This is a genomic window from Spirillospora sp. NPDC127506 (assembly GCF_040302145.1).
In the GTDB taxonomy this organism is placed as follows: domain Bacteria; phylum Actinomycetota; class Actinomycetes; order Streptosporangiales; family Streptosporangiaceae; genus Spirillospora.
The window spans coordinates 57672-113483 of sequence record NZ_JBEORG010000013.1 but is presented as its reverse complement, the minus strand read 5'-3'; the positions used below and the strand labels follow the sequence as shown (position 1 = coordinate 113483).

Below are 55812 nucleotides of genomic sequence, written 5' to 3'. Positions count from 1 at the left end.
CCACTGGACGGCGAGGCCGAAGCGGTGGCCCTGCAGCTCGACGGCCTCCACCACCTGGTCCTCGGCCCAGGCCACCGCCGACAGGCCCTTGCCGAGCCGCCCGACCGCCTGGTGGTGGTACGCCGGGACGTCGGCCGCCTCGCCGAGGATCTTGCCGACCAGGCTGGTCGCGGCGATCCGCACCGGGTGCGAGCCGACGATGCCGGTCTCCGGCGCGTGCCCCCTGTGGCCCACCGCCTCCGGCAGGTGCTGGACGAGGGCGCCGCCCCGCGCGACGTTCAGCACCTGCATCCCCCGGCAGATCGCCAGGAACGGCACGTCCGCCGCCACGACCGCGCGGGCCAGCGCCAGCTCGAACCGGTCCCGCTGCGGCTGCGGCGGCCCGGTCTCGTGGTGCCGGGCCGCGCCGTACAGGCCCGGGTCGAGGTCGCCGCCGCCGGAGAGGACGATGCCGTCCAGCCGCTCGACCAGCGCGTCCACCCCGCGCAGCGTCGCGGCCGGCGGCAGCAGCACCGGCACGCCGCCGGCCCGCTCGACCGCGCGCGCGTACGGCGCCGGAAGGAGCGCGGCCTCGCGCACCCAGACCCCCCAGCGGGCCGGCTCCAGGTAGGTGGTGATGCCGATGAGCGGCGGCGCGCCGGCACCGGCGGCGGGGCCCGGAGCCCCGCGGACGGCCTCTGACATGTGAGTGTCTCCCCCTCGTGCTGAGCACTGGCCACAGGACGGCTGCCAATAGGGGTGATCTGTCCGTTTCCGCGGCACCTCATGGTGCCTCACCCGCCCCCTCGCGCCGCCCCGCCCCCGGCCTCTCTCCCGGCCAGCTTGCCTCACGGGGCGGGTCTGCGCAGTCCGAAGCGGCGAGATCGCCGCCGCGCCGGCCGGCGCCCGGGGACGGGCACTCGGCCGGGGCGCGGCAAAGAATCATGAAATCTGCCACCTGGGAGTGGTTTCTTCCTCCGCGTCCGGCCCGTTCGGCAACGGCCGGCGCTCGCACCGCACCCGTACCGATCAGTATGCGTGCTCTTTTCGCGCGGCATCCGGTCACGCAGGATCCACGGGCGAGCACACAGCGCATCGATCGCCGGCCGTCCGCACCGGCCCGCTTGAGGACCCGCGGGATCGAAGTAGAGAATCTCACAAAGCCGGGCACCCGACCTGCCGCGACCGCCGGTGCCGGGCCCCCGCGTTGGCCGGGGAACGGGCTGGGAGCGTGCCGAGAGATGTCACCGGAACCCCGCGTCGTCAAGGAGTGCTTCGCCCGGCTGGAAGCCGACCCGGCGGGCGCGATGAGCTACTTCTACGGCCGCCTCTTCGCGGCCGAGCCGCAGCTGCGCGCCCTCTTCCCGCCCGCGATGGGCCACCAGCACGACCGGTTCTTCCAGGCGCTCGTCCGGATCGTGTGGAGCCAGGACGACCCGGGCGACCTCGACGCGCACCTCGGCCGGCTCGGGCGCGGCCACCGCAAGTACGGGGTGCTGCGCGAGCACTACGCCGCCGTCGGCGCCGCGCTGACCGCGACGCTCCGCGTCTACGCCGCCGACGTGTGGACCCCCGGCGCCGAGGACGCCTGGACCGCCGCCTACCGGCACGCCGCCGGCACCATGGCCGGCGCCGCCGAGCTGGACGCCGAGCACGCCCCGCCCTGGTGGGCCGCCGAGGTCACCGCGCACGACCGCCGCGCCCCCGACCTCGCCGTGCTCACGCTGCGCCCCGAGCGGCCGCTCCCGTTCGCCGCCGGGCAGCACGTCGGCGTGCAGACCGCCCGCTGGCCCCGCGTGTGGCGCCCCTACTCGATCGCGAACGCGCCCCGGCCGGACGGGACGCTGCGCCTGCACGTCCGGGCGCGTCCCGGCGGCTGGGTGAGCGGCGCCCTGGTCCGGGGCACCGCTCCCGGCGACACCGTGCTGCTCGGCCCCGCCGAGGGCGCGATGACGCTCGACCCCGACCCGGACCGCGACCTGCTCCTGATCGGCGGCGGCACCGGGCTCTCCCCCATGAAGGCCCTCGCCGAGGAGGCCGCCCCCGCCGGCCGCGCCGTCCGCCTGCTGGTCGCGGCCCGCGCCGCCGACGGCCTCTACGACATGCCCGACCTGCGGCTGCTGGAGTCGGCCTGCCCCGGGCTCACCGTCACCCCGGTGCTGTCGCGGTCACCGCGGAGCGGCGGGCCGGCCGGCCGCGTGCCGGACGTCCTGCCCGCCCTCCTGGACGGCGACGCCGGCGGCCTCGCCGCCTACGTCGCCGGACCCGGCCCGCTCGTCCGCGGGACCGTCGCCGCTCTCCGGCGGCTCGGGGTGCCGGCGCGGCACATCCACCACGACCTGCTCGCGGCCGGCGACCCGGTCACCGGCCCGCGCGCTCCCGCAGGAACTCCTTAGTCGCCTCGTCCGCCGGGTAGAACGACTCGATCGCCAGCTCCGCGACCGTGATGTCGACCGGCGTGCCGAACGTCGCGATCGTGCTGAAGAACGACAGCTCCCGGCCCTCCACCCGCATCCGCAGCGGGACGAACACGTCGTGGCCCGCGGGCGGCGCCATCGCCTCCCCCACGTCCCCGGGGAAGCCGCGCAGCTCCCGGTAGAGCTGCGCGAGCGCGGCGTCCGCGGTCAACGCCACGTGCCGCCGCACCCGGTCGATCATGTGGGCGCGCCACTCGGCCAGGTTCAGGATGTTCCGCGCCATGCCGTCCGGGTGCATGCTCAGCCGGAGCACGTTCAGCGGCGGCTCCAGCAGCTCGGGCGGCGCGCCCTCCATGAAGAACGCGGCGGCCGCGTTGGCGTCGACGAGGTTCCAGAACCGGTCCACGACCACGGCCGGATACGGCTCGTGCCCGGCCAGCACCTGCTTCAGCGCCGCGCGGACCGCGTCCATCTTCGGCTCCTCGATCGGCGTCTCGTCGAACACCGGCGCGTACCCGGCCGCCACCAGCAGCAGGTTGCGGTCGCGCAGCGGCACGTCCAGGTGCTCGGCGAGCCGCAGCACCATCTCGCGGCTCGGCGCGGACCGGCCCGTCTCCACGAAGCTGAGGTGCCGGGTCGACACGCCCGCCTCCGAGGCCAGCTCCAGCTGGCTCAGCCGCCGCCGCTGCCGCCAGGCCCGCAGCTGCTCCCCGATGGGCCGCACATCACTCAACGCCGTCGTCACGCCTCGGACGCTACCGGCCCGCCGGTCACGCGCGCGATTACGTCCGGGGTAATGGACGCCGTGCGGCCCCGCCCGCGAGAGTGGGCCGCACACGACCACCGAGGAGGCTCCATGACCACCGGGATCACCCCCGACCAGCTGACCGACGCGATGCCGTTCGCCCGCGCGCTCGGCGTCCGCATCGACGCCGCCGGTCCCGAGGAGGTCACCGGCCGGCTCGACTGGGCCCCGGAGCGCTGCACCGCCGGCGGCGTGATGCACGGCGGCGCCCTCATGGCCCTCGCCGACACCCTCGGCGCCGCGTGCGCGTTCCTCAACCTCCCGCCGGACACCTCCACCACGACCCTGGAGTCCAAGACGAACTTCTTCCGCGGAGTCAGGGAGGGCTGCGTCCGCGGCGTCGCGCGCCCGCTGCACACCGGCCGCACATCGATCGTCGTCCAGACCGACCTCTACGACGAGTCCGGCCGCCGCGTCGCCCAGGTGACCCAGACCCAGGCCGTGCTCAGGGCCTGACCAGGCGCTTAGGGCCTGAGCACGGCCGGCGCCTTTACGTTGTAGATTTTTTAGCGAGGTGCTCGCCGAAGAAGGCGAAGATCCGCGCCCAGCCGTCGGCCGCGTTCTCCCGCCCCTTGCCCAGCCCGAAGACGATCTTGGCGACCGGGCCGAGCGGAGCCGGCGGGGTGAGCCCGGTCAGGAAGCCGTGCCCGGTCCCCGGGTACTCCTTCACGTCGTGCTCGACGCCGGCCCGCGTGAGGGCGCGCTCCAGCCGGGCCGCGGCCCCGCGCAGCGTGGGGTCGGCGCCGCCGTAGCTGCCGACGATCGGGCACGCGCCCCGCAGCGACTCCTCCGGCCGCCGCGGCAGGATGCCGTAGTTGGCGGCCGCCGCCTTGAAGTCGTACTTCGCCGCCGCGACCAGCGCGAACCCGCCGCCCATGCAGAACCCGCACACGCCCACGTCCCCCGTGCAGTCGGCCCGCCCGGCGAGCCACGCGCGCGTGGCCTCGATGTGGTCGTAGGCGGCGCCGCGCTGGGCCCGCATGTCGCGCATCGCCTTGCCGACGCACCGCACCCACGGCGCTCCGTTGTAGAGGTCCGGCAGGACGGCGAGGTAGCCCTCGGCGGCGAACCGGTCGGCCTGCGCCCGCATGTCGGCGTTCGCGCCCATCGCCTCGAAGACGATGACGACGCCCGGCCACGGCCCTTCGCCCTCGGGGACGGCGAGGTACCCCGGCAGCTCCCGCGCTCCCACGGGGATCGTGATGTCAGACATACCGTCGAATAATTCCCCAGCCGCCCACCGTTGCCCAGCCCCCGGCGCGCACCGGTCTACCGTGGCCTCATGCGCATCGACCGCCTCGACCACCTCGTCCTCACCGTCGCGGACATCGACGCGGCGATCTGGTTCTACACGCGCGTGCTCGGCATGGAGGCGGTGACCTTCGGCGAGGGCCGCCGCGCCCTCGCCTACGGCGCCGGCAAGATCAACCTGCACGAGGCCGGCCGGGAGTTCGAGCCGAAGGCGGCGCACCCGGTCCCCGGCAGCGCCGACCTCTGCCTGATCGTCGCGGGGCCGCTCGACGAGGCCCTCGCCGACCTGGAGCGCCACGGCGTCCCCGTCGAGGAGGGCCCGGTGCGCCGCACCGGCGCCGCCGGCCCCATCACGAGCGTCTACGTCCGCGATCCCGACCGGAACCTCATCGAGCTCAGCGTCTACGAGTGAGGGTCAGACCTTCCGCCACTCGGGGATCCAGGCGCCGTCCTCGACGACGTAGTCCCCGAAGAGGTCGGGGGCCTCCTTTCGCATCACCTCTCCGATCTTGCCGAAGAGCAGGCGGATCTCCTCCTCGGCGCCCGGCGCGGTGCGGTTCTCCAGGGTGTGGCGCAGGGTGCGGACGTTGGCCGTCCAGACCAGCCCGGTGCCGACGCCCTCGGGCGCGAAGCGGCGCATGAACGAGGTCTTGTGCTTCTTCTCCTTGAACGGCACGCCCTCGTCGTCCAGGCCGAAGTGGGCGGCCATCCAGCCCTGGAACTCCTCCATCTGCTCCAGCATCGCGGTGGCGCGCTTCATCAGCTCGGCGTCCTCGCGGGCCCACTCCGGAAACCAGAACGGGATGTCCTGGAGCCGGACGAACCGGAGCGACTCCTGCGAAATGGCCACCCCGGGACGGTGCCGGACGAGTTCGTGCGTCAGCACGCGGCTCACATTGTGCAGGACGAAGCTGAAGCTGACGTGCTCCAGCACCGAGCCGTGCAGGCTGCGCAGGATGTTCCGCAGGTACTGGCCCGAGTCGGTGCGGATCTTGGTCACGTTGGGGTTGAGGCCCGGCTCCCAGGAGCGGTAGCAGAGCCGGCCGGCGAACTCCGCCAGGTTCTGCGGGTCGTTGAGCTCGTCGTCGAGCTCGCCGCGGTCGAGCCGCTCCAGCCAGCTCTCCCCGCCCACGTCCCGCAGGTAGCGGGCGACCTCGTCGTAGTCCAGTTCGGGCCGCGCAACGAGGAACACCTCGGGCTCGACGCTCTTCACTCTCGCATCCCCCTACATCGATTCGTTCGTCCTATAGCAAACCATCCCCGCTCGCTCGCCCCGGCACCGGCGGCGGCGCAGATCTCCGGCCGCCCGTCCTGGCGCGGGCCGTGCCGGAGATCGGCGGGACCGGTACGGTCGTGCCGGAGGGAAGATGGCGGTTCAGGGGGATGTCGGCGCTCTGGTGGAGCGCGCGCGCAAGTACGAGCGGCAGGGGCGGCCCGCGGAGGCGGCGGCCGCGTTCGCGGAGGCCGCCGGGGCCGCGGAGGCCCGCGGCGACCGGCCGGCCGCGGCGGCGCTGCGGGCGAGGTACGCGCGGGCCCTCGCCGCGGCCGGGGACGTCGGGAAGGCGCAGCGGGTCCTCGACACGCTCGACCGGGGCGCCGCGTCCCTGCCGGGCGAGGTGCGGGCCGGGCTGGACGCGCAGGCGGCGCACGTCCTGGCCGCGGCGGGGCGGACCGGGGAGGCGGCGCGGCGCGCCTGGGCCGCGATGTCGGCGTTCGGGGCGCTGCGGGACCCGAAGCGGTCCGGCGCCGCCGGCGTGCACGCGGCCCGGCTCATCCTGAGGGACGCGGGGCCGCGGGAGGCGCTGCGGCCGCTGCGCGAGCTGCTGGCGCAGATGCCGCCCGGCGGCGGGGACCACCGGCAGGTCGCCAAGCTGCTGGCCGACGCGGAGCGGCGTCCCGACCGCGACTACGACGTCCTCGTCACCGACCCGGACGGCGCGTCGTGGGGGCGGCTCGCGGCGGCGCTCGCGGTCGGCGCGCACCTGGCCGTCGGGAACGGGACCGCCTGGAACGCCCTCGCCGGCGGACCCGGCGACGGGGAGCTGCTGGAGCGGGACTGGGGCGTCACCGACGCGGCGGGCTGGCGGGAGCAGATGGACGCGCTGCTCGACGCGCGCAACAGCGACCCGGCGATCCAGATGGTGCTCGACCGGCGCGAGCGGGGCGCGGGCGAGCGGGAGTGGCGCGCCGCGATCGCCGCCTGGTGCCGCGAGCACGACATCGCGGAGGAGACCGTCCGGGAGGTCGTCGAGCTGTCCGGGACGATCCGCCGGTACGAGGCGCGGTTCCGCGCGGACGGCCTGCTCCCGCCGGACGGGCGGGTCGAGAGCGTCTACGGGTACGACTTCGGCCGCGCGGTGAACATGGCCCGCTGGGGACTCGGCGCCGGGTACTGCGACGCGGAGGAGGCCGAGAAGTGCGTCCTCGCGGCCGGGTACCGCGCCAACCAGGTGTACACGTCGTGGGGGGCGTTCTCCGCCGGGTACGTCCTCGGCCGGATGCTGCGGTTCGACGAGGGGGAGTTCGGCGAGTGGTACGAGCGCTCCCTCGCCGGCCACCGCATCCTCGCCGAGGACCCGGACAGCCCGTGGCGCCGGATGGCCTGGGGCTAGAGCAGGGCGTCGATGTCGCCGATGATCGCCTTGCGGTCCCGCTCGTCCAGGGACGAGGCGACCACGGCGTTGCGGGCCAGCGCCGCGAGGTCCTCGCGGCCGAGCCCGAACACCTCGGCGGCGACGCGGTACTCGCCGGTCAGCGTCGTGCTGAACATCGGCGGGTCGTCGCTGTTCAGCGTGACGAACAGCCCCTCCTCCAGCATCCGCGGCATCGGGTGGGCGGACAGGCCGGGGACCTGCCCGGTGCACACGTTGGACGTCGGGCACACCTCCAGGGGCAGCTGCGTCTCGCGCAGGTGCGCGACGAGGCGCGGGTCGTCCAGGCAGCTGATGCCGTGCCCGATCCGCTCCGCGCGGAGGCCCTCGACGGCCTCCCAGATCGTCTCCGGCCCGGTCATCTCGCCGGCGTGCGGGAGGCTGCGCAGCCCGGCGGCGCGGGCGGCGGCGAACGCGTCGCGGAACGCGTCCCGGTGCGGCGGGCGCATCTGCTCGATGCCGCCGATCCCGAACCCGACGAGCGCCTCGGGCGGGTGGGAGAGCGCGTGGTCGATGGTGCCGCGCGCGCCCTCGGCGCCGAACTCGCCGGGGATGTCGAAGATGTAGGCGACGCGGATGCCGAGCCGGTCGCGGGCCTCGCGCACGGCGTGGTCGAGGGCCTCGGTGATCGCCGGCATCGGCATCCCGGCCCGCTGGTGGGTGTACGGGGTGACGGTCAGCTCGACGTACCGGACGTTCTGCGCGGCGAGGTCGCGGGCGACGCCGAACACGAGCGTGCCGACGTCCTCCGGGGTCCGGACGAGGCTGGACACCGCCTCGTACACCTCGGCGAAGTGGGGGAAGTCGCGGAACTCGTAGAAGGCGCGCAGCTCGCGCTCGTCCACGGGGACGGGCCCGTCCGGGTGGCGGCGGGCAAGCTCGAGCACGGTGGGGACGGAAGCGGAGCCGACGAGGTGGACGTGCAGCTCGACCTTCGGGAGGGCGTCGATGAACGCGTGGATGGATGTGGTTTCGGTAGGCACGCCCGCGAAGCTAACAGCCGCCGCGCCCGTCATGACAGGCAAAGACGCCGAATCTAACGTGAAAACGTCAGGAACGGGCGGCAGGATGGGTCCATGCGCGCGGCCCGGCTGATCTCCATGGTGCTCCTCCTGCAGTCGCGGGAGGCGATGACGGCGGGCGAGCTGGCCCGCGAGCTGGAGGTCTCGGAGCGCACCGTGTACCGGGACATGGAGGCGCTGTCGGCGGCCGGCGTCCCGGTCTACGCGGACCAGGGCCGCGGCGGCGGGTACCGCCTGGTCGGCGGCTACCGGACGCGGCTGACCGGCCTCACCCGCGAGGAGGCCGAGGCGCTGTTCCTGTCCGGGCTGCCGGGCCCGGCCGGGGACATGGGGCGCGCCGGGGCGCTGGCGTCCGCGGAGCTGAAGGTCCTCGCCGCGCTGCCCGCCGAGTTGCGGGACGCGCCCGCGCGGGCGAGCCGGCGGTTCCTGCTGGACGCGCCGGGCTGGTTCGGCGAGGCCGGGCCGCCGCCGCTGCTGCGCGAGCTGGCCCGCGCGGTGTGGCAGGACGAGACCGTCGAGCTGCGCTACCGCCGCGGGGACGCCGAGGTCGTGCGCACGGCCGAGCCGTACGCGCTCGTCCTGAAGAACGGCGTCTGGTACCTGGTCGCGCGGGTCTCCGGCAGCTTCCGCACCTACCGCGCGGACCGCGTCGCCGCCGTCCGGCCGGACGGCGGGGTCTTCGACCGGGACGAGGGGTTCGACCTCGCCGCGCACTGGCGCGCGGCGGCGGCGGCGTTCGTCCGCTCGATGCTGCGCGAGGAGGCGACGGTGCGGCTCTCCCCCGCCGGGATGCGGCTGCTGCGGTACGCGGTCGAGCCGCACGCGGCCCGCCGGGCGGCCGCGGACGCCGGGGAGCCCGACGAGCGCGGCTGGGTGGTGACGACGCTGCCGATCGAGTCGGTGCCCGTCGCGGCGTCGGAGCTGCTGCGGCTCGGCGCGGAGGCCGAGGTCCTCGCCCCGCCCGAGCTGCGCGCGCGGATGGCGGACAGCGCCGCCCGCATGGCGGAGCTCTACCGGCGGCCCGGCTGAGCGGCCCCGCCGCCCGCGGGCGGGCCGCTACCGGTACCCGGTGGTGTCGGCCGGGCGGTCCGCGTGCACGACCTCCGCCAGGTAGCGCCACATGTCGGGGCGGCTGCCGTCGGTGTCGGTGAAGCCGTAGACCTGGGCGAGCCCGCCGCTGGACAGGGAGCGCCCGTTCCAGCGGGCCCGGTCCGGGTCGGCGGCGAGCGCCGCGACGGCGCGGCCGACGAAGGCGGGCGACTCGGCCATGGCGAAGTGCGGATCCTTGGCGGCCCCGTCCCGCCAGTCGGCCTCGGTGACGCCGAAGTGCTCCAGCATCGCCTCCGAGCGCAGCCATCCCGGCGTCAGCGCGACGGCGGCCGCCCCGTACGGCGCGATCTCCTCGGCCTGGGCGAGCGCCATCCGGATCACGGCGTTCTTGACGATGTCGAAGAAGTAGCCGCACTCCCGGCGGTACTTCGCGTTGTACTCGGCGGTGCCGTCGGTCATCTCGACGACGAGCCCGCCCGGCTCGCGGATCAGCAGCGGCAGCGCGCAGTGGCTGGTGATCGCGTGGGTGTCGAGGGCCAGCCGGAACATGCGCAGGCCGTCCTCCAGGGACTGCTCCCACAGCCGCTTCCCGAACTGGAAGAGGTGGTCGGAGCCCCAGACGTCGTTGACGAGGACGTCCAGCCGGCCGCGTTCGGCGTCGATGCGGCGCACGAGCGCGGCGACCTGGCCGGGGTCCAGGTGGTCGACCCGGACGGCGATGCCCTCGCCGCCCGCCGCCGTCACCAGTTCGGCGGTCTCCTCGATGGTCTCGGGACGGCCCATCTCCGATCGCTGCGACCGGGTGGACCGTCCCGTCACGTACACGGTCGCGCCCGCGGCGCCGAGCTCGGCGGCGATGCCGCGGCCCGCGCCGCGTGTGCCGCCCGCGACCAGTGCGGTCTTTCCTGTCAGTGCACGGCTCATGGGGACGATGCTGGCACCGAAACCTGACAGTTCACGTCAGGGTTTCCGTCCCCGCCGCGTTCTCGGGGGTTGGTGGGGTCGGGTCAGGTGAAGATGCTCACCCCGCCGGGGCCGACGAGGAGTCCGACGACGATGAGGACGATGCCCCAGAGGAGATCGCGCCGGGCGAGAATGACGTAGATGCCGGCGATCACCAGGATCACCGCGATGAGCCACAGGATTGTCATCATGGCCCCCGGCGTCCCCCCGCAGGATGCCAAGAAACCGGAATGATGTTACGGGTGACCGAAATCTCCGTTATGGGCGGGGAAGGAGACGGTGCTCCTTCCCCGCCTGGGATAACGGCGGTCACCGCGTCGCGATTGCCACGGCGCGGTGTGGCCGGGACCAAGTCTTCCGCCCCGGCCGGGGCCGGGGCATCGGTCTCAGGGCCGGTTCCGCGCACCCGCTCCTCGTGCTTCGGAAGTAGAACCGCTCGGCGTCCGGAATGGCTCAGGCACGCGGACGGCTCAGCCGGAGCACGTTGGCGACGATCCGGCGCCCGGCGCCGCCCGCCGCGGTGAGGATCGACTCCGGGTGGAACTGGACGGCCCAGCGCCGCCGCTCCGGGGCCTCGATGGCCATCACGACGTCGCCGGTCAGCGCGGTCACCTGGAAGCCCTTCACCCGGTCCGGCGTCGCGTGCAGCGAGTGGTAGCGCGCCGCGGTGAACTCGTCCGGGAGCCCCTCGAACAGCCCGCCGCCCGTGACCTTCACCCGGCCCGGCTTGCCGTGCGACGGCTCGGGCAGCAGCGCCAGCTCGCCGCCCGCGTGCTCCACCATCGCCTGCAGGCCGAGGCACACGCCGAACACGGGGAGGTCCCGTTCGGCGAGGGCGTCCAGCAGCGCGCGGGTGCCGAAGTCGTCCGGACGGCCCGGTCCGGGCGACAGCACCACCAGGTCGGGGGCGTGCTCGTCCAGCATCCGCGCCGGGAACCCGTGCCGCAGCGTGACCACGCTCGCGCCGTGCTGCCGGAAGTAGTCGGCGAGCGTGTTGACGAACGAGTCCTCATGGTCGACGAGCAGCACCTTGAGGCCCTCCCCCGGCCGCGGCGCCCGCGGCGCCTGCGCGGGCTCGGTCCCGCCCGCGCCGCGCTGGGACGCGGCGAGCGCGCCGAGCAGGGCGCTGGCCTTGAGGTGCGTCTCGCGCTCCTCCTCGTCGGGGTCGGAGTCGTAGAGCAGCGTCGCCCCCGCCCGCACGGTCGCCACGCCGTCGCGGATCTGCGCGGTCCGCAGCGTCAGGCCGGTGTTCATCGACCCGTCGAAGCCGATGCAGCCGACCGCACCGCCGTACCAGCGGCGCGGCGAGTCCTCGTGGTCCTCGATGAACTGCATCGCCCACGTCTTCGGCGCGCCGGTGACGGTGACCGCCCACATGTGGGTGAGGAACGCGTCGAGCGCGTCGAAGCCGGGGCGGAGCCGGCCCTCGATGTGGTCGACGGTGTGGATCAGCCGGGAGTAGATCTCGATCTGCCGGCGGCCGAGGACCCGCACGCTGCCCGGCACGCAGATCCGCGACTTGTCGTTGCGGTCGACGTCGGTGCACATGGTCAGCTCGGACTCGTCCTTGGCGGACGACAGGATCGTGCGGATCTGCTCGGCGTCCTCCAGCGCGTCCGCGCCGCGCCTGATCGTCCCGGCGATCGGGCAGGTCTCCACGCGGTCGCCGGTGACCCGGACGAACATCTCCGGCGACGCGCCGACCAGGTACTCGCCGTCGCCCAGGTTGAACATGAACTCGTACGGGGCCGGGTTGGTCTCGCGCAGCCGCTCGAAGAACGCGGCGGGCGAGTCGCACCGCGCGTACATCGCGTGGCCGGGCGTGACCTCGAACAGGTCGCCGCGGACGAACTTCTCCTTGGCGTCCCGCACCATCCGCGCGTACGCGCCCGGGACCGGCTGCGGCGGCAGCTCGGCCGGCGGCGCCGGGGCGGGCGTCGGCTCGGTCCGCCGCGGCAGCCCCGCCGTGCTGCGCGGAGCGTCCCGCCCGCCGGGCGAGCCGATCTCGAAGTCGTAGGAGATGCGGTGGGAGGTCTCGCGCTTGCGGTCCACGACGACCATCTCGTCGGCGAGGTGCAGCACGAGGTCGCGCTGGTCGGCCGGCCGCTCCAGCCGGGTCCGCAGCGGCTCGAACTGCAGCGACAGGTCGTAGCCGAACGCCCCGTACAGGCCGAGGTGCGGGTCGTCGCAGCCGAACAGGCCGACGACGGCGCGCAGGGCGGTGAAGACGGTCGGCTGGCGGCTGCGCTCCTCCTCCGCGAAGAACTCCTCCCCCGGCGGAACGAACACCTCGAACCGGTCCGCCTCGTCCGCCCGGACCTCGCCGGCGTCCCGCAGGACGGCGGCGACGGCGGGCAGCACGACCCGGCCGCGGTCGTTGAGGGCGCGCACGGCGACCGCGCGGCCGCGCGCGACGATCTCCAGGCAGGGGTCGACGTAGGCCATGTGCCAGCGGCTGTAGCGGCCCGGATACTCCATGCCGGAGCTGAGCACGCCGCCGCGCCGCTCGCCCACGGCGGCGACGAGGGCGTTCAGCACGCCGGACTTGCGCTCGGGGTCGACCGGGACGGCGGTACGGGTCACCCGTACCCCCCCGGCCGTGACGAACTCGCTGGTCAGCGGCTGCTGTGAGACGGTCTCCACCGCGGTGGCCCCTCGTGTCGGGCCCTCGGCCGGGCGGCGCGCATGGAAAAACGACCGCCGGTGAGGGCGGTCGCCTGGTCTAGAGCATGCACGAACCGGCGCCGCCTCAGCGGCGCCACCACCACCGGGCGGCTGCGGTTCGCATGCGGCGAGGCTACCATGGACCCCGGCGCAAGGGACTGCTTACATCACCGGAGCGGCGGCCATGACCAGGAAGAACACCGAGTTCGAACTGCGCGGGGTCAACCACCTGGCGCTCGTCTGCAGCGACATGAAGCGGACGGTGGACTTCTACGAGGGCGTGCTCGGCATGCCGCTGATCAAGACCATCGAGCTGCCGATGGGCTGGGGCCAGCACTTCTTCTTCGACTGCGGCGGGGGCAACGCGCTCGCGTTCTTCTGGTTCCCGGACGCGCCCGGCCCGGTCCCCGGAGTGTCGGCGCCGAAGTACCTGCCCGACCGGGGCGAGCTGCTGTCGGCCGTCGGCTCGATGAACCACATCGCCTTCGACGTGCCGCCCGAGCGCATCGAGGAGTACCGCGACCGCCTGATCGCCAAGGGCATCGACGTCGGCGTCCTGCTCAACCACGACGACAGCGAGTTCGGCGTCGCGCCGGAGAACCACGAGGGCGTGTTCGTCCGCTCCGTCTACTTCAAGGACCCGGACGGCATCCTGGTCGAGTTCGCGGCGTGGACGCGGGAGCTGAACCTGCCGACCGACGTCCGGCACGAGCCGAAGACCGCCGCCGAGCGGACCGTCTGACCGTCCCCCCGGCGTCCCAGCCTGGCCCTGACCTGCTCCTCGCCGCCTGGAACGATCCACCCGAGTCGTGCCGTGACCGAGATCACGCCGTGATCGTCGGGCGTGTAGTCTCACCCGGCTGCTTGACCGGGCACGGTCCCCGTTTCGCGATCCGGACGCGGGGCCGTGCGCGACGCACGACGAGGAGGACTCCCCCTTGACTCCCGACAACCCGAAGGAACCGGCCTCGACGGAACCGCCGCCCGCCGCACGCTCCGACCGGAGCGCCTGGTACTGGCTGCTGCTCGTCCCCATCGTGGTCCCGCTGCTGACGTTCCTGTTCAACAGCGACTCGCCGCGGCTGGCCGGCTTCCCCGCCTTCTACTGGATCCAGCTCTCCTTCATCCCGCTCGGCGTCGTCTGCACGGTCGTCGTCTACCAGATGACCAAGAATCGAGGCTGAGCGATGGCGAGCGACCACATCACCGAAATCGTCGTATTCACCGTGCTCTTCCTGCTGGTCAGCGGGATGGGCTTCGTCGCCGCCCGGTGGCGGCGCCCCGACACCATGCACAGCCTGGACGAGTGGGGCCTCGGCGGCCGCAGCTTCGGCAGCTGGATCACCTGGTTCCTCGTCGGCGGCGACCTCTACACCGCCTACACGTTCGTGGCCGTCCCGGCGCTGGTGTTCGGGGCGGGCGCGGCGGGCTTCTTCGCCGTCCCGTACACGATCATCGTGTACCCGCTCGTGTTCCTGTTCCTCATCCGGCTCTGGTCGGTGTCGCACGTGCACGGCTTCGTGACGCCGGCCGACTTCGTCCGGGCCCGGTTCGGCTCGCCGACGCTGGCGCTGCTGGTGGCGATCACCGGCATCGTCGCCACGATGCCCTACATCGCGCTGCAGCTCGTCGGCATCGAGGCCGTGCTGAAGGCGATGGGCGTGAACGGCCACTGGCCGCTCATCATCGCGTTCGTGATCCTCGCGGCCTACACCTACCAGTCCGGGCTGCGCGCACCGGCGCTGATCGCGTTCGTCAAGGACGTGCTGATCTACCTGGTCATCATCGTCGCGGTGCTGTACATCCCGGCCAAGCTCGGCGGCTGGGGCGACATCTTCGACTCGGCGAAGGCCAAGTTCGACGCGACGCCCGCGCCCGGCGACGGCATCACGATCGCCGGCAGCGGCCAGCTGAACTACGCGATGCTCGCGCTCGGCTCGGCGATGGCGCTGTTCCTCTACCCGCACAGCGTCACCGGCGTGCTGGCCAGCCGGAACCGCAACGTGATCAAGCGGAACATGGCGGCGCTGCCCGCCTACAGCTTCGTGCTCGGCCTGATCGCGCTGCTCGGCTACATGGCGATCGCGGCGGGCGTGAAGCCGATCGTCACCGACGGCAAGCCGGACGCCAACACCGCCGTCCCGGTGCTGTTCGACCACATGTTCCCGGACTGGTTCGCCGGGGTGGCGTTCGCGGCCGTCGGCATCGGCGCGCTCGTCCCGGCGGCGATCATGTCGATCGCGGCGGCGAACCTGTTCACCCGCAACATCTACAAGGAGTACCTGAACCGGGACGCCACCGAGAAGCAGGAGGCGACGGTCAGCAAGCTCGTCTCGCTGATCGTCAAGGCCGGCGCGGTGGCGTGCATCCTGGCGCTGGACCCGCAGTTCTCCATCGACCTGCAGCTCATCGGCGGCGTCATCATCCTGCAGACGCTCCCGTCGGTGGGGCTCGGCCTGATGACGCGCTGGTTCCACCGCGGCGCGCTCATCGCCGGCTGGGCCGGCGGCATGATCGCGGGCCTGTGGATGCTGTACCAGATCCCGAACCCGGCGAAGGGCAAGGAGCACTTCGGCGGCTCGGCGTACTCGCTGAGCGACCTCGGCTTCGACACGAAGATGACGATCTACGCCGGCATCCTGGCGCTGGCCGTCAACGTCGCGGTCGCGGCCATCGGCACGGTCGTCTGCCGGGCGGCGAAGCTGGCGGACGGCGCGGACGCGACCCGCGCGGACGACTACTTCGCCGACGAGGGCGACGCGAAGGTCAAGGAGCTGGACCTCAGCGCCGCGACCTGACCCCGCCCGGCGGACCGATCCGCACCCGGCGAGGAGGAGGGCGCGAAGCTCGTCACCGGCGGGCGCCGCCTTCCCGCGGGACACGGGCGCGGCGACGGGTACTTCGTGCGTCCGGCGCCCCCGCCCCCGCCCGGCGCGCCGGCCCCGCCCCCCCCCCGCCCCCCGCCCCCCCCCCGCCCCGCGCGGATTTCCGCCCGGCGGCCCTTGCGCACCCGTCCCCGGTCCGCGACAGAATGCGATTCTGGTGACCTGGGAGGGATCATGAGCTTCGAAGTGCCCGCGTCCGTCCGCCCGCTGCGCGACGCCGTCCACGCCTTCATGACCGAGCGCGTCGAGCCCGCCGAGCCGGTGCTGCGCGCGGGGGGCGGCGAGGCGGACGAGCTGCTCGCCGGGCTGCAGCGGGAGGCCAAGGCGGAGGGCCTGTGGGCGCTCGGGCATCCGAAGGAGCTGGGCGGCGGCGGGCTCCCCTTCCTCGACTACGTCTACGTCAACGAGGTCCAGGGGCGCAGCGAGTACGGCCAGCTCGCGCTCGGCACCTACACGCTGCAGGACTCGCTGATGCTGCACAAGCACGCCAGCGGCGCGCAGCGCGACCGGTTCCTCGAACCGCTCGTCAAGGCCGAGATCAACCCGAGCTTCGCGATGACGGAGCCGGGCGTCTCCAGCTCCGACCCGACGCAGCTCACCACGGCCGCGACGCTGGAGGACGGCGAGTGGGTGATCCGGGGCCGCAAGTGGTTCACCACCCTCGCCAGCAGGGCCGCCTACACCACGGTCATGTGCCGGACGGAACCGGAGGGCACCTCGCCGTACCTGTCGTTCAGCATGATCCTCGTGCCGACGGACACGCCCGGGTACACGATCGTCCGCGAGACCCCCGTCCTCGGCCTGGACGGCGCGCACTGCGAGGTGCTGTACGACGAGGTGCGCGTCCCCGAGTCGAACCTGCTCGGGCCGCGCGGGCACGGGTTCGTCATCGCGCAGGAGCGGCTCGGCCCCGGCCGCATCTTCCACTGCATGCGCTTCCTCGGCCAGGCGCAGCGCGCGTTCGACCTCATGTGCGCGCGGATGCACGACCGGACGGCGTTCGGCGAGCCGCTGCACAAGAAGCAGCTCCTCCAGCAGCACGTGTTCGACTCCTACGCCGAGATCCAGGCGTCCCGGCTGCTCACCCTGCAGGCCGCGCACAAGATCGACTCCGGGGACCAGGCGCGGGTGGAGATCGGCGCGATCAAGGTGGTGGCGGCGCGGATGCTGCACAACGTCATCGACCGGGCGATCCAGGTGCACGGCGCGGAGGGGCTGACCGACGACACGCCGCTCGGCCACATGTACCGGCACGCCCGCGCCGGCCGGATCTTCGACGGCCCGGACGAGGTGCACGTGACGACGACCGCCCGGCGCATCCTCAAGGAGTACGGCGAGGGCCGCAACTGGGAGTTCGGCCTGCGGTGACCCGCCCGCCCGAGGGCGCCCGCGCGATCACGCCGGGGCGCGGCCCGTCAAGGCCCGCGGCCTGACCGGAGCAGGCCACCGGCGCTGCCTGCGGCTTCGCCGGTGGCCGGATCAGGCGCCGGGGCACGCCAATCTCTTAGGTTACTTTCCTAGCCATTGGCGCGCCGGCACCGGCCCCCGCCGGTTCCCCCGATGCCTGTGGAGAGCGGGGGAGCCCGGCCTCACCCGCGGCTACCGGCACCTCCTGCGGTAGCCCGGGAGCGCCGGTGGCCCGGCCGTCTCCTCAGCGGACGGCCGGGCCGTCCGCCTCCCCGGGGGCGCGCACGCCGGACGCGGCGGCCGGCAGCCCGCCGAGGACCAGGTCGACGAGCCCGTCCACGACGGCCTCGCGCGGCACCTCCTCGGCGTGGTCGAGCCACCAGTCCCCGGCGGTCTGCACCATGCCGACGATGGCGTGCCCCCACACGTAGGCGCGGGTCCGGTCGGTCATCTCGCCCTCGGCGATCATCACCTCCGCCAGCTCCCGGCTCACGTCCCGGATCATCGTGCTCATCGCGCTGTGCGTGGCGGTGTCCTCGGCGCTCGCCCGGTGCATCAGGAACCGGTACAGGTTGAGGTTCTTGGAGATCGTCGCCAGGTAGGTGTCAATGGTCGACCGGGTGCGGTCGCGGATCGGCTCGTCGCGGGAGAACTCGTCCCGGATGCCCTCGATCAGCTTGCGCGTGTGCCGCTCGGCCAGGGCCTGGTACAGGCCGCTCTTGTCGCCGAAGTGGCGGTACAGGATCGGCTTGCTGATCTCCGCCTCGGCGGCGATCGCGGCCATCGACGCCTCCGGCCCCTCCCGCTGGATGACCCGGTCGGCGGCCTCCAGCAGGGCACGGCGACGGCCGGGGTCGCGGCGCGGTCCGGACCCCGGCCTGCCCGCCGTGTTCGTCATGACAGAACGGTATCGGGGGTGTTACCCCTCGACAACACCGCCCTGCCCCGGCGGCTCCCGGGCTACCGGGCGAACGCCTGGAGCTCGGCCGCCCGTACGACGCCCGCGAACGGGCTCGCGGTGCCGCAGTCGGTGCTCGAACGCGGGTCATCGTCCTGCTCGCCCGCGTACGCCGGCGCACCGGTGCACTGGCTGGACACCACCTGCAGCCGCAGGTGCGTCGCCTTCACGTCCCGCAGGTTGAACGACCGCAGCGTGATGTCGGGCGCCGTCGGACGCGGCCGGTCGGCCGGGAACGCGTCGTCCGGGCTGGTGTAGACGGTGCGGTACCCGGCGTCCTGCGAGCAGTCGGCGCGGGTGGCGTCGCAGGCCAGCAGCCGGAAGGCGCGCAGCGCCGTGAACCGGTTCTGCGCCGAGTTCGCGCCCTCCGGGTCGGAGGCGACGGACGGCCGCAGCATCGCGCTCACCTGCACCCGCCCGACCCTGACCGGGCGGTCGCCGGCCAGGTCGACGGTCACCTGGCGGCCCGCCACCGGGGCCTGCACCGACTGCCAGTTGGTCGCCTCGGTCTCGTCCAGCAGCGCCTGCTGGGACGCGCCGTCGCCCGCGGCGGTCGCGCCGTTGGCGGCGGCCGCCTCGTTGCGGGTCATCGCCACCGCCAGCGTCCGCCGGTGCGCGCTGATCGTCGCGGTGAACCGCTTGTGGCCGAAGCCCTCGCCGACCGCGACGAACGAGTAGCGGCCGGGCGTGATGGCGAAGGACGCGCCGAGCGGGGTCGCCGGGTCGGTGTCGGCGACCGGCACGGCCCGCGCCTCGTAGTCGCCGACGTAGAGCCGGACCTTGCCGCCCTTCGCGTCGCCGGCCGGCCTCAGCGTCACACGGGCGTCGCGCGACATCGGGGACGCGAAGCTCGGCCGCGGGTCGGGGTCGGCGGGCCCGTTGCCGGCCGCGTCCTCGCCGAGGCCGTGCTGCGCGAAGACCTTCCACATCATGGCGTGGTCCCTGCCGCCGAAGCGGATGGTGTCGGCGGCGAGCAGGGCGTTGCGGTGGTCGACGTAGCTGACGGCGCCGGAGGCCATCAGCAGCAGCGCGTCGAACGACAGCTGCGCCCAGCGCCGGTTGCCGGGGCACTTCTCGACCGGCACCCTGCCCTCCGCGCACTTGCGCTGGAGGGAGGGGCTGCCCGACCCGTACCGCTTCACGAACGCCTGCCGCACGTCGAACTGGGTCGCGGTCCAGATCTCGCCGTCCGCGTGGACCTGCGTGCCGACCAGGTCGTAGCCGAGGTCGCCGTAGTTGAGCGGGCTCTTGCTCATGTCGTAGTTGCGGATTCCGGACCGCGGCTCACCGGTGACGTAGGCGCCGGTGACGTACGGGGTCCGGCCGGGCGCGCGGAACCCGTACTCGTTGAGGTACTCCATCGCGAACAGGTCGGAGGTGCTCTCGTTCATGGCCCCGGCCTGGGGCCCGCTCCACCCGGCGTCCGGCCCGGCGATCATGCGGCCGGAGATGGCGTGGGAGTACTCGTGCCCGATGACGCTCATGTCGAAGTCGCCGTCGACGCACGGCGGGTAGAACCCGCCCGCGATCGGCTGCCACAGGTACATGTTGCTGATGGCGGGCGTGCCGTCGGGCGGCGTGATCTGGTTGGCGTTGTCGCGGACGCTCGCGATCCTCGCCCCGGCCTGGGCGTTGCCCTGCTCGGGGTCGCCGCCGAGGCCGCCGCGTCCGCCGTTGTCGGCCTGCATGTTCCACGCCGTCTCGGTGAACCCGAGCCGGTAGGACCAGTCGTGCATCCGGTTGTGCTGGACGAACAGGTTCGAGATGGCGGCCTCGACGTCCGCCTCCTGCGGGCTGTCCATCGTCGCCGGGTCGCACTTGCTCTCGAACCACTGGTTCGCCCAGCGGTACCTGTAGTTCCGGTCCGGCTTGGGCGCGTTGGTCCGGGTGCCGACGGAGAACGGGTCGCCGTTCGCGCGGTTCTCGTAGGTGCGGGCCGAGTTCCCCAGGCTGGTCGTGGTCGAGGCGCCGGTCGCCGGGTCGGCGTCCCAGGGGCGGCCGCTGGACGGGTCGCCGCCGGCGGCGTACCGGCAGCCCGGCGCGGGCGCGAAGCACCACGTCTCCCGGGTGTCGCGGGACGAGTAGTCGCCGCGCGGCGTCGCCGGGAAGACCGACCAGCGCGGGTCGTCGCCGTCGTGGTCGACGAGGTTCTCCCGCACCAGGACGGAGCCGCTGCGCGCGTCGACGTAGGAGGTGACGGCCTTCGGCACGGAGCCGGAGCCGTCGATGAGCGTGACCTGGTAGGCGCTGCGGACGCCCTCGGCGGTCGGGACCGCCACGAGCCGGACCTTGCGGGCCGCCTCGCCGGAGACGGCGATGCCCGCGTCCCGCCCGGCCGCGGCCACCGCGTCCTTCTCCGGCAGCGTGGCGGGCGCCGGCGCGGCGTCGTCGCGCGCGAGGGTCGAGGTCACCGACACGACCTCGCCCTCGCTGACGCCGACCGCGACGAGCCCGTCGTATCCGGCGGGCAGGTCGCCGAAGCGCTGCCGCAGCAGCACGGCCGCGCCCTTCCCGATGGGGTTGACCGCGACCTTCTCCAAGGCGCCGACCGCGTCGGCGTCCAGGCCGAACAGGTCGCGGTGACCGGCGAGGTAGGCGCGCGCCGCCTTCTCGGGGTCGGCGGGCAGGCCGCCCGCGAGCGGTTCCGCGTCGGTCACCGCGGCGGGTGTGCCGAGCCTGTTCCACCGCACCTGAACCCCGCGCGCGGCGCCCTGCTGGCGCTTCGTGGGGGCCAGATGGCCGGTGCGGGCGTCCTTGTCGGGCAGGTCGGGACGGTCACCGGGGGGCTGGGAGCGCGGTGGCGGTGGTGCGGCCCGTCCGGGGACCGCGAGGCCGGCGGTGAGGAGCGTTCCCGTGGCCGCCAGTGCGGTCACGGTGATCCAGCGTGTCCTGGGCACCATTGCCTCCTGGAGGCGGGCCGGGGGGCGGCCCGGTCTCTGGGTACGGCCGGATGATCAACCGGCCGAACTAGAGACAAGCAGCGCACCAGAAGCGCAACTATGGCGAGTTATCACGTTTCGGACATGCGAACGCCGGTGGTTCTTCGCCCTTGACAGCGCCCCCCATCCATGGGTCAGGTGCCCGGCGGCCCGGCTCCGCCCGGTCCCGGCGCTCCCGCCCCGGCGGACCGCCGTGGCCGTCGTCGGCCACGCCCCCCGACGTCAGCGGACGGGCGGCCCGGTGGCACGTTCCGCGTTCATCAGAGCAGGATGACGAGGACCAGGACCAGAACGGCAAGCCCGAGGCATGCGGCTGCCAGCCCCCACACCAGGTAAGGCCGCCTGTTCGCGCTATCGGGCAGGCCGGGAGGGGATCCGTATGCCGGCCCCGGATGGCCGTGGACCGTGTCCCAGGAGATGTTCGGCCAGGAGCCTGATGCCCCCGTGTCACCGGCCTGGGCTCCCCCAGAGGGCTGCGCCTGACCTTGATCTCCGCCGTCGGCAGTCACAACCGGCTCACCCGCCTTGGTCGGTCGCACTAGAGAGACCAGAGATGGAGCGCCCACCCGACCATCTCCGCGGTCAGGAACGCCAGCCCCGCGGTGAAAGTGCGGTGCATTCTCCGGAGTTTGCGATCGTTCCCATCCGCCCAGTGCTCGAAATCGGATGCCATATTACGGCGCATCTCATCGAGACTGAACCCCTGATCAACGGCACGGAGGAGCTGCGTCGGCCGGGAATGAAAACGCCAGTGCCATATGGGGGCCACGATGACCAGGGAGCACGCCAGGACGCCCGCCGTCGCCGCCGTGGCGAGGACCGCCGCCCAGTCGAACGAGTCCCTGTCGACGCTCGAACCGCCGAGCAGCGAGGCGACCAACGTGGCGGCCGCGGTCAGCGTCGTGGCGCGAGAGCGAACGTTGTCCAGGCGGGCCTGTTGCTGCACCAGAGCGCGCAATGCCTCGTCGAAGACCAACTTCAGCCGTTCGTCGGGACCTGGCTCCACCGGCACAACACTGCCGTCGCCCCTGCATGGATGCAACAGCCTCTTTCGGCCACTCGCATAACGGCGTATCACTTCATGACCGCCGACCTATTGCGCCGGAGCGACCGAACGTGCGCCGGTCCAAATGCCCGATGCCGTCCGCGTTCTTCTCAGTGCGGCGCCGCCGCCGGGCCGCGGCCGCGAGGCCGGGCGCCTCGCCGGCTGCCCGGCCGTTCGCGCCGGTCCCTATCTGACGGGCAGGCCGGTGATGGTGCGGCCGATCACCAGGCGCTGGATCTCCGAGGTGCCCTCGAAGATCGTGAAGATCTTGGAGTCGCGGTGCATGCGCTCGACCGGGTACTCGCGGGTGTAGCCGTTGCCGCCGAGGATCTGGATGGCCTCCTCGGTGACGTACACGGCCATCTCGCTGGCCATGAGCTTGGCCATCGAGCCCTCGGCGTTGGCGAACTCCTTGCCGGTGCGGGCCATCCACGCGGCGCGCCACACCATGAGCCGGCTGGCGTCCAGGCGGGTCTTCATGTCGGCGAGCTTGAAGGCGATGGCCTGGAAGTCGCCGATCTTCTTGCCGAACTGCTCGCGCTCCTGCGCGTACTGCAGGGCGTAGTCGTAGGCGGCGCGGCCGACGCCGAGCGCCATCGCGCCGACGGACGGGCGGGTCGTCTCGAACGTCTTCAGCGCGGCCTGGCCCTTGGAGCTCTTGCCCTCGCGGGTGCGCGCGATGCGCTCGTCGAACTTCTCCTTGCCGCCGACGATCAGGTGGGACGGGATGCGCACGTCGTCGAGGATCACCTCGGCGGTGTGCGAGGCGCGGATGCCGTGCTTCTTGAACTTCTGGCCCTGCTTCAGGCCGGGGGTGTTCGGCGGGACGATGAAGCTGGCCTGGCCGCGGCTGCCCAGCTCGGGGTACACCGAGGCCACGACGACGTGGACGTCGGCGATGCCGCCGTTGGTCGCCCAGGTCTTGGTGCCGTTCAGCACCCACTCGTCCTTGGCCTCGTCGAAGACGGCGCGGGTGCGGATCGAGCCGACGTCGCTGCCGGCGTCGGGCTCGGACGCGCAGAACGCGCCGAGCTTGATGTCGTCGGGGGTGCCGAACATCTGCGGCACCCACTCGGCGGTCTGCTCGGGGGTGCCGACGGCGGCGACGGACGCGGCGGCGAGGCCGGTGCCCACGATGGACAGGGCGATGCCGGCGTCGCCCCAGAACAGCTCCTCGAACGCCACCGGGATGCCGAGGCCGGTCGGCTCCAGCCACTGGGTGGCGAAGAAGTCCAGCGAGTAGATGCCGACCTTGGACGCCTCCTGGATCAGCGGCCAGGGCGTCTCCTCGCGCTCGTCCCACTCCTCGGCCGCGGGTCGGATGACGTCCTTGGCGAACTCGTGCACCCAGTCCCTGACCTCACGGACGTCCTCGCTGGGCTCCAGGGAGAACGGCGTCTGCTCCGCGCTCGTCATGATTAATTGACCCTCTCGTCCAATATCGCTGTTACCCACGGTAGCACCATTCGGCGTTACCGCGGGTAACACGTGGGGGGAGTCACAGGGGCTAGCGGCGCCCCGGCGAGAAGGAGCGGGCGGCGGCGTAGCCGGGCACCTCGATCATCGGCGGCCGCTCCCCCACCGCGACGTCGGTGGTGCGGGCGTCGTGGCCGGCCGGCCCCCGGTGGAACCGGGTGAGCGCGGTGGACGGGGCCTCCAGCGGGACCATCCGGCCGTGCCGCTCCAGCCGCGACCACGCGGTCAGCATGATCTGCCCGGACATCGCGCCGAGCGCCTCGGTGGACTGGTGCGCGTGCACCCGCCGGCCGAGGTCGACCTGCGCGATCGCGTCGAGCCCGGAGTCCTGGTAGACGTCCAGCAGCAGGCCGAGCTCCACGCCGTAGCCGGTGACGAACGGGAGCCGCTCCAGCAGCGCCCGCCGCCCCGCGTACTCGCCGCCGAGCGGCTGCATGACCCCGGCGAGCAGCGGCCAGTGCATGTTGATCAGCGGCCGCGCGACCAGCTCGGTGACCCGGCCGCCGCCGCCCTCGACGCGGCGCCCGCCGTCCATCAGCGGGCGGTCGTAGCAGCCCTTGACGTAGCCGACGGACGGGTCGGTCAGCAGCGGGCCGAGCAGGCCGGTGACGTAGGACGAGCTGAACTCGCGCAGGTCGGCGTCCACGAACACCAGCAGGTCGCCGGACGTCGCGTACAGCGACTTCCACAGCGCCTCGCCCTTGCCCGACAGGCGGCCGTACCCGGGCAGGACGGCGTCCTGCGCCACCACGTCGGCGCCCGCGGCGGCGGCGACGGCGGCCGTCCGGTCGGCGGAGCGCGAGTCGACCACGAGGATCTCGTCCACCAGCGGAACCCGCTCGACCAGGTCGGTCCGGATCGCCGCGACGATCGCGCCGACCGTCGCCTCCTCGTCCCGCGCGGGCAGCACGACGCTGATCGCGGTGTCGCCCTTGGCGTCGAGCAGGAGGCGCGGCGGCCAGTCCTCCGCCGTGCTCGTGCGGCGGGCCAACCAGGACGCGACCTCGGGCAGCACGCGCTCTCCCCTCCCCTCTGGGCCGTCCCGGCCCGGACGCCCCACACCTACAGGGAACGCCAGATCCTCCCAGATCATTCACCGCCGTCACGGGACGGGACGAAACGACCCGAGAAGTTGACGCGCGCGCAACACACCGGTCATTCGGCGGCGTTCATTCGGCGGCGTGCCGGTCGAGGAACTCGTAGACGTCGGCCTCGTCCACGCCGGGGAACGCGCCGGGCGGCAGGACGGACAGGACGTGCGAGTGCGCGCGGGCCGACGGCCACGCCATCCCCTCCCAGCGGTCCGACAGCTCCTTCGGGGGCCGCTGGCAGCAGTCGCCGTCCGGGCAGGCGGACTTGACCCGCCGGGTCGTCTCCCGGCCGCGGAACCAGCGCGAGTCCTCGAACCGGACGCCGAGCGTGATCGCGAAGTCGCGCTCGTGGCTGGGGTCTATGTGCGACAGGCACCAGTACGTCCCGTTGGGGGTGTCGGTGTACTGGTAGTAGACGGAGAAGCGGTCCGCGGCGCCGAACACGTGCCGCCCGGCCCACTCCCGGCACATCCGCTGGCCCTCGATCGCGCCGTCCTCGTCCTGCGGGAACGCCAGGCCGTCGTTGGCGTACGCCTTGTAGATGGTGCCGTTCTCGTCGTTCTTGGTGAAGTGCAGCTGGAGGCCGAGGTGGTGGGTCGCGACGTTGGTGAAGCGGTGCGCGGCCATCTCGTAGGAGACGGAGAAGACGTCGGCGAGGTCCTCCACCGACAGCTCCCGCGCGGCCTTGGCCTCCTGCAGGAACGGGACGACGCTGCGCTCGGGCATCAGGATCGCCGCGCCGAAGTAGTTGGCCTCGACGCGCTGGCGCAGGAAGTCGGCGAAGTCGCGCGGCTGGTCGTGGTCGAGCGCGATGTGCCCGAGCGTCTGCAGCAGGATCGTCCGCGGCGTGTGCATGCCGAGCTGCTCGCGCTCCAGGTAGATGCGCCGGTTGCGCAGGTCGGTGACGGACCGGACGGAGCGCGGCAGGTCCTGGACGTACTGCAGGCTGAAGCCGAAGTGGCCGACCAGCGTCATCAGCAGCCCCTGCGACACCGCGCCGCGCCGGTAGCCGACCGCGTCGAGGGTCTGGGACGCGACGCGCTCGATCTCCGGGAAGTGGTTGCCGCGCTCGTGCATCTGGCGGCGCAGCTCGGCGTTGGCCTTGCGCGCCTCCTCGGGGCTCGCGGTCGGCTTGGTGCGGCTGCGCTTCAGCTCCCCGTAGAGCGCGAGGATGTGCTCGATGACCTCGTTCGGCATCCGCTTGCCGACCTTGAGGTGCGACAGCCCGAGCGACCGGTACAGCGGGTCTCGCTGCGCCTCCTCCAGCTGGATCTCCAGCTGCGCGCGGCGGCTCGGCGGCTGGCGGCGCAGCAGCTCCTCCACCGGGCACTCCAGCGCGCCGGCGAGGGCCTGCAGCAGCGACAGCTTGGGCTCGCGCCGGCCGTTCTCCAGGAGGGAGAGCTGGGACGGGGCGCGGCCGACGCGCTCGCCGAGCTCCGACAGCGTCAGCCCCCGCGCGCGCCGCAGGTGCCGGAGCCGCTGGCCGAAGGTGACGAGATCTACGTCACTCGTCAAGTTGAGGGGTTCTTCTTGGCGCAAGGTCGTCACGGCTTCATAGTAGCGGAAATTTCGCAGTTCTTTCGTTACTCACGAGTTCATTTAGGGGTTGCGGACGGGGCATAGTCGTTGCAAGCACCCAGGGGACGACACGGAAGGGCTACATCATGAGTGACAGTCGCCTCAAGGGCGCAGCCGAGGAGCTGCAGCGACAGTGGGAGACCGATCCCCGCTGGAAGGGCATCGAGCGGACCTACACGGCCGAGGACGTCGTGCGGATCCGCGGTTCGGTCCAGGAGGAGCACACCCTCGCGCGCCTCGGCGCCGAGCGCCTGTGGAAGCTCCTGCACGAGGAGGACTACGTCCACGCCCTCGGCGCGCTGACCGGGCTCCAGGCCGTCCAGCAGGTGAAGGCCGGTCTCAAGGCCATCTACCTGTCCGGCTGGCAGGTCGCGGCCGACGCGAACCTGGCGGGCCAGACCTACCCGGACCAGAGCATCTACCCGGCGAACTCGGTCCCGGCCGTCGTCCGCCGCATCAACAACGCGCTGCTGCGCGCCGACCAGGTGCAGTGGGCCGAGGGCGAGGGCGACACGCACTTCCTCGCCCCGATCGTGGCCGACGCCGAGGCCGGCTTCGGCGGCGTGCTGAACGCCTTCGAGCTGATGAAGGGCATGATCGCGGCGGGCGCCGCGGGCGTGCACTGGGAGGACCAGCTGGCCTCCGAGAAGAAGTGCGGCCACCTCGGCGGCAAGGTCCTCATCCCGACCTCGCAGCACATCAAGACCCTCAACACCGCCCGCCTCGCCGCGGACATCTCCAACGTGCCGTCCCTGATCATCGCGCGGACCGACGCCGAGGCCGCGACCCTGATCACGACGGACGTGGACGAGCGCGACCGCGAGTTCATCACCGGCGAGCGCACCGCCGAGGGCTTCTACCGGGTCCGCAACGGCATCGAGCCCTGCATCGCCCGCGCCAAGGCGTACGCGCCGTACTCCGACCTCATCTGGATGGAGACCGGCACCCCGGACCTGGAGCAGGCCCGCAAGTTCGCCGAGGCCGTCAAGGCCGAGTACCCGGACCAGATGCTGGCCTACAACTGCTCGCCGTCCTTCAACTGGAAGGCGCACCTGGACGACGCGACCATCGCCAAGTTCCAGCGCGAGCTCGGCCACATGGGCTTCAAGTTCCAGTTCATCACGCTGGCCGGGTTCCACGCGCTGAACTACAGCATGTTCGACCTCGCGCACGGCTACGCCAGCGACGGCATGACCGCCTACGTCGAGCTGCAGGAGCGCGAGTTCGCGGCGGCCGAGAAGGGCTTCACCGCGGTCAAGCACCAGCGCGAGGCCGGCACCGGCTACTTCGACATGGTCAGCACCGCGATCAACCCGGACTCGTCCACCACGGCCCTGAAGGGCTCCACGGAAGAGGGCCAGTTCCACTGATCCTCACCGCTCTTCCGGTCTGATCCCCCCCTCGGACCCCGAAGGCCCCCGCGCTCCTACACCCGCGGGGGCCTTCCGGCGTCCCGGAACGGTCCCGTCCCGCCCCTCCCGCGGCCCCCGCCGGACCCTCCCGTCCCGGCCACATGCGGCTACCGCCCTCGACAGCGGCCGATAATCGGCGCATCGTGAGCGCGCTAGTTGATCACTCGCAGAGAGGATCCCTGATGGCGCGCCACCCCCGGTCCACCCGGTCCCGGGCGATCCCCGGCCGGATGGCCCCGATCGCCGTCGCCGCCGTGAGCGTCGTCGCGTTCGCGCCCGCCGCCTCCGCCGACGGCCACGGTCACGGCCACGGCCACCACGGGCGCTTCACCCCCGGCGCCCCCGGAGTCGGCGACCCCTACTTCCCGCTGGAGGGCAACGGCGGCTACGACGTCCGGCACTACTCGCTGGACCTCGGCTACGACCCCGACTACGACCAGCTCGACGGCACCGTGACCATCACCGCGCGGGCCACCCAGAACCTGTCGCGGTTCGACCTGGACCTGTCCGGCATGGACGTGGAGAAGGTCTGGGTGAACCGGCACCGGGCCGCCTACAAGCGGCAGGGCCAGGAGCTGATCATCACGCCGCGGCACGGCCTCCGCAAGGGCTCGGTCTTCCGGGCGGTCGTCAAGTACGGCGGCGTGCCGCAGACCATCGTCGGCTCCCCGATCGTGTTCGGCTCCCCGTACGGGTTCCTGCACACCCCGGACGGCGCGTTCGTCGGCGGCGAGCCGAACGGCGCCCACACCTGGTTCCCCGTCAACGACCACCCGAGCGACAAGGCGACCTACGACTACACCATCACGGTCCCGGCGGGCCTGTCGGTCGTCGCCAACGGGCGCCTCACCGCGCACCGCACCGCCACCGCCTCGTTCAGCCGCCGCGCCGCGCGGACCCGCGCCGAGGTCTTCAAGTGGCGCGAGGACAGCCCGATGGCGAGCTACCTCACCACGATCGACATCGGCAAATGGGACGTGAGGCAGGGCCGCACGCCCGGCGGCGTCCCCAACTACACGGCCGTCGACCCGGCGCTGCTCGCCGGCCAGCCGGACGCGGTGGACTTCTTCTTCGGCACCACCGGCGAGGTCACCGACCTCTGGTCGAAGACGTTCGGGCGGTACCCCTTCAGCACCACCGGCGCGATCGCCGACGACGCGCGCTACAACGGGCAGCCGCTCGGCTTCTCGCTGGAGACGCAGAGCAAGCCGGTGTACTCGGCCGTCCGCAACACCGGCACCATCGCGCACGAGCTGGCGCACCAGTGGTTCGGCGACGCGGTGTCGCCGGAGCGCTGGAAGGACGTCTGGCTGAACGAGAGCTTCGCGACCTGGGCGGCCTGGTACTACACCGAGGTGCACGGCGGCAGGACGGTGCACGACGCGGCCCGCGCCACCTACGCCGCCCGCCCGTTCCCCGACCGGGAGGGGCGCCCCTACTGGTCGGTGCTGACGGCCGACCCGCAGCGCGACACCATGTTCAACGACCGCGTCTACAGCGGCGGCGGCATGATGCTGCAGTTCCTCCGGGAGAAGATCGGCGACGACAGGTTCTTCACCCTGCTGCGGACGTGGTACGCGCGGCACAAGTACCGCAACGGCAACACCCGGCAGTTCACGACGCTGGCGCAGCAGATCGCCGGCCAGGATCTGAGCGGGTTCTTCAACGACTGGCTCTACTCCCCCATCAAGCCTCCGCTGCCCTAGCCCGCACCGGTGAGGACGGGGCCCCGGCGAGTTCCGCCGGGGTCCCGTTCTGTGTCGGATTACCTGGTGGGAGACCCTGCCGATCTCTAGTCTTCCGGCAAGTGGGCGTCCTTCCGTGGGTGTGGTGGTACGGCTTCCGCCGGCACACCGCGTATCCGCTCGGCTCGCTGACCGAGTCGCTGACCAACACCGTCTTCGGCTTCATGCGCGCCTACGTGCTGCTCGCGCTGTGGTCGGTCCGGCCGTCCCTCGGCGGGTACGACGCCGCCGACGCCGTCACCTTCTGCTTCATCACGCAGGCGCTGATCGGGCCGGTGCAGATCTTCGGCGGGATGGACCTCACCGAGCGGATCCGCAACGGCGACGTGGCGATCGACCTGCACCGCCCGGCGGGGCTGCAGGGCTGGTGGCTGGCCGACGACCTCGGCCGCGCGGCCGGCTCCCTGCTGCTGCGCGCCGGGCCGCCGCTGCTCGCCGGGGCCCTGGTCTTCCCGTTCCGGGTCCCCGCCCCGGCGAACCTCGCCGCGTTCGCGGCCGCGATGGTCCTCGCCGTGACGGTGAGCTTCGGGACGCGGTACCTGGTCGCGCTCGGCATGTTCTGGCTGCACGACGACCGGGGCCTGCAGGCCGTCGCGCTCGTGATGTCGCTGTTCTTCTCGGGGATGATCCTGCCGCTGGTCGTCTTCCCCGGCCTGCTCGGCGACGTCGCGCGGGCGCTGCCGTGGGCCGCGCAGATCCAGGTGCCGGCCGACGTGTTCCTCGGCCGGCGCACCGGCGCCGGGATCATCGGCGCGCTGGCGTTCCAGGCGGCGTGGGCGGCGGCGCTGCTCGGGGCGGGCGCGCTGCTCACCCGGGCCGCCAGGCGGAAGCTGGTGGTGCACGGTGGCTGACGGCGCCGCGGCCGGCGCGGTCCGGGCGTACGGGCTGCTGGTGTGGACGTGGGTCCGCGCGGCGGCGCAGTACCCGGTGTCGATGGTCCTGCTCGCGCTGGCGACGGCGGTCGTCACGGGGCTGGACGTCGCCGCGATCCTGCTCCTGTTCGCGCACGCCCCGCGCATCGCCGGGTTCGCCGCGCCCGAGGTCCTGTTCCTGTACGGGACGTCCGCGCTGGCGTTCGGGATCTCCGACATCGCGCTCGGCACCACCGAGCGGCTCGGGCACCACGTGCGCCAGGGGACGCTGGACGCGATGCTGGTGCGGCCGGTGAGCCCGCTCGTGCAGATCGCGACGGAGGACTTCTCGCCCCGGCGGTTCGGCAAGCTCGTCCCGGCCGTGCTCGTCCTGGCGTACGCGCTGGCGGAGGCGGGCGTGGCCTGGACGCCGGGCCGGGTCGCGATGGTCCCGGTCATGGTGCTGTCCGGGACGGCGATCTTCGGCGGCCTGTGGGTGCTGACCGGCGCGGTGCAGTTCGTGCTGGTCGACAGCCACGGCGCGAGCAAGTCGGTGACCTACGGCGGCGCGTTCCTCACCCAGTACCCGATGACGGTGTTCGCCCGCGACTTCGTGCGCGGGGTGACGTTCGTCGTGCCGCTGGCGTTCGTGAACTGGCAGCCCGCGCTGTACGTCCTGGACCGTCCCGATCCGCTGGGGCTGCCGGCGGCCGCGCGGTTCGCCTCCCCGGCCGTCGCCGCGCTGGTGTGCGCGCTGGGCGCGGTCGCGTGGCGGGCGGGCCTGCGGCACTACCGATCGACGGGGAGCTGATGCCGGTGCCGATGATCGAGGCCGCGGACGTCGCCAAGTCGTTCACCGTCCGGGCGCGCTCGGGCGGCCTGCGGCGGACCCGCACGACCGTGCGCGCCGTGGACGGCGTGTCGTTCACCGTCGAGCCGGGCGAGTTCGTCGGGTACCTCGGCCCGAACGGGGCGGGGAAGTCCACGACGATCAAGATGCTGACCGGCATCCTCACCGCGTCGTCCGGCACGCTGCGGGTGTGCGGGCTGGACCCGTCGCGGCGGCGCACCACGCTCGCGCGCCGCCTCGGGGTGGTGTTCGGCCAGCGCACGACCCTGTGGTGGGACCTGCCGCTGCGCGACAGCCTGGCCCTCGTCCGGCGGCTGTACCGGGTGGAGGCCGCGGCGCACCGGGCGCGGCTCGCGGAGCTGACCGCGCTGCTGGAGCTGGAGCCGTTCCTGGACACCCCGGTCCGGCAGCTCAGCCTCGGCCAGCGGATGCGCGGCGACCTCGCGGCCGCGCTGCTGCACGACCCGGAGCTGCTCGTCCTGGACGAGCCGACGATCGGCCTGGACGTGGTGAGCAAGGCGACCGTCCGCGACTTCCTGGAGCGCGTCAACGCCGAGCGCGGCACCACGATCCTGCTGACCACGCACGACCTCGGCGACATCGAGCGGCTCTGCCGCCGGGTCATGATCATCGACCACGGGCGGCTCGCCTACGACGGCGGGCTGGACGCGCTGCGCCGCACGGTGGCGGCCGACCGCCTGCTGGTCGTCGAGCTGGCCCGGCCGGGCCCGCCGATACGGCTGGACGGGATCGAGGCCGAGCGGGTGGAGGGGCCGCGGCAGTGGCTGCGGCTGCCGCGCTCGGCGAACGCGGCGGCCGTCGTCGCCGCGCTGACGCGCGACCACGAGATCCGCGACATCGCGCTGCGCGAGGCCGGGATCGAGGAGGTGCTCGCCGGGCTCTACCGCGGCGAGCACGCGTACCGGCGCGGGGGCCGCCCGGTCGCGCCGTAGCGCAGCGCCGCCGGCGCCCGGCCGTCAGCGCATGCGCCGGTCGGCGTGCCGGTCGGGCTCCATGCCGGCGTAGAAGTCCATGTCGGCGCCGTCGTCGTCGCGGTTGCCGCTCCAGCGGCGCGGCGCCCACGACGGCATCAGCAGGGCGAGCCCCATCATCCCGTACAGGCCGGAGCCGAGCAGCATGCGCAGCCCGAAGTCCATGTCGCCCGCCGGCGGCACCTTGCCGGGCAGGTCGAGGACGCGGCCGGGATCCACCAGGAACCAGGCGGAGAAGCCGAGCAGCGCCAGCGCCGGCACCAGCGAGACCAGCGGCGACGCCCACCGCGCGAGGATGATCACGCCCATCACCAGGCCCACGGCGGCGAGCAGGGCGAACGCGCCGTAGATGCGGGTGCGGTCGGTGATCTCCTGCCCGGTGCCGTCGAAGGAGTGGCCCGCCTGCACATAACCCCAGGCCGCGCCGTAGACCAGCGCCGGCGTCAGCAGGACGCCGAGGACGAAGCCGAACGCATGGCGCACCGCGCATCACTTCCATTCGAACGCGCCCGCCGCGGGCGCGCCTGATTCCGACAGCGTCCCAATCACAGCATGCAGACCAGGTATAGCGCAGTAGATCGGGATCAATGCATGTGAACTTCGCCCAAGGGTACGGCGTCACACATATAGTGCAAGATCGTTAAGGGACGTCTGCCCGGCTGCTCCCCGGTCCCCCCGCCGGCAGGCGTGACGGCCAAAGGCGCACACGTGCGCAAAGGGGGGATCGGATGGTCCAGCTTCTAGACCGCACCACCACCGCGGGCGGCTGGGACCGGCCGGGCGATACCCGGACGGCGCGGCTGGTCGACGGCATCACCGACGGGCTCACGGTGCTGTTCGCCGTGTGGACGGTGGTGTACCACGTCGGCCTGCTGGTGCGGCCGCCGACGTCCGCGCTGGTCGTGGTGTGGCTGCTCGCCGGGACCGCGGCCTGCGCGCTGTACGGCGCCCGGCGCGCCTGGTGGGACGCCCCCGTCCGGCCTGCGGGCCGGACGGGCCGCGCGCCGGCGAAGGCTCCGCCGCGCGCCCTGGCCGCGGTCGCGGTGGCGGCGGGCATCGCCGCGGGCACGGGAGCGGGCCTGCACTCCTCCGGCGTCCCGTGGTGGTGCGCGTGGGCTCCGGGGATCGTGAGCGCCGCCGCGTCCGCCGCCTGGGTCGTGCGCCGGTACCGGGCGGAGCCGCCCGGCGGGCCCGGCGCCCGGGAACCCGGCGCCCGGGAGCCTGGACCAGGCCGGGACCGGACCCTCCGGGGCACGCCGCTGGCCCTGCTGACCGGCGCGGGTTTCGCGACCGCGTCGCTGTTCATCGTGAACTCCGACGGCGACGACGCCTACTTCGTCTCCCGCTCGGTGGCGACGGCCGCGACCGGTGAGATCCCGCTGAAGGACGTCATCTTCACCCCCGGCACGGCCGACCCGATCGCGGGCGAGCCGCCGGTGTCCTCGATCGAGGTCCTCGCCGGGGCCGTGGCCCGGCTGTCCGGCATTCCCGGGGCGTCCTTCGTGTGGTACCTCGTGCTGCCGCTGGTCGCCTTCCTGGCCGTCTGGGCGGTCTGGCGGCTGGCCCGGGCCTGGGCGCCCCGCAACGCCGTCCTGTGCTTCGCGGTCGCCTCGGTGTACCTGCTGTGGACGGGAACGAGCGCGGCGTCGCTCGGCTCGTTCCACCTCCTGCGCATGTGGCAGGGCAAGGCGATGCTGGTGTCGGTGCTCGTGCCGCTGCTGTTCGTCTACCTGACGCGGTGGGCCGAGCGGCGGTCGCGCACGGACTTCGCGCTGCTCGCCGCCGCCGGGATCGCCGCGGTCGGGCTCACCTCGTCCGCCGCCTTCGTCGTGCCGCTGGTCGTGGGGGCGGCGGCCCTCGCGCTGGCCGCCGCCGGGCGCGTCCGGACCGCGCTCGGCGCCTGCGTCGCGCTGGCCTATCCGGTCGGCTCCGGCATCGTGGTCACCCTGTTCCACGCGGACACCGGCGTGACGGGAACCGTCCACGACGCCCCCGGGAGCTGGCGGTGGGTGCTGCTGCAGTCGGCGCTGGGCGTGCTCGCCGGCTGCGCGCTGTGGCTGGCGCCCGCGACGGCCCGGCGCGGCGTCCCCGCGCTGATCGCCGCGGGCGTCGCGGCGGCGCTGACCGCGCTGATCGTGCCGGGCGTCCTGGAGGCGGCCGCGGACGCGTCGGGCGCGGGGCAGGTGCTCTGGCGGACGATGTGGCTCGTCCCCGCGCCGGTCCTGATCGGGCTGCTCGCGACGGTGCGCATCCCCGTGCCCGGGCGCCGGGCCGCCGTGCGGGCGTCCGCCGCCGCCGCGCCCGCCGCGGCCCTGGTCATCGCGATCGTGGCGGGCGGGACGCCGGTGTGGTCGAACGAGAACGGGTCGATCGTCGCGTCGCGGCCATCGTGGAAGGTCAACGCCTACGCCGTCGGCGTCACCCGGGACGTCCTCGGGCTCGCCGGGCCCGGCTCCACGGTCCTGATGCCGACCGGCTTCATGCGGGTGGTGCCGCTGCTGACCGTCCGGACGCAGGCGGTGAACCCGAACGGCCACTACCTGGAGATACTGCCCGTCCCGTCGCAGGTCATCGACGACCGGGAGGTCCTCACCGAGGCGGTCCGCCGGCGCTACGGGCCGAAGCCGGACGCCGAGGCGGTCAAGGCGGCGCTCGGGCGCGTCGGGGTGGACGTGGCGTGCGCGTGGCGCAACGACCCCCGCGGGCTGGCCCTCCTCCGGGACGCGGGGTACGGCGGCGACCGGCGGGTCCGGCACCTGCTTTGCCTCTTCCCGCCCGGCGATTGACGCTCCCCTCCGCGACGGGCCGAACGGCGGGCGTTTTGTGGTGGTTCGTTTTGAACGCCATTGATCGGGCATCGCCGTCTCATTCGATCCGGCGCACGTTGGAGGAACACGATGTCGACCGCGATATGGGTCGTGATCGCCATTGCCGTCATCGCCGCGCTCGCCGCCGTCGGCTACCTGGCCTGGACCAGGTCCCGCACGGCGCGGCTGAGGCGGCGGTTCGGCCCCGAGTACGACCGCACCCTGGAGAAGGAGGGCGGGCGCACCGCCGCCGAGCGCGAGCTGCGCTCCCGCGAGCGGCGCCACGAGGAGCTGGAGCTGCGGGAACTCGACCCGCACCGGCGCGAGCAGTACCACGAGCAGTGGGTCCGGGTGCAGGAGCGCTTCGTCGACACCCCCGAGGCGGCCGTCGAGCAGGCCGACGGCCTCGTCACGGTGGTGATGGGCGAGCGCGGCTACCCGACGCACGGGTTCGAGGAGAAGGTCGCCCACCTCTCGGTGGAGCACGGCCGCACGATGGACCACTACCGGAGCGCGCACGCGATCAGCAGGAGGGCCGCCTCCAAGGAGGCGTCCACCGAGGACCTGCGGCAGGCCATGGTGCACTACCGGGCCCTGTTCGAGGAGCTGCTGTCCGCGCCCGGCGGCCGGGAGCGGGCCGGCCGGGAGCGGGCCGGCCGGCACGCCGCGGACGAGCCCGCCCGCGAGCCCGCCGGCGAGCCCGCCGACGAGGGCGCCGATGAGGGCGCCGGCCAGGCGCCGCCCGCCGCGACGGCCACCGGCCGGGCGGCCGGGCACCGCGACGACGAGACCCCGAGGAGCTGACCCCCATGAAGCACAGCCGACTCGGCGACCGGGCCCCCGGCCCCGGCCTGCCCGGGGACGCGCACGTCGCCGGGTCCGCGCCGGCGCCTCCGGCGGCGGACGCGCCGGAGCCCGCCCCGGACACCGCCCCCGACCCGATGCCCGCCGCGGACCCGGCGCCCGAGACCGACCGGGCACTTGAGACCGACCGGGCACCTGACACCGACCTGGCGCCCGAGACCGACCTGGCGCCCGAGACCGACCTGGCGCCGGAGGCCGGTCCGCTGCCGGAGGCGGCCCCCGCCGCTCCGGCCGGGACCGGCACCGCGCGGACGCTGCTCGATCCGGCCGAGGCCGAGCGCTTCCGGGAGCGCTGGCGCGAGGTCCAGTCCTCGTTCGTGGACGACCCGGGCGAGGCGGTCCGCCGCGCGGACGACCTCGCGTCCGACGCCGTCGACGCGCTCGGCCGCGCGGTCGCCGCGCACCGGCGGACGCTGTCGGAGGCGCTGGAGGACGGCGGGCGTCCCGACACCGAGCGGCTCCGGCTGGCGCTGCGCGACTACCGGGACCTCCTGGACCGCGTCTTCACGGCGTGAGCCGCCGCGGCGACGCCCCCGCGGGACCCGCGGGGGCGTCGCCGTGCGGCCGCCGTCAGCCGTTCAGGAACCGGTACACCGCCTCGCGGCCCTGCGTGCCGCGCTCGCGGTTCTGGATGGAGTGCGAGGCGCCGCCGACCACGACGAGCCTGCCGCACGGCGCGTGGCGGAGCTCTTCCCGCGCCCATTCGAGCGGCGTGGACAGGTCGCGGTCGCCGTTCAGCAGCAGCACCGGCATCGGGAGCGTCGTCCGGCGCGGCTCCGCGGTGTGCCGCGACCAGGGCCAGCGCAGGCATTCCTGGATGAACCCGTTGCCCACGGCGGTGTCGGCGGTGAACGGCCAGGTGGCACGGGCCGGGAGGTGCCTGCGCACCCGCTCCAGCGCGGCCGGCCGGCGGGCGGGCGGGGTCTCGGACGTCCCCCACGGGAAGTGGCCGTCGCCGCAGATGGTCGCGATGTGCAGCCCGGAGCTGTAGCGGGTGACGTCGTCGCCGCCGGAGTCCAGGATCTGCAGGAGCCGGTCGAGCCGCGCGGGGTCGCCGTGGCGGGCCTCATGGATCGCCGCGACCGCGTCGCCCCAGCCGTTCGGCAGCGAGCCGGCGTCCCGGTAGGTCGGGTCGATGAACTCGTAGGTGACCAGCATGTCCCAGATGAGGACGGCGTCCTCGCGGTGCCGGGCGAGCCAGGCGAGGTCCTTCGCGGGGTCGAACCCGCAGGCGGGTGCGGCCTCGCAGGCGTCCCGCAGGACGCGGGCGGTGGCGCGCAGGCCGGTGAGGTAGAGCATGTCGTCGCGCTGCGGGTCGACGTGCGGGAGCACGGAGTCGAGCACGAGCCTGCTCACGTGCCGCGGGTACCGGACGGCGTAGCTCGCGCCCGTCATGGTGCCGTAGGAGACGCCGTCCACCGTCCAGGTCCGCACGCCGAGCGCGCGCCGCAGCAGGTCGAGGTCGCCGACGGTCTGCTCGGTGGTGAAGTAGTGCCGCCGGTCGCCGAGCACGCCGGCGCACTCGCCGACCGCCTCGGGCGGGGGCGGCTCGATGTCGCTGCTGCCGACCTCGGCCTGCAGCTCCGGGCAGTCGATCGCGCCGAACTCGCCCGTGCCGCGCTGGTCGATCATCACGAACCGGTAGTTCCCGGTGAGCTCCGGCATGCGCGCGGAGATGCCGTCGATGAACGGGACCCCGGGCTGGCCGGGCCCGCCGGTCAGGAACAGCAGGACCCCCTTGGGCGCGCCAGCGTTGTCGGACGCGGCCACCTGGAGCCTCAGGCTGCCCTTGCCTGGGTGCCGGTGGTCGAGCGGGACGGTCAGGAAGGAGCAGGTGAACCCGGGTTTGCCCGCGCAGGGGTGGGGGTCGGCCAGCCTGGGCGCGGACGGGTGGGGCGCGGACGGGTGGGGCGGGGACGCTGTGGGTGCTGCGGCCGCCGTCGCCCCGCCGGATGCGGCGAGGGCGAGGGTGAGGGCGAACACCGCGGTGAGACGTGATCGCATGTGGTGATCATCACCCCGTCCGGCGGCGCCGGCGGGGATCTCGCCGGATCCGGCCACCGGCGCCGCGGGGCCGCCTCCGGTCCTCGGGCGCCCCTCCAGCCGGGTCGCGGCGGGCCGCACCGTCCCGTCCCGGAGGGCCGGGCCCTCGTCAGACGGGCCGCGAAGGTGAATACTGAATCTCGTTCGGTAACCCCCTGAGCGGAGGATCAACGGTGTCCGAGACCTTCTCGATGACCATCGACGGCGCGGCGGTGGACGCGCCCGGCACCTTCGGGGTGATCAATCCGGCGACCGGCGAGGTGGCCGAGCAGGCTCCCGACGCCTCCCGGGAGCAGCTCGACGCGGCGATGGCCTCCGCGCAGGCGGCGTACCCGGACTGGCGCCGCGACGAGGCGGTGCGCCGCAAGGCGCTGCTCGCCGCGGCCGACGTCATGTTCGCCCGGTCGGAGGAGATCGGCCGCATCCTGACCCTGGAGCAGGGCAAGCCCCTCGCCGACGCGACCATGGAGGTCGTCGGCGCCGGCGTGTGGCTGAAGTACTTCGCCGACCTGGAGCTGCCCCGCGAGATCATCCAGGACGACGACGCCGCGCTGGTCGAGGTCGTCCGCCGCCCGATGGGCGTGGTCGCCGCGATCACCCCGTGGAACTACCCGCTGCTGCTCGGCGTGTGGAAGATCGCGCCGGCGCTGCTCGCGGGCAACACCGTGGTGCTGAAGCCGTCCCCGTTCACCCCGCTGTCCAGCCTGAAGCTCGGCGAGGTGCTGCGGGACGTGCTGCCGCCCGGCGTGCTGAACGTGGTCACCGGCGGCGACGAGCTCGGCGCCTGGATGACCGCGCACGACGTCCCCCGCAAGATCAGCTTCACCGGCAGCGTCGCGACCGGCAAGCGCGTCGCCGCCGCGGCGGCCCCCGACCTCAAGCGCGTCACGCTGGAGCTCGGCGGCAACGACCCGGCGATCCTGCTGGACGACGCCGACCCGGCCGCGGTCGCCGACCGGCTGTTCGGCGCGGCGTTCCAGAACAACGGCCAGGTGTGCTCGGCGATCAAGCGGGTGTACGTGCCGGAGGCGCTCTACGGCGACGTGGTCGACGCCCTCGCCGAGCGGGCGAAGGCCGCCAAGGTCGGCGACGGCATGCAGGAGGGCGTCCAGTACGGGCCGATCAACAACAGGCCGCAGTACGAGCGGGTGTCGGAGCTGGTCGCCGACGCGATCGCGGGCGGCGCCCGGGCCGCGGCGGGCGGGAAGCCGGTCGACGGGCCCGGGTACTTCTTCGAGCCCACGATCCTCGCCGACATCGAGGACGGCGCCCGGATCGTGGACGAGGAGCAGTTCGGCCCCGCGCTGCCGATCGTGAAGTACACCGACGTCGAGGACGCGCTCGCCCGCGCCAACGGGACCAGCTTCGGGCTGTCCGGCTCGGTGTGGGGCGCCGACGCCGACCGGGCCGCGGAGGTCGCCGGGCGGCTGGAGTGCGGCACCGCCTGGGTCAACACCCACCTCGCGCTCGCCCCGCACCAGCCGTTCGGCGGGTTCAAGTGGAGCGGCGTCGGCGTCGAGAACGGCCCGTGGGGCCTGTACGGGTTCACCGAGCTCCAGGTGATCCACCGCTCCAAGCTCTGAGCGCCGCTCGGCGGTGAGGGCCCGGCCGCGCCGGGCCCTCACCCGTCTCCGCCGCGCACTGCATGAGCGGAAAGTCACGACTTCGAGTCCGGAAAGTGACATGGCCACTACTGGCGGTCGGGTCGTGGAATGGGACACTTTCTGAGCGGGGGCCGTGGAGACCGCACCGCGACCTGTGAAGGAGCCGCATGCAGAAGTGGGACGTCATGCGCCAGGACGATCTCGGCAACACTTTCCAGGTGGCCTCCCATGACTCGCGCATTTCGGCATTGGCGCAGGTCCTGGTGATGGAGAGCGGCGTCCGGCACAAGCAGTCGTACTGGGTGGACGGGCCGCCGGGGCCCGCCGTCCGCACCAACCGCGACCTTTACCTGGTGTTCCTGCATCTCGGTCAGGAGGCCCGGGCGGCGTCCTGGTCGCTGTCGGCGTTCCTGCGGTCGCTGTGGAAGGTCAGCGCTCCGCTGAGTGACCGGCCCCGCCTCGAACCCGACGACGTGGCGGCGATGTTCGCGGCGGCGTCCACCACCCCGCCCGCGGACTTCGACCCGGCGTGGCGCGGCAAGGACCTGTCGCTGCCCGGCCCCGAGCCGGACGGGTACGCCGACTGGGAGCGGGTCCTGCTCTCCCAGATCGCCGACCTGGAGGACTTCCTCACCCATCCCCCGGGCCCGCAGGCCCGGTTCGGCGCGGACGCGCCCCGCCCGCCCGGCTCGGGCTCCCGCGCCACCCCCGCCCGCTGGTACAACTTCGACCCGGCGACGTACCTGGAGTGCGCGGTCGCCGGCAGCCTCGGCGGCTGGGACGCCGCCGACGGCGCGCGCGTGCCGCTGCCGCCCCGGCCCGGGGAGCCGCCGGCCCGGTCCTACGTCCGGACGATCACCACCATGAGCTGGGGCGATCTGGCCCGCATCGCGGTGTGCGGCCAGGTGTACGAGTAGCCCGCCCCGTTCGCGCCGCCGGTCCCGCGTGGTAGGAGTGGGACATGAGCGGCAGGCCGGTGGAGATCGCCGACCGGGGCGGCTGGCGGCTGGCGCGCGGGCGCCCGCACCCGGCGCTGCGCCCGTTCCTGCGCTCCTACGACGGCTACCGGGAGACGCTCGCCGTCCCCACCCGGATGCGGACGCTGCCCGTCCGCACCACCGTCGTGATCATCAACCTGGGCCCGCCGCTCTACATGAGGGTCCCCGACCCCGGCGTCGGCGACCGCGAGTACGGGTCGTTCGTCGCCGGGATGCACGACGGCCACGGGATGTACGTCAGCCCCGGCGGGCAGCGCGGCATCCAGCTCGACGTGACGCCGCTCGGCGCGTACACCCTGCTCGGCGTCCCGATGGCGCGGCTCACCAACGCCGCCGCCGACCTGGCCGACCTGCTCGGACCGCAGGCCCGCACGCTGGTCGAGCGGCTCGCCGACGCACCGTCCTGGGGCGCCCGCTTCGACCTCCTCGACGACTTCCTGCTGCGCCGCCTCGACACCGGCCCGGTCCCCGACCGGGAGGTGGCGCGGGCGTGGCGGCTGCTCGAGGGCGACCCGGCCGCCACGGTCGCCGACCTCGCCGCCGACGTCGGCTGGAGCCGCAAGCACCTGACCCACCGGTTCCGCGAGCAGGCGGGGCTGCCGCCCAAGGTGATGGCGCGGGTGCTGCGCTTCCAGCGCGCGGTCGACCTGCTGACCGGCGGCGCCCCGCTCGCCGGCGCGGCGGCCGCCGCCGGCTACTACGACCAGGCGCATCTCAACCGCGAGTTCCGCGCCCTGTCGGGCTGCACGCCGACCGAGCTGATCGGCGGGCAGCTCGAACAGCAGCGCGTCAGCACCCTCCACGAGCTCGCCTGACGCGCGTCACCCCTGGTGGACGCCGCCGCCGAGGTTCATCACGATGACCCCGGCCACGACGATCGCGGCGCCGGCGATGGTGACCGGCTTGACCGGCTCGCCGAACAGCAGCACGCCGCCGGCGAAAGCGCCGATCGTCCCGAGCGCGGACCAGATCGCGTAGACCGGGCCGACGTTCAGCGACGTCAGGGCCTTGGCCATGAAGACGAACGAGATCAGGTAGCCGGCCGCCACGATCAGCGACGGCCACAGCCTGGTGAACCCCTCGGAGGCGCGCATCGCCAGCGTCGCCGTCACCTCGAAGGCGATCGCGAGCCCGAGCAGCACGAACGGCATCAGCCCGCCTCGCCGTACTCGGCGGCGATCGCCTCGAACACCTTCATGTCGGCCTCCCACGGCGTGCCGGGCCGCGGCCAGTGCACCGCGATCTCGGTGAAGCCGAGCTCGGCGTAGCGGCCCGCCAGGTCGGCGAACGCGTCGAGCGACTCCAGCCACGGCTCATCGGTGAACCCCGTCATCAGGATCAGGTCGTCGAGTTCGCGGCCCTCCTCGCCGCACGCGGCCTCCAGCTCGGCGAGCCGGGTGCGCACGACCTCAAGCGGCGCGTCGCCGCCGCCCTCGCCGCTGGTCACCCAGCCGCTGCCGTACCGGGCGGCGACCCGCATCCCGCGCGGCCCGTTGCCCGCGATGACGAACGGCACGCGGGGGCGCTGGACGCATCCGGGCCTCTCCACGACCTCCCGCGCGGAGTAGTACGTCCCCTCGAAGGTCGTCTCCGGCTCGGTCAGCAGCCGGTCGAGCAGCTGCACCCATTCGGCGAACCGGGACGCGCGCTCGCCGGGCGTCCACTCGTCCCCGCCGAGGACGCCCGCGTCGCTGGTGCGGTGCGTCCCGCCGGACCCGATCGCGAGGGTCAGCCGCCCGCCGCTGATGTGGTCGATCGTCTTGGCGGCGTGCGCCGTCGGGACCGGATGCCGGAAGTTCGGCGAGGTCACCAGCGTGCCGATCCTGACCCGGGACGTCACGGCCGCGGCGGCGGCCAGCGTCGTGTACGCGTCGTACCAGGGCGTCGCCCCGCGCCAGGCGAGGTGGTCGTAGACCCAGGCGTGGCGGAAGCCGAGGTCCTCGGCGCGCCGCCACGACTCCCCCGCCTCCGGCCAGGACTGCGTCGGCCACATCACGGTGCCGATCCTCGGTGCCGTCACCCGCTCCTCCGTTCTCATCGGTCAATCATGCCGCGGCCCGCCGGTCCACCGGCGCAGCGCCCACCACCAGTGCGCGGCGCGCGCCACCGCCGCGCCGCCCTCCGGGTCGTGCAGCGGGCGGCCGGTCAGCTCCCGCAGCCGCCGGATCCGGTACTTGACGGTGTTGCCGTGGACGTGCAGCGCCGCCGCCGTCGGCTCGATGCGGCCGCCGTGGTCGAGGTAGGCCAGCGCCGTCTCCGCCAGCTCCAGGTGGAACGGGTCGTCCCGGTCGAGCCCGGACAGCAGCGCGGCGGCGAGCAGCTCCCCCAGCTCCGGTTCGGCCTCGGCGGCGGTGAGCAGCGCGAGGTCGGCCAGCTCCCGCAGGCCGGCCAGCCCGGCCCCGGCGGCCGCCCGGAGCGCGCGGCGCCCCAGCGCGTACATCGGCGCGACCCCGGCCGGGCGGGCGCGCGGCGCCGCGACCAGCAGCGGGCCGGGCGGCGCCGGGTCCGGCAGGCGGGCGACCAGCGCGGCGAACCGCCCGTCCACCAGGCCGCACAGGCCCGGTCCCGCCGCGGTCAGCTCCATCTCCAGCCGGGCGGCCACGGCGGGGTCGCTGACGTCCGACACCACGCAGTGGTACGCGGCGGCCGGGTCGAGCGGCGCGCGGACCGGGACCGCCTCGCCGTGCAGCAGCTGCCGGAGCATCTGCACCCGGGCCTCCCGCGCCGTGCGGGCCGTCTCCAGCTCGGTGACCCGGTGCGCGTGGACCATCCGGTGCACCAGCGCGGAGGTGATCTCGTCGATGCGGGTCACGCCGTCCAGCAGCACGGCGTCCGGCACGCCCATGCGGCGGCCCCCCTCGACGAGCGTGCGGACGACGTGGGCGCGGCCCGCCTGGAAGCCGTCCAGGAACGCCTCGACCGGCACGCCCTGCCGCGCCCGGTCCGAGCCGAGCCGCTCGGCCGCGGCGAGGACGTCCTCGCCGAGCCCGCCACCCTCCAGCGCGGCGAGCACGCCGCGCATCAGGGCGCGGACGTGCCGCCTGGTCTCCTCCTCGGGCAGCGCCGCCACCGGCTCCGAGCGGCTCCGGGCCGCGCGGACCGTCGCCTCCAGCACCGCCGGGTCGTCGCCGTGCTCGATCAGCAGCCGCAGGAACCGGTCTCCCGTGCCGACCTCCATCCCCGCATTCTGCCGTCCCGTTGTCCCGTCCGGACAACCGGGTGCGCGACGCTTGGGCCGCTCCGGTCTAGCCGGACGCGGGGGCGATGGTGTTCGGTGGGGGCAGACGAGCACAAGGAGTCGCATCGATGTCCGATGAGGACGAGTTCCTGGAGAAGCTGCCGACCGACCTGATCTTCCGGCTGCCGCCCTCGTTCGACGACGTCGAGGACGAGCGCCGGCACCGCAAGGAGCGGCTCGCCGCCGCGCTGCGCATCTTCGGGAAGTTCGGCTTCGAGGAGGGCGTGGCGGGCCACATCACCGCCCGCGACCCCGAGCGGCCCGACCACTTCTGGGTCAACCCGTTCGGCATGTCGTTCAAGCACATCAGGGTCAGCGACCTGATCCTGGTCGATCACGAGGGCAAGGTCGTCGAGGGCCGCTACCCGGTCAACGAGGCCGCCTTCGCGATCCACTCGCAGGTGCACCAGGCGCGGCCGGACGTGGTGGCCGCCGCGCACAGCCACTCCACCTACGGACGGGCGATCTCGGCGCTCGGCCAGAAGCTGGAGCCGATCACGCAGGACGTCTGCGCGTTCTACCAGGACCACGGCCTGTTCGACGACTACACCGGCGTCGTCACCGACCTGGAGGAGGGCAAGCGCATCGCCGCGGCCCTCGGCGGCAACAAGGCGGTCATCCTGCGCAACCACGGGCTGCTGACCGTCGGCGACACCGTGGACGCCGCCGCCTGGTGGTTCATCACGATGGAGCGCTCCTGCCAGGTGCAGCTCCTGGCCAAGGCCGCCGGGCAGGTCGTCCCCATCGAGCACGACAACGCCGTCCTGACCCACGAGCAGATCGGCAACGACCTGGTCGGCTGGATCAACTACCAGCCGCTCTACGACCAGATCACCCGGGAGCAGCCCGACCTGTTCGAGTAGGCCCCGCCTCCCCCGGCCCCGGCGTCCCCGCGCGCGCCGGGGCCTGCGCATGCCCGCCCCCGGCGCCCGGGTCGTGGTGGGCCAGCAGGACCCGGACGATGCGCTCGAAGGCCGTCCGGTCCTGCGCGGAGAGGGGCGCCAGGAACTCGGCGTCGACCTCGGCCGCGCGGCGGGTGACCTCCTCCAGTTCCGCGCGCCCCTCCGGCGTCAGCTCGACCATGTAGCGGCGCCGGTCGGCCGGGTCGCGCTCGCGGCGGACGAGCCCGGCGCCCTCCAGCCGGCCGGCGACCTCGACGAGGTCGCTGGGATCGATGCGCAGGCGCGCGCCGAGCTCGCGCTGCGAGGCCGGACCGGACTCGTCCAGCGCCGACAGGACGGCGAAGTGCCAGAGACCCAGGCCGTGCTCGGCCATCATCCCGCCCATGCGCGCGCGGCCGGCCCGCCCGGCGCGGGCGAGCACGAACGTGGTGATCCCGAGGAGGCGGGGCGGCAGCGCTCCGGCGTTCTCGTCCATCCGCCTATTGTAGGGTTACCCCAATCGTTGGTGAACACCCATGGAAAAGGAGGGCGTGATGGACGCGCTCTACCCGCGCCTGCTCGTGGACGACTTCGGCGCCTGCGCCCGCTTCTACGAGGCGGCGCTGCGCGAACTCCTCGGGATCGAGCCGGTCAAGATGCTGCCCGGAGCCGAGTACGCGAACTGGGATCTGAAGGACGAGGCCGTGCTGGTCCTGATGGGGCGCGCCCGGATGGCGGAGGCCGTGGGCACGGGCGGGCTCCCGGCCCCGTCCGGGCAGGACCGGGCCATGCTGGTGCTGCGCGTGGACGACGTCGACGCGGCGGCCGAGACGCTCGCCGTGCTCGGCGCCGTCCCGGTCGCGCCGGCCCAGGACCGCCCCGAATGGGGACCGGGGCTGCGCACGGCCCACCTGCGCGACCCGGGCGGCAACCTGCTCGAACTGCAGTCCTACTGAGGGGATTCGGCCGGAGGGGATTCGGCGTTGGCGGGCTCGGTGAGCGGGAGGAGGACCCGGAACCGGGTGTCGCCCGGCAGGGACGACGCCACCTTGATGTCGCCGCCGTGGCGGCCGGCGACGATGCGCCACGAGATGTCGAGGCCGAGGCCGGTGCCCTGGCCGACCGGCTTGGTCGTGAAGAACGGGGTGAAGATCCGGTCGACGTCCTCGTCGGGGATGCCGGCCCCGGTGTCGCCGATCTCCACGACCGCGTTGTCGTTCTCGCGGGCGGTCCGGACGGTGAGGGTGCCCGAGCCCTGCATCGAGTACAGCGCGTTGACGATCAGGTTCGTCCAGACCTGGTTCAGCTCCGCCGCGTAGACCGGGACGGGCGGCAGCGACTCGTCGTAGTCGATCTTGACCGTGACGTCCGGGCCGATCTTGCGCTTGAGCATGGTGAGCGTGCTGTCCAGCAGCTCGCGCAGGTCGGTCCGCTGGTAGGCGGCGCGGTCGAGCTGGGAGTACTGGCGGGCCGAGTCCAGCAGCGCGGTGATGCGGCCCATCGCCTCGGAGATCTCCGCCTGCAGCTGCGCGACCTCCAGCACCTCCGACAGCCACCGCATCGCCGCCGGCAGGTGCTCGCCCGCGGCGTCCGCGACGGCCTCCGCCTGCTCGACCCCGAGCCCGGCGGCGACCAGGCCGGGCGCGAGGTCCCACGCCTCGCCGACGCCGTGCTCCTCCAGCCAGTCGCCGAGCTCGTCCTCGGCGTCGCTGACGTCCAGCGGGCTGCGGCGGCCGGGCTGCGGCGCGGGCAGCGCCGGGCGCAGCGACACGAGCGCGCTCAGGTGCGTGCAGTCGACGCCCCGCGCGGCGAGGTCGGCCAGCGTCCGCTGGGAGGCCAGCAGCCGGTCGCCGAGCTCGGCGCTCGCCCGCGCGGCGGCCGCGGCCGGGTTGTTCAGCTCGTGGGTGAGGCCCGCGGTGATCGTGCCGAGCGCGGTGAGCCGCTCCCGCTGGTCCACCACGCGCCGCGCGTTCGTCATCCCGAAGAAGACGCCCTCCAGCAGGTGCGCGCCCATCGGGAACCACTTGCGGACGGCCTTGGCGAACTTGCGGGCCGGGAGCCGGAACATCCGCGCCGGGCGGGTCGCCCGCAGCGTGTGCTGGTAGCGCTGCTCGATCTTGTCGCCCAGGTACGCCTGCACGGCGCCGCCGTAGGTGCCGGGCCGGTCCGTCCGGCTGACCTCCACGGCGTGGCCCCGGACGTTCTGGGTCATCACCATCTCGCCGTCCAGCAGCACGTACAGGAACTCGGCGGCGTCTCCCTGCGCGCAGATCACGCCGTCCGCCGGGTACTCCTCCACCGTCCCGTACTGCGACAGCCAGGCGAGCTTCTCCTCGTCGAGGTCCTCGAAGAGGAACAGCCCCCGCAGCTCCTCCGGTGACGCAGTGGTCATGCCTGCTCCAAATAGCGGTGGACGAGGGCGACGGCCATCGCGCCGTCGCCGACCGCCGAGGCGACCCGCTTCATCGACTCGGCGCGGACGTCGCCCGCGGCGAACACGCCGGGGACGCTGGTCTCCAGGTGGTAGGGCTGGCGGGCGAGCGGCCAGCCCGCCGGGCGGCGGCGGCCCCCGGCGACCAGGTCGGGGCCCGTCAGCAGGTAGCCGCGCGCGTCGCGTTCGACGAAGCCGTCCAGCCACTCGGTGCACGGCTCGGCGCCGATGAACACGAACAGCCAGTGCGCGTCGATCGTCTTCTTGCCTGCGGGCGAGGCGAACGTGAGCCGCTCCAGCCGGTCGGCGCCGTCCGCGCCGCACACGGTCTTGCCGGTGTGCACCTCGATGTTGGGGGTCGCCGCGATCTGCTCGATCAGGTAGTGCGACATCGACCGCTCCAGGCCGTCCGCCCGGACGATCATGTGCACCTTCTTCGCGAACCGGGCGAGGTACACGGCGGCCTGCCCGGCCGAGTTGGCGCCGCCGACGACGGCGACCTCCTCGTCTCTGCACGCCGGAGCCTCGGTGAGCGCGGCGCCGTAGTACACGCCGCGGCCGACGAAGTCGTCCACCCCCGCGGCGCCGAGCCGCCGGTAGGAGACGCCGGTGGCGAGGATGACGGCGTGCGCGGCGATCTCCGTGCCGTCGGCCAGCCGCGCCACCCGGGCGGTGCCGCGCGCCTCCAGCGCGGTGACCTCCCCGGCCTGCAGCAGCTCGGCGCCGAACCGCCCGGCCTGCCGGCGGGCCCGGTCGGCGAGCGCCGACCCGGTCACCCCGTCGGGGAAGCCGAGGTAGTTCTCGATGCGGGAGCTCTGCCCGGCCTGCCCGCCGAGGGCGTGCCGCTCGACGACGACGGTCCGCAGCCCCTCCGACGCGCCGTACACGGCCGCGCCCAGGCCGGACGGCCCGCCGCCCACGACGATCAGGTCGTAGAACCCGGTGGACGGGGTGCTGGACAGCCCGATCGCGGCGGCCAGCTCGGCGTCGGACGGGGCGGACAGCTTGGCGCCGTCCTTCGTCACCACCAGCGGGAGCTCCGGGGACCCGGCGGCGACGACGAGCTCGGCGCCCTCCGGGTCGGTGTCCATCAGCCAGGTGTAGGGCACCTGGTGGCGGGCGAGGAAGTCGCGGACCTCGTAGGAGCGCGACGACCAGCGGTGCCCCACCACGCGCAGCTCCTGCTCGTCCGGCCGCCGCCGGTCCTCCCGCCGCCACGCGTCGAGCAGCGAGTCGATCACCGGGTAGAACTTCTCGTCCGGCGGGTCCCACGGCTTGAGCAGGTAGTGGTCGAGGTCGACGTCGTTGATCGCGCGGATCGCCGCGTCGGTCTCGGCGTAGGCGGTGAGCAGGACGCGCCGCGCGAACGGGAACAGGTCCATGGCGTGCTCGAGGAACTCCACGCCGTCCATGCCGGGCATCCGGTGGTCGGCGAGCAGCACGGCGGTGTCCTCGCCGCGCAGCCGCAGCTCCCGCAGCGCCTCCAGGGCCTGCCGTCCCGACTCGGCGCGGACGACGCGGTACGACTCGGCGTACCGGCGGCGCAGGTCGCGCGCCACGGCGCGGGACACTCCCGGGTCGTCGTCCACGGTCAGCAGTACAGGCTTGGGCACCGTGTCTCCCTCTTTCGCCGGAACCCCGCACAAGAGCCTACGTGGCCCAGGCCACTCCCGGCACACCCGGACACCCCGCCTCCCGCCCGGCGCCGCGCCATCGGTCATGATCGGGGCATGGACCTGCGTGTTGCGCTGATCGGATACGGCACCGGCGGCTCGGTCTTCCACGCCCCGCTGATCACGTCCGTCCCGGGGCTGCGGCTGGCCGCGGTCGTCACCCGCGCGCCGGAACGGCAGCGGGCCGTCCGGGAGCGGTACCCCGAGGCCGACGTCGTGGACCGGGCCGACCGGCTGTGGAGCGCGCCGGACGCCTACGACCTCGTCGTCGTCGCCGCGCCCAACCGGCAGCACGTCCCGCTCGCCCGGGCGGCGCTGACGGCGGGCGTCCCCGTCGTCGTGGACAAGCCGGTGGCCGCGTCCGCCGCGGACGCCCGCTCCCTCGCCGCGCTGAGCGCCGTGCGGGGGCTGCCGGTGTTCCCGTACCACAACCGCCGCTGGGACGGCGACTTCGTCACGGCGTCGCGGCTGATCGGCTCCGGCGCGCTCGGCGGCGTCCAGCGGTTCGAGTCCCGGTTCGAGCGCTGGCGGCCCGAGGTGAAGGCCGGCTGGAAGGAGAGCACCGACCCCCGCGACGCCGGCGGCATCCTGTTCGACCTGGGCTCCCACCTCATCGACCAGGCGGTCGTCCTGTTCGGCCGCCCCGCCCGCGTCTACGCCGAGATCGACACCCGCCGCCGGGGCGCGACCGCCGCCGACGACGTGTTCCTCGCCCTCGCCCACCGGGACGGCGTCCGCTCGCACCTCTGGATGAGCGCCACGGCCGCGCATCTGGGCCCGCGCTTCCGGGTCCTGGGCAGCCGCGCGTCCTACACGGTGTCCGGCATGGACCCGCAGGAGGACCAGCTGCGCGCGGGCCTCACCCCCAAGGATCCCGGCTACGGCATCGCCGCACCGGACGCGCACGGCCTGCTCGGCGCGCCCGGGGAGGCGGCCCCCGAGCCCACCGCGCCGGGCGCCTACCAGGACTTCTACGCGGGCGTCGTCCGCGCCCTGCGCGACGGCGCGCCGCCGCCCACCACGCTCACCGACGCGATCACCGGCCTGGAGGTCATCGAGGCCGCCGCCCGCTCCGCCCGGGAGGACGCCGTCGTCGACCTCGACGCTCAGTAGCGCAGGTCGGCGACCACGCCGTAGTGGTCGGACGGGACGACGCCGCCGACGGGCCGGTCCCCGAGCAGCGCGCAGCGGACGGGATGCCCGGCGCCGCCCGCGCGCGGCCAGGCCGAGAAGATGTAGTCGATGCGGCGGTCCGGCCACAGCACGGGCCGCGTCCAGGGGTTCGCCGCGCTCCAGGTGTGCCCGGGGGTGCCGTCCCCGGCCGCCGCCCACGCGTCGTAGAACACCACGCCGGGCGCCGCGACGGCGGCGCGCCCGGTGAGCATGCGGATCTCGTCGGAGTCGGGGTCGGCGTTGAAGTCGCCCGCGACCACGACCGGCGCGTCCCGTCCGGTCGTCTCCCGCACGAAGGCGCCGAGGCCGCGGACCTGCTCCTGCCGCTCCGCGCTGTGGTTCAGCTTCCAGCCGAGGGCGGCGCCGAAGACGTGCAGGGCGCCGCGAGGGCCGTCGGCCCTCGCGTGGACGGCGAGGCCGCCGTCCGCCCCGGCCCGCTCGCCGAGGCGCCGCTCGCCGGTGCGGCCGAGGGGCCACCGGGACAGCACGGCGATCCCGGAGCGGCCCCCGGCGGGCGCGCCGGAGTCCCCGCCGCGGAACACCGCGTGCGGCAGGCCGAGCGCCACGCCGAGCCGGGCGGCCTGCGAGTCGCCGCCGTCCTCCCACGCCTCGACCAGCACCGCGATGTCGGGGGCGGCGTCGCGGAGCACGGCGGCGATCGCCGCCTCCCGGTCGGCCCAGGGGCCGTAGCGGTCCCAGACGTTCCAGGTCGCGACGCGGACCGTGGTCTCGATCAGGGGGCCGTAGGGCTCCTCGATGTCGTAGGTCATGCTCCGAGCGTCCCCCTCCCGGGGCGGCGGTCAGAGGACGGAGACGTGGACGTGGTCGAAGTGGTTCTGCGTGATGCTGCCGCGGTCCTCCATCTGGCGCCAGCCGCCGCTGCTGCGCATGTCGTAGATGCGCTGCTTCCAGATGACGTACTTGATGCCGAGGCGGGACGCGTTGTCGATGACGTACTGGGCGACGCGGTCGCCGTGCGCCTGGGCGGAGGCGCTCGGCATCTTCCCGCCGGTGCTCTCCATGAAGTCGCACGCGGTGCCGGAGCCGTGGTCCTGCGGGTCGCCGGGCCGGGTGCAGCCGATCGTCGGGAACGGGCCGAACTTGCCGTCGATCTCCAGCAGGACCGTGCGCATCCGGGCGGTGACCGAGTCGCCCACGATCGGGGACTTGGTGCCGCTGACCCCGTCGGGGCGGCCGCCGCCGACGGGCGCCTTCGTCACCTCGGGCTTGTACTTGGCGAGCAGCTTCTTCACGCGGGTGCGCTGGCTCTCCAGGTCCTCGATCTCCTCCTTGACCTCCGCCAGCTTCTTCTTCGCCGTCTCGTGCGACTGCTGCGCCTTGGTCGTGAGGGCCTGCAGGTTCTGGATGCGGCGGCCGTTGTTCCGGCTGATGTGCTCGATGACGGCCGCGTCGTGGACGGCGGCGCCGGGCTCGGCCGACGAGATGATGGGGATCATGTCGAGCCGGCCCGTCATGTACGTCGTGGACGCGAGCCGGGCGACGCCGGCCCGGGCGGCGTCGTACTCGCGGTCGGCCTTCAGGGCCGCCGCGCCCGCCCGCTCGGCGGCCTTCTTCGCCTCCTCCAGGGAGATGAGCTCGCCCCGGTACTCCTTCGCGAGCTTCTCCGAGCGCGCCTTCAGCTCGGCGTACTCCTTCTTGAGGTCCTTCGGCTCCTGCGGAAGCCCCGCGGCGCTCCCGGACACCGGCGGCAGCGCCGCCGACACGGCCACCGCGAGCGCGATCGCGGTGGCGCGCCTCGCGATCGTGCGCCCGCGCGACGCACGGGCCGTCCTGCCACCTGGATCGAGGGCCGCCACAGATCTCTCCCGGATAACAAAGCCAAAGATTGGCGGCACGCTACCACAATCGTCCATTTAGCCTCAGAGGCTTCAGAAAACACACTGGGTCATGCGCCGGACACGACCCGGGGCCGGCCCGCCCGGCGGCGGTCCGGCCCCTGCCCCGTCACAGGCCGACGAGCTCCTCCCAGCGCGGCACCCGCGGCTCCCACAGCGGCCGCAGCCCGGCCTCGGCGACCGTCCGGTCCCCCTTGCGGTTGTTGCACTTCCCGCACGCCAGGACGGTGTTCTCCCAGGTGTCGCCGCCGCCGCGCGACTGCGGGTGGACGTGGTCGATCGTGTTCCCGCGCTTCCCGCAGTAGCAGCAGCGCCCCCGGTCGCGCAGGTACACGCCGCGCTTGCTCCACGGCGGCCGCCTCCCGTGCCGCCAGCGCATCGCGACGTACCGGACGAGCCGCAGGACCCGCGGCACGGGGAAGCGGCCGAAGGTCCGCCCCTCCTCCGCCTCCTCGACGACCGCCACCTCGCGCACCAGCATGCGGATGGCGTGCCGCAGGTCCACCCTTTGTAAGGGCTCGTAAGACGCGTTCAAAACGAGCACGTTCACCGGCTCACCTCCTCACCCTGCACGACTCTCCACCGCCCCTTTCCGCCCGCAACACCAGACGAAAAGACGAACGCCCGGAAACTCCGGCAATTACCGACCATTCCCGGAACCCCCATAAGACTGCCGACTAAACCCCACCACAGCAACGCATTTTCCTCCACCCTCGCTACCCGCCCCCTGCCCCGGCGCGCCCCCGTACTCCCCCGTCCATTGTGGCCACCCCGACCCCGACAGGCCCCAGGACCCCCGCCCAGCACACCCACGGCGCCATCCCGGACGCCCCTTCGCCATGGCGCCGATCTCACGCCTCCACTATCCGGACCACCCCCGCCACAAAGGCGCCCGACCCGCACCTGACCCTCCGGACACGGGCCCCGGCCCGCGCGGCCGCGTCTCCCAGGACGCCCGGGGAACTTGCTGCACGACGAGCAACCCGACCATCCGCACGCCAACTGGAACAGACGCGTCACCCCGGCCCGTCAATGACCTCGCCGGCCCTCTCGGTGAAGGACTTCCCCACCGCCAATGACCTGGCGTATCGCACCGACTAGTGCGACTCGCCAAGCTCACAGCGGCACGCACCCGACACGGCGCGGCACATTCCATAAGAAGTCCGGACAACCGCCGAAACTCCCCCAACACGGTCCGGTCGCGAGCTCTTTGCCCCGGAGGCAGACCAGGCGGCACGGCCGCCGGACCCGGCCGACCTCGCCCTTGCGGCAGCCGGTTGTGCTTGGTCGACCTGGTCGGCAGCGTGGACCCGAACTGGTCGCCGTTCGGCATGAGCGCGAAGACGGCATGATCTGCATCGCCGACCAGCCGTGCCCGCCCGATAGGAGCAGCCCGTGAGCACCTCACCGTCCGGCGTCGAACTGTGGGCCGCCTTCATAGACGCCGAACGCGAACTCCACCGCCGCCAAGCGGACTTCTATCGGAACGCCCAGGACAGAGTGGAGATCCTCAAGGCCGCTCTGAAGGGTGACGCCTGGCAACAGGGGGCGGCCCTCGGCTTCCTCGGGACATTTCCACAGGACGGCCCCAGGCTCCTCCCCCGTCATGGACCAGCTCGGCTCGGCCGACTGCGACGACTACCGCCGCCTCGCCGAACTCCTCGCCCATATCAAGGCATGGCCGCTCCTCGAATAACTCGTCCACCGGGCTCGGGCGGCCGGTGATCCCGATCTCCAGGAAGTCGGCGAGGACTTCGAGGACGCGTACGGGCCGATGTGGCTCCCAAGGCCACCGGGCGGCCCGGGCAGCCCGTGAAACGGAGGCGTCGCCTCAGACAGGTCGCGGAACCATGTGCGCTCCTCCGGGCGGGCTGGTCACCCACCAGAGGGGCGCGTCGGCAGCGGCTGGAAGAACAGGCTGGCCGGCCGTGGGGCGTATGGGATGCCGTCGGGCTCGTTGGCTCTCGCGTAGGGGTGAGCGGTCGCGCGTCACCGACTTCTGGGAGGAGGGCGGGACCTGGGCTCGGCCGTGGTCAGGGGGTGGAGGGGTCCGGCGTGCGGATTTGTTCGGGCATCGCGGCGGCGCACTCGGCCCACCATTTTTCGTGGTCGGGGTCTGCCGGCCTCGCCTCGATCGACGCCGGGCAGCCTGGGCATGGGGTGTCCGTCCAGGCCAGTTGGACGCGCGTGCTGGGCCTCGATGCTCTTGCGGGGGCGCCCCAGAAGCGCAGGACGTCGTTCTCGTGGACGGGTCTTTCGGTGAGGATTTCGCGCGGTCCGGTGGTGGCGGTTCTCCTGATGTGGGCGGTCTGCTCGGCGAGCAGCTGCCAGGCCAGGGCTCGGACCAGGTTCGCGGCGGTGAGCATGTTCGCGTAGGGGACGTGCCTCGCCGTCACCTCGGGGAGGCCGAAGCGGTGCAGGCCGGCCGTCTCGGCTCTGGTTCGTGTGGCGTCTTCCGGTTCCAGGGTGATGTAGACCGGTGCCCAGTCACGGCCCAGAGCGAAGTCTTCCGGTTCGGTGGGTGGGGCCTTGTCGGGCGGGAGGATCTGGCCTGTGTCGAGGTCGGCGGCCGTGCCGTGCAGGGCCGCGGCCAGGGTGCGGGCGGTGAGGCGGGCCGCCTGCGCATGGCGGGGCAGGTCGGCAGGTGCGCTGGTCGCGGTCACCGTGATGTGGCGCGGCGCCCCGAGCACGTCCCGGAGGCGGTCTTCGGATCCGCCGAGCCGGTGCAACTGGGCCTTCAGTTCCGCGGTGATCTCCGTTACCGGCTCTATCGTCAGCTGGGACGATTCCAGCATTGTCGCCGCGAAGCGCCCCACGCCCCGGGCGCCGACCGCGTCCCGCAGGCAGTCCGTACCCGGGACGAGCCGTGTCCTGGCCGCCACCAGGAAACGCGCGGTGACCGTCTCGGGCACCGTCAGGACGAACCGCTCCCCCATTTCCCCGCCTCCCCGTCGAGACGCGCCCGGACGGGCGCCGCATCCCAGCCTCGGCCACGGCTGGGCAGGAGCGCTCGGGATCTCGCATCTGTGGAAAACGCCGCGCCGCCCTCGAACGCCGACGTCGAGCAGCCAGGGCCGTCCGCGAAGCGGATCGCGCCAGAGACCTTCAGGGGAGGGCGGTCACCGGGGCCTGGTATTCGAGGGATTCGCGTTCGGTGCGGAAGCCCAGTTCCTCGTTGACGGCGATCATGTGGGCATTGTCGCCGGAATTGTCCGTTTCTATTTCGCGGACGTCGGGGCGCTCGGCGGTGAGCCAGGCGAGCATCGCGGCCTTCACCCAGATGCCGATGCGGCGGCCGCGGTGCTCGGGGACGACGGCCGTGTCGTACTGGGCGGCGCGGCCCGCCGAGTCGTGCGGGACGACGATCTCGGTGAAGCCCGCGATCGCGCCGCCGTGCAGCGCGGCCACCGTGTACAGGTCGTCGCCGCGCTTGGCGACGACCTCGGCCATCTCGCGGACGCGGCGCGCGTCCCAGGGGGCCCCCTCGTACTCGGCGAAGTCGGCCATGGCGTGCTTCGCGCGGGCCAGCGCCGCCGCGTGCCCGTCCGGGACCGTACCCCGCCAGCGGACGAGCTCGTACCCGGCGGGCGCCTCGGCCAGCAGGCGCTCGATGCGTCCGGGCGGGACCTCGTCCAGGCGCAGGAGCATGCCGCGCAGGGTGAGGACGCACTCGAACCCCTGCGACTCCAGGAAGGGCACCGCGGGGGTTCCCGCGAGGACCTGCGCGATCACGCTGGTGCGCCCGTCGGCGCGCAGCCCCTCGGCGGCGGCCGCGAGGAGGCGGCGGCCGTGGCCGCGGCGGCGGTGCCGCGGATGGACCTGCACGTCGACCTCGCCGGGGCGGGCGGTGCCGGGCTCGCCGGCGAGCCGGAGGGACGCGACCGCGACCATCCGGCCGCCGTCCGCGACCGCCCAGTGGCGCTGCCGCGCGCCGGGCTCGGCGGACAGCAGCCGGCGCGCCGCGCCGTCCGGGTCGGGGGCGGGCTCCCCGGCCGGGTCGGCGGCGTGGACGGCGGCGAGCACCTCGTGCCACGCGCGGATCTGCGCGTCCGTCGGAGCGTCGAGCGCGATGACGTCCATCCGACTTTTGTACCGGATGGCGGCCCGCCGCGACCGGGCATGCCGGGAACCGGGCTCAGCGCTCCCGGGTGAACGCGGCCAGGATGCGGTCGGCGGCGAGCGCCGGGGTGAGCGTCCCGTCCGCGACCTGCCG

At 73.6% G+C, this 55812-nt stretch carries 51 protein-coding genes (2 of these 51 running past the window's edge); 23 read left to right on the top strand and 28 right to left on the bottom strand.

Annotated features, from left to right (window positions below; translation table 11 throughout):
• Positions 1 to 684, bottom strand: the 5' portion of a protein-coding gene (locus ABTW95_RS15345; RefSeq protein WP_396446248.1) for a gamma-glutamyl-gamma-aminobutyrate hydrolase family protein. Its footprint begins 66 nt before the window's first position; the window shows 684 of its 750 coding nt (coding positions 1-684); it begins with the start codon at positions 682 to 684; its stop codon lies beyond the left edge, outside the window.
• A 536-nt stretch (positions 685 to 1220) separates the two neighbouring features.
• On the opposite strand from ABTW95_RS15345, the gene ABTW95_RS15340 reads away from it, so the two are divergent.
• A complete protein-coding gene (locus tag ABTW95_RS15340) occupies positions 1221 to 2375 on the top strand; it encodes a globin domain-containing protein (protein ID WP_500226585.1) in 1155 nt (384 codons plus the stop codon).
• On the opposite strand, the gene ABTW95_RS15335 is transcribed toward ABTW95_RS15340, so the two are convergent.
• Positions 2341 to 3141, bottom strand: a complete 801-nt coding sequence (locus ABTW95_RS15335; RefSeq protein ID WP_396446250.1) for a helix-turn-helix domain-containing protein — start codon at positions 3139 to 3141, stop codon at positions 2341 to 2343. The two genes, ABTW95_RS15340 and ABTW95_RS15335, sit on opposite strands and share 35 nt — an antisense overlap.
• Before the next feature lie 111 nt (positions 3142 to 3252).
• Between ABTW95_RS15335 and ABTW95_RS15330 the strand changes: the two genes are divergently transcribed.
• The gene (locus tag ABTW95_RS15330) at positions 3253 to 3657 is read left to right on the top strand and encodes a PaaI family thioesterase (protein ID WP_396446251.1); all 405 of its coding nucleotides are present in this window, start codon (positions 3253 to 3255) and stop codon (positions 3655 to 3657) included.
• 34 nt (positions 3658 to 3691) lie between these two features.
• On the opposite strand, the gene ABTW95_RS15325 is transcribed toward ABTW95_RS15330, so the two are convergent.
• The gene (locus ABTW95_RS15325; protein WP_500226584.1) at positions 3692 to 4414 is read right to left on the bottom strand and encodes a dienelactone hydrolase family protein; all 723 of its coding nucleotides are present in this window, start codon (positions 4412 to 4414) and stop codon (positions 3692 to 3694) included.
• Positions 4415 to 4483: 69 nt separating this feature from the next.
• On the opposite strand from ABTW95_RS15325, the gene ABTW95_RS15320 reads away from it, so the two are divergent.
• Positions 4484 to 4864 carry a VOC family protein gene (locus tag ABTW95_RS15320; protein WP_500226583.1) on the top strand — a complete coding sequence of 127 codons (381 nt, stop codon included), beginning with the start codon at positions 4484 to 4486 and terminating at the stop codon, positions 4862 to 4864.
• A 3-nt stretch (positions 4865 to 4867) separates the two neighbouring features.
• Here ABTW95_RS15320 and thyX read toward each other — a convergent pair whose 3' ends face one another.
• Positions 4868 to 5665 carry an FAD-dependent thymidylate synthase gene (gene thyX / locus ABTW95_RS15315; RefSeq protein WP_396446255.1) on the bottom strand — a complete coding sequence of 266 codons (798 nt, stop codon included), beginning with the start codon at positions 5663 to 5665 and terminating at the stop codon, positions 4868 to 4870.
• Positions 5666 to 5819: 154 nt separating this feature from the next.
• On the opposite strand from thyX, the gene ABTW95_RS15310 reads away from it, so the two are divergent.
• Entirely contained in the window at positions 5820 to 7064 is a 1245-nt protein-coding gene (locus ABTW95_RS15310; RefSeq protein ID WP_500226582.1) for a DUF1266 domain-containing protein, read from the top strand.
• Here ABTW95_RS15310 and add read toward each other — a convergent pair.
• Positions 7061 to 8086: an adenosine deaminase gene (gene add, locus ABTW95_RS15305; protein ID WP_396452720.1), complete on the bottom strand. Its 1026-nt coding sequence runs from the start codon at positions 8084 to 8086 to the stop codon at positions 7061 to 7063. The genes ABTW95_RS15310 and add overlap by 4 nt on opposite strands.
• A 93-nt stretch (positions 8087 to 8179) precedes the next feature.
• Between add and ABTW95_RS15300 the strand changes: the two genes are divergently transcribed.
• Positions 8180 to 9154 (top strand): helix-turn-helix transcriptional regulator, encoded by a 975-nt coding sequence (locus tag ABTW95_RS15300; protein ID WP_500226581.1) that lies wholly within the window; start codon positions 8180 to 8182, stop codon positions 9152 to 9154.
• Between the two features lie 27 nt (positions 9155 to 9181).
• Here ABTW95_RS15300 and ABTW95_RS15295 read toward each other — a convergent pair whose 3' ends face one another.
• The 3 genes from ABTW95_RS15295 to ABTW95_RS15285 all read right to left on the bottom strand — a co-directional run bounded on the left by ABTW95_RS15295 (position 9182) and on the right by ABTW95_RS15285 (position 12781).
• Entirely contained in the window at positions 9182 to 10099 is a 918-nt protein-coding gene (locus ABTW95_RS15295) for an SDR family oxidoreductase (RefSeq protein ID WP_500226580.1), read from the bottom strand.
• Between the two features lie 83 nt (positions 10100 to 10182).
• Complete coding sequence (locus tag ABTW95_RS15290) at positions 10183 to 10329, bottom strand: GPGG-motif small membrane protein (protein ID WP_165959128.1); 147 nt, start codon at positions 10327 to 10329, stop codon at positions 10183 to 10185.
• Between the two features lie 262 nt (positions 10330 to 10591).
• A complete protein-coding gene (locus ABTW95_RS15285) occupies positions 10592 to 12781 on the bottom strand; it encodes an anthranilate synthase component I (RefSeq protein ID WP_500226579.1) in 2190 nt (729 codons plus the stop codon).
• A 205-nt stretch (positions 12782 to 12986) separates the two neighbouring features.
• Here ABTW95_RS15285 and ABTW95_RS15280 point away from each other — a divergent pair, with 205 nt between their 5' ends.
• The 4 genes from ABTW95_RS15280 to ABTW95_RS15265 all read left to right on the top strand — a co-directional run bounded on the left by ABTW95_RS15280 (position 12987) and on the right by ABTW95_RS15265 (position 17055).
• Positions 12987 to 13544: a VOC family protein gene (locus ABTW95_RS15280; protein WP_500226578.1), complete on the top strand. Its 558-nt coding sequence runs from the start codon at positions 12987 to 12989 to the stop codon at positions 13542 to 13544.
• A gap of 196 nt (positions 13545 to 13740) precedes the next feature.
• Positions 13741 to 13986, top strand: a complete 246-nt coding sequence (locus ABTW95_RS15275; RefSeq protein ID WP_500226577.1) for a DUF3311 domain-containing protein — start codon at positions 13741 to 13743, stop codon at positions 13984 to 13986.
• A gap of 3 nt (positions 13987 to 13989) precedes the next feature.
• Positions 13990 to 15600 (top strand): monocarboxylate uptake permease MctP, encoded by a 1611-nt coding sequence (gene mctP, locus ABTW95_RS15270; RefSeq protein ID WP_396452709.1) that lies wholly within the window; start codon positions 13990 to 13992, stop codon positions 15598 to 15600.
• 261 nt (positions 15601 to 15861) lie between these two features.
• Entirely contained in the window at positions 15862 to 17055 is a 1194-nt protein-coding gene (locus tag ABTW95_RS15265; protein WP_500226576.1) for an acyl-CoA dehydrogenase family protein, read from the top strand.
• Positions 17056 to 17338: 283 nt separating this feature from the next.
• Here ABTW95_RS15265 and ABTW95_RS15260 read toward each other — a convergent pair whose 3' ends face one another.
• The 6 genes from ABTW95_RS15260 to ABTW95_RS15235 form a co-directional block, all read right to left on the bottom strand.
• Positions 17339 to 17992, bottom strand: a complete 654-nt coding sequence (locus ABTW95_RS15260) for a TetR family transcriptional regulator (protein WP_500226575.1) — start codon at positions 17990 to 17992, stop codon at positions 17339 to 17341.
• Positions 17993 to 18054: 62 nt separating this feature from the next.
• The gene (locus tag ABTW95_RS15255) at positions 18055 to 20925 is read right to left on the bottom strand and encodes a M36 family metallopeptidase (RefSeq protein ID WP_500226574.1); all 2871 of its coding nucleotides are present in this window, start codon (positions 20923 to 20925) and stop codon (positions 18055 to 18057) included.
• Between the two features lie 604 nt (positions 20926 to 21529).
• Positions 21530 to 21997 carry a hypothetical protein gene (locus ABTW95_RS15250; protein ID WP_500226573.1) on the bottom strand — a complete coding sequence of 156 codons (468 nt, stop codon included), beginning with the start codon at positions 21995 to 21997 and terminating at the stop codon, positions 21530 to 21532.
• Positions 21998 to 22222: 225 nt separating this feature from the next.
• The gene (locus tag ABTW95_RS15245; protein ID WP_396449043.1) at positions 22223 to 23452 is read right to left on the bottom strand and encodes an acyl-CoA dehydrogenase family protein; all 1230 of its coding nucleotides are present in this window, start codon (positions 23450 to 23452) and stop codon (positions 22223 to 22225) included.
• A gap of 91 nt (positions 23453 to 23543) precedes the next feature.
• Positions 23544 to 24527: a glucosyl-3-phosphoglycerate synthase gene (locus tag ABTW95_RS15240; protein ID WP_500226572.1), complete on the bottom strand. Its 984-nt coding sequence runs from the start codon at positions 24525 to 24527 to the stop codon at positions 23544 to 23546.
• A gap of 154 nt (positions 24528 to 24681) precedes the next feature.
• Positions 24682 to 26118 (bottom strand): helix-turn-helix domain-containing protein, encoded by a 1437-nt coding sequence (locus tag ABTW95_RS15235; RefSeq protein ID WP_396449045.1) that lies wholly within the window; start codon positions 26116 to 26118, stop codon positions 24682 to 24684.
• Between the two features lie 149 nt (positions 26119 to 26267).
• Here ABTW95_RS15235 and aceA point away from each other — a divergent pair, with 149 nt between their 5' ends.
• From aceA to ABTW95_RS15210, 5 genes are all read left to right on the top strand, one after another.
• On the top strand, positions 26268 to 27551 hold the full coding sequence (gene aceA, locus ABTW95_RS15230; protein WP_396449046.1) for an isocitrate lyase: 1284 nt from the start codon (positions 26268 to 26270) through the stop codon (positions 27549 to 27551).
• A gap of 224 nt (positions 27552 to 27775) precedes the next feature.
• The gene (locus tag ABTW95_RS15225) at positions 27776 to 29299 is read left to right on the top strand and encodes a M1 family metallopeptidase (RefSeq protein WP_500226571.1); all 1524 of its coding nucleotides are present in this window, start codon (positions 27776 to 27778) and stop codon (positions 29297 to 29299) included.
• Between the two features lie 101 nt (positions 29300 to 29400).
• The gene (locus ABTW95_RS15220) at positions 29401 to 30189 is read left to right on the top strand and encodes an ABC transporter permease (RefSeq protein WP_500226570.1); all 789 of its coding nucleotides are present in this window, start codon (positions 29401 to 29403) and stop codon (positions 30187 to 30189) included.
• Positions 30182 to 31000: an ABC transporter permease gene (locus ABTW95_RS15215; RefSeq protein WP_500226569.1), complete on the top strand. Its 819-nt coding sequence runs from the start codon at positions 30182 to 30184 to the stop codon at positions 30998 to 31000. The genes ABTW95_RS15220 and ABTW95_RS15215 overlap by 8 nt, the downstream gene beginning before the upstream one ends.
• Entirely contained in the window at positions 31000 to 31992 is a 993-nt protein-coding gene (locus ABTW95_RS15210) for an ABC transporter ATP-binding protein (protein ID WP_396449050.1), read from the top strand. The genes ABTW95_RS15215 and ABTW95_RS15210 overlap by 1 nt, the downstream gene beginning before the upstream one ends.
• Before the next feature lie 24 nt (positions 31993 to 32016).
• Here the strand turns inward: ABTW95_RS15210 and ABTW95_RS15205 are convergent, their stop codons facing one another.
• The gene (locus ABTW95_RS15205) at positions 32017 to 32514 is read right to left on the bottom strand and encodes a hypothetical protein (RefSeq protein WP_500226568.1); all 498 of its coding nucleotides are present in this window, start codon (positions 32512 to 32514) and stop codon (positions 32017 to 32019) included.
• A gap of 245 nt (positions 32515 to 32759) precedes the next feature.
• Here ABTW95_RS15205 and ABTW95_RS15200 point away from each other — a divergent pair, with 245 nt between their 5' ends.
• From ABTW95_RS15200 to ABTW95_RS15190, 3 genes are all read left to right on the top strand, one after another.
• Positions 32760 to 34817, top strand: coding sequence for a DUF6077 domain-containing protein (locus ABTW95_RS15200; protein ID WP_500226567.1), 2058 nt, complete (start codon positions 32760 to 32762; stop codon positions 34815 to 34817).
• A gap of 111 nt (positions 34818 to 34928) precedes the next feature.
• Positions 34929 to 35642, top strand: coding sequence for a hypothetical protein (locus tag ABTW95_RS15195; RefSeq protein WP_500226566.1), 714 nt, complete (start codon positions 34929 to 34931; stop codon positions 35640 to 35642).
• A gap of 5 nt (positions 35643 to 35647) precedes the next feature.
• Complete coding sequence (locus ABTW95_RS15190) at positions 35648 to 36217, top strand: hypothetical protein (RefSeq protein ID WP_500226565.1); 570 nt, start codon at positions 35648 to 35650, stop codon at positions 36215 to 36217.
• Positions 36218 to 36272: 55 nt separating this feature from the next.
• On the opposite strand, the gene ABTW95_RS15185 is transcribed toward ABTW95_RS15190, so the two are convergent.
• Positions 36273 to 37706, bottom strand: a complete 1434-nt coding sequence (locus ABTW95_RS15185; RefSeq protein ID WP_500226564.1) for an alpha/beta hydrolase — start codon at positions 37704 to 37706, stop codon at positions 36273 to 36275.
• 212 nt (positions 37707 to 37918) lie between these two features.
• On the opposite strand from ABTW95_RS15185, the gene ABTW95_RS15180 reads away from it, so the two are divergent.
• From ABTW95_RS15180 to ABTW95_RS15170, 3 genes are all read left to right on the top strand, one after another.
• Positions 37919 to 39328 (top strand): aldehyde dehydrogenase family protein, encoded by a 1410-nt coding sequence (locus ABTW95_RS15180; RefSeq protein ID WP_500226563.1) that lies wholly within the window; start codon positions 37919 to 37921, stop codon positions 39326 to 39328.
• Positions 39329 to 39516: 188 nt separating this feature from the next.
• The gene (locus ABTW95_RS15175) at positions 39517 to 40266 is read left to right on the top strand and encodes a hypothetical protein (protein ID WP_396449057.1); all 750 of its coding nucleotides are present in this window, start codon (positions 39517 to 39519) and stop codon (positions 40264 to 40266) included.
• 44 nt (positions 40267 to 40310) lie between these two features.
• Entirely contained in the window at positions 40311 to 41162 is an 852-nt protein-coding gene (locus tag ABTW95_RS15170; protein WP_500226562.1) for a helix-turn-helix domain-containing protein, read from the top strand.
• A 6-nt stretch (positions 41163 to 41168) separates the two neighbouring features.
• Here ABTW95_RS15170 and ABTW95_RS15165 read toward each other — a convergent pair whose 3' ends face one another.
• The 3 genes from ABTW95_RS15165 to ABTW95_RS15155 are packed head-to-tail and all read right to left on the bottom strand — an operon-like array spanning position 41169 to position 43525.
• Complete coding sequence (locus ABTW95_RS15165; RefSeq protein ID WP_396449059.1) at positions 41169 to 41498, bottom strand: DMT family transporter; 330 nt, start codon at positions 41496 to 41498, stop codon at positions 41169 to 41171.
• Entirely contained in the window at positions 41498 to 42367 is an 870-nt protein-coding gene (locus ABTW95_RS15160; protein WP_396453779.1) for an LLM class flavin-dependent oxidoreductase, read from the bottom strand. The genes ABTW95_RS15165 and ABTW95_RS15160 overlap by 1 nt, the downstream gene beginning before the upstream one ends.
• A gap of 21 nt (positions 42368 to 42388) precedes the next feature.
• Positions 42389 to 43525, bottom strand: coding sequence for an RsbRD N-terminal domain-containing protein (locus ABTW95_RS15155; protein WP_396449061.1), 1137 nt, complete (start codon positions 43523 to 43525; stop codon positions 42389 to 42391).
• Positions 43526 to 43653: 128 nt separating this feature from the next.
• Here ABTW95_RS15155 and ABTW95_RS15150 point away from each other — a divergent pair, with 128 nt between their 5' ends.
• Positions 43654 to 44448 (top strand): class II aldolase/adducin family protein, encoded by a 795-nt coding sequence (locus ABTW95_RS15150; protein WP_396449062.1) that lies wholly within the window; start codon positions 43654 to 43656, stop codon positions 44446 to 44448.
• Here ABTW95_RS15150 and ABTW95_RS15145 read toward each other — a convergent pair.
• Entirely contained in the window at positions 44417 to 44962 is a 546-nt protein-coding gene (locus ABTW95_RS15145) for a MarR family winged helix-turn-helix transcriptional regulator (protein WP_396449063.1), read from the bottom strand. The two genes, ABTW95_RS15150 and ABTW95_RS15145, sit on opposite strands and share 32 nt — an antisense overlap.
• Positions 44963 to 45020: 58 nt before the next feature.
• Here ABTW95_RS15145 and ABTW95_RS15140 point away from each other — a divergent pair, with 58 nt between their 5' ends.
• The gene (locus ABTW95_RS15140; protein ID WP_500226561.1) at positions 45021 to 45422 is read left to right on the top strand and encodes a VOC family protein; all 402 of its coding nucleotides are present in this window, start codon (positions 45021 to 45023) and stop codon (positions 45420 to 45422) included.
• On the opposite strand, the gene ABTW95_RS15135 is transcribed toward ABTW95_RS15140, so the two are convergent.
• A complete protein-coding gene (locus ABTW95_RS15135; RefSeq protein ID WP_396449065.1) occupies positions 45416 to 46858 on the bottom strand; it encodes an ATP-binding protein in 1443 nt (480 codons plus the stop codon). The two genes, ABTW95_RS15140 and ABTW95_RS15135, sit on opposite strands and share 7 nt — an antisense overlap.
• A complete protein-coding gene (locus ABTW95_RS15130) occupies positions 46855 to 48510 on the bottom strand; it encodes an NAD(P)/FAD-dependent oxidoreductase (protein WP_500226560.1) in 1656 nt (551 codons plus the stop codon). The genes ABTW95_RS15135 and ABTW95_RS15130 overlap by 4 nt, the downstream gene beginning before the upstream one ends.
• A gap of 117 nt (positions 48511 to 48627) precedes the next feature.
• On the opposite strand from ABTW95_RS15130, the gene ABTW95_RS15125 reads away from it, so the two are divergent.
• Positions 48628 to 49683, top strand: coding sequence for a Gfo/Idh/MocA family oxidoreductase (locus ABTW95_RS15125; RefSeq protein WP_396449067.1), 1056 nt, complete (start codon positions 48628 to 48630; stop codon positions 49681 to 49683).
• Here ABTW95_RS15125 and ABTW95_RS15120 read toward each other — a convergent pair.
• The 6 genes from ABTW95_RS15120 to meaB form a co-directional block, all read right to left on the bottom strand.
• Positions 49677 to 50513, bottom strand: coding sequence for an endonuclease/exonuclease/phosphatase family protein (locus ABTW95_RS15120; RefSeq protein ID WP_500226559.1), 837 nt, complete (start codon positions 50511 to 50513; stop codon positions 49677 to 49679). The genes ABTW95_RS15125 and ABTW95_RS15120 overlap by 7 nt on opposite strands.
• A gap of 30 nt (positions 50514 to 50543) precedes the next feature.
• A complete protein-coding gene (locus tag ABTW95_RS15115) occupies positions 50544 to 51560 on the bottom strand; it encodes a VldE C-terminal domain-containing protein (RefSeq protein WP_396449069.1) in 1017 nt (338 codons plus the stop codon).
• A gap of 148 nt (positions 51561 to 51708) precedes the next feature.
• Complete coding sequence (locus tag ABTW95_RS15110; RefSeq protein ID WP_500226614.1) at positions 51709 to 52143, bottom strand: HNH endonuclease; 435 nt, start codon at positions 52141 to 52143, stop codon at positions 51709 to 51711.
• Positions 52144 to 53632: 1489 nt separating this feature from the next.
• Positions 53633 to 54535 (bottom strand): hypothetical protein, encoded by a 903-nt coding sequence (locus ABTW95_RS15105; RefSeq protein ID WP_500226558.1) that lies wholly within the window; start codon positions 54533 to 54535, stop codon positions 53633 to 53635.
• 169 nt (positions 54536 to 54704) lie between these two features.
• Entirely contained in the window at positions 54705 to 55679 is a 975-nt protein-coding gene (locus ABTW95_RS15100; RefSeq protein WP_396449072.1) for a GNAT family N-acetyltransferase, read from the bottom strand.
• A 55-nt stretch (positions 55680 to 55734) separates the two neighbouring features.
• Positions 55735 to 55812, bottom strand: the end of a protein-coding gene (gene meaB, locus ABTW95_RS15095; RefSeq protein ID WP_396449073.1) for a methylmalonyl Co-A mutase-associated GTPase MeaB. The gene runs 906 nt beyond the window's last position; 78 of the gene's 984 nt are visible here — the last part of the coding sequence; its start codon lies off the right edge, out of view; it ends in the stop codon at positions 55735 to 55737.

Excerpts from the sequence above, each read along its gene's own strand:
- ABTW95_RS15340 (WP_500226585.1), top strand. The coding sequence starts at position 1,221 with ATGTCACCGGAACCCCGCGTCGTCAAGGAGTGCTTCGCCCGGCTGGAA.
- ABTW95_RS15330 (WP_396446251.1), top strand. The coding sequence starts at position 3,253 with ATGACCACCGGGATCACCCCCGACCAGCTGACCGACGCGATGCCGTTC.
- ABTW95_RS15325 (WP_500226584.1), bottom strand. The coding sequence starts at position 4,414 with ATGTCTGACATCACGATCCCCGTGGGAGCGCGGGAGCTGCCGGGGTAC.
- ABTW95_RS15320 (WP_500226583.1), top strand. The coding sequence starts at position 4,484 with ATGCGCATCGACCGCCTCGACCACCTCGTCCTCACCGTCGCGGACATC.
- ABTW95_RS15310 (WP_500226582.1), top strand. The coding sequence starts at position 5,820 with ATGGCGGTTCAGGGGGATGTCGGCGCTCTGGTGGAGCGCGCGCGCAAG.
- ABTW95_RS15300 (WP_500226581.1), top strand. The coding sequence starts at position 8,180 with ATGCGCGCGGCCCGGCTGATCTCCATGGTGCTCCTCCTGCAGTCGCGG.
- ABTW95_RS15295 (WP_500226580.1), bottom strand. The coding sequence starts at position 10,099 with ATGAGCCGTGCACTGACAGGAAAGACCGCACTGGTCGCGGGCGGCACA.
- ABTW95_RS15290 (WP_165959128.1), bottom strand. The coding sequence starts at position 10,329 with ATGATGACAATCCTGTGGCTCATCGCGGTGATCCTGGTGATCGCCGGC.
- ABTW95_RS15280 (WP_500226578.1), top strand. The coding sequence starts at position 12,987 with ATGACCAGGAAGAACACCGAGTTCGAACTGCGCGGGGTCAACCACCTG.
- mctP (WP_396452709.1), top strand. The coding sequence starts at position 13,990 with ATGGCGAGCGACCACATCACCGAAATCGTCGTATTCACCGTGCTCTTC.
- ABTW95_RS15265 (WP_500226576.1), top strand. The coding sequence starts at position 15,862 with ATGAGCTTCGAAGTGCCCGCGTCCGTCCGCCCGCTGCGCGACGCCGTC.
- ABTW95_RS15260 (WP_500226575.1), bottom strand. The coding sequence starts at position 17,992 with ATGACGAACACGGCGGGCAGGCCGGGGTCCGGACCGCGCCGCGACCCC.
- ABTW95_RS15245 (WP_396449043.1), bottom strand. The coding sequence starts at position 23,452 with ATGACGAGCGCGGAGCAGACGCCGTTCTCCCTGGAGCCCAGCGAGGAC.
- aceA (WP_396449046.1), top strand. The coding sequence starts at position 26,268 with ATGAGTGACAGTCGCCTCAAGGGCGCAGCCGAGGAGCTGCAGCGACAG.
- ABTW95_RS15225 (WP_500226571.1), top strand. The coding sequence starts at position 27,776 with ATGGCGCGCCACCCCCGGTCCACCCGGTCCCGGGCGATCCCCGGCCGG.
- ABTW95_RS15210 (WP_396449050.1), top strand. The coding sequence starts at position 31,000 with ATGCCGGTGCCGATGATCGAGGCCGCGGACGTCGCCAAGTCGTTCACC.
- ABTW95_RS15200 (WP_500226567.1), top strand. The coding sequence starts at position 32,760 with ATGGTCCAGCTTCTAGACCGCACCACCACCGCGGGCGGCTGGGACCGG.
- ABTW95_RS15195 (WP_500226566.1), top strand. The coding sequence starts at position 34,929 with ATGTCGACCGCGATATGGGTCGTGATCGCCATTGCCGTCATCGCCGCG.
- ABTW95_RS15190 (WP_500226565.1), top strand. The coding sequence starts at position 35,648 with ATGAAGCACAGCCGACTCGGCGACCGGGCCCCCGGCCCCGGCCTGCCC.
- ABTW95_RS15185 (WP_500226564.1), bottom strand. The coding sequence starts at position 37,706 with ATGCGATCACGTCTCACCGCGGTGTTCGCCCTCACCCTCGCCCTCGCC.
- ABTW95_RS15175 (WP_396449057.1), top strand. The coding sequence starts at position 39,517 with ATGCAGAAGTGGGACGTCATGCGCCAGGACGATCTCGGCAACACTTTC.
- ABTW95_RS15170 (WP_500226562.1), top strand. The coding sequence starts at position 40,311 with ATGAGCGGCAGGCCGGTGGAGATCGCCGACCGGGGCGGCTGGCGGCTG.
- ABTW95_RS15165 (WP_396449059.1), bottom strand. The coding sequence starts at position 41,498 with ATGCCGTTCGTGCTGCTCGGGCTCGCGATCGCCTTCGAGGTGACGGCG.
- ABTW95_RS15155 (WP_396449061.1), bottom strand. The coding sequence starts at position 43,525 with ATGGAGGTCGGCACGGGAGACCGGTTCCTGCGGCTGCTGATCGAGCAC.
- ABTW95_RS15150 (WP_396449062.1), top strand. The coding sequence starts at position 43,654 with ATGTCCGATGAGGACGAGTTCCTGGAGAAGCTGCCGACCGACCTGATC.
- ABTW95_RS15145 (WP_396449063.1), bottom strand. The coding sequence starts at position 44,962 with ATGGACGAGAACGCCGGAGCGCTGCCGCCCCGCCTCCTCGGGATCACC.
- ABTW95_RS15140 (WP_500226561.1), top strand. The coding sequence starts at position 45,021 with ATGGACGCGCTCTACCCGCGCCTGCTCGTGGACGACTTCGGCGCCTGC.
- ABTW95_RS15135 (WP_396449065.1), bottom strand. The coding sequence starts at position 46,858 with ATGACCACTGCGTCACCGGAGGAGCTGCGGGGGCTGTTCCTCTTCGAG.
- ABTW95_RS15125 (WP_396449067.1), top strand. The coding sequence starts at position 48,628 with ATGGACCTGCGTGTTGCGCTGATCGGATACGGCACCGGCGGCTCGGTC.
- ABTW95_RS15120 (WP_500226559.1), bottom strand. The coding sequence starts at position 50,513 with ATGACCTACGACATCGAGGAGCCCTACGGCCCCCTGATCGAGACCACG.
- ABTW95_RS15105 (WP_500226558.1), bottom strand. The coding sequence starts at position 54,535 with ATGGGGGAGCGGTTCGTCCTGACGGTGCCCGAGACGGTCACCGCGCGT.
- ABTW95_RS15100 (WP_396449072.1), bottom strand. The coding sequence starts at position 55,679 with ATGGACGTCATCGCGCTCGACGCTCCGACGGACGCGCAGATCCGCGCG.